General features: G+C 55.0%; 51 protein-coding genes and 1 pseudogene (1 of these 52 cut by a window edge). 29 read left to right on the forward strand and 23 right to left on the reverse strand.

What is annotated here, in order from left to right; translation table 11 throughout:
• Positions 1–398: pseudogene (locus WW58_RS03815) on the forward strand (hypothetical protein); the annotation flags it as partial.
• Positions 399–453: 55 nt separating this feature from the next.
• On the forward strand, positions 454–2,868 hold the full coding sequence (locus WW58_RS03820) for a tetratricopeptide repeat protein (protein WP_022196935.1): 2,415 nt from the start codon (positions 454–456) through the stop codon (positions 2,866–2,868).
• Between the two features lie 379 nt (positions 2,869–3,247).
• Here WW58_RS03820 and WW58_RS03830 read toward each other — a convergent pair whose 3' ends face one another.
• The 6 genes from WW58_RS03830 to WW58_RS03860 all read right to left on the reverse strand — a co-directional run bounded on the left by WW58_RS03830 (position 3,248) and on the right by WW58_RS03860 (position 9,324).
• Positions 3,248–4,078 (reverse strand): aldo/keto reductase, encoded by an 831-nt coding sequence (locus tag WW58_RS03830; protein WP_215489832.1) that lies wholly within the window; start codon positions 4,076–4,078, stop codon positions 3,248–3,250.
• Between the two features lie 402 nt (positions 4,079–4,480).
• A complete protein-coding gene (locus WW58_RS03840) occupies positions 4,481–6,058 on the reverse strand; it encodes a glycine--tRNA ligase (protein WP_102733413.1) in 1,578 nt (525 codons plus the stop codon).
• Positions 6,059–6,141: 83 nt separating this feature from the next.
• Positions 6,142–6,804 carry a YdcF family protein gene (locus WW58_RS03845; protein WP_046435554.1) on the reverse strand — a complete coding sequence of 221 codons (663 nt, stop codon included), beginning with the start codon at positions 6,802–6,804 and terminating at the stop codon, positions 6,142–6,144.
• 44 nt (positions 6,805–6,848) lie between these two features.
• Positions 6,849–7,628 carry a CPBP family glutamic-type intramembrane protease gene (locus WW58_RS03850; RefSeq protein ID WP_046435556.1) on the reverse strand — a complete coding sequence of 260 codons (780 nt, stop codon included), beginning with the start codon at positions 7,626–7,628 and terminating at the stop codon, positions 6,849–6,851.
• A 13-nt stretch (positions 7,629–7,641) separates the two neighbouring features.
• Entirely contained in the window at positions 7,642–8,811 is a 1,170-nt protein-coding gene (locus WW58_RS03855) for an aminotransferase class I/II-fold pyridoxal phosphate-dependent enzyme (protein WP_215833449.1), read from the reverse strand.
• A gap of 27 nt (positions 8,812–8,838) precedes the next feature.
• A complete protein-coding gene (locus WW58_RS03860) occupies positions 8,839–9,324 on the reverse strand; it encodes an Lrp/AsnC family transcriptional regulator (RefSeq protein WP_046435560.1) in 486 nt (161 codons plus the stop codon).
• A gap of 302 nt (positions 9,325–9,626) precedes the next feature.
• Here WW58_RS03860 and WW58_RS03865 point away from each other — a divergent pair, with 302 nt between their 5' ends.
• Positions 9,627–13,142 (forward strand): DEAD/DEAH box helicase, encoded by a 3,516-nt coding sequence (locus WW58_RS03865; RefSeq protein WP_022198006.1) that lies wholly within the window; start codon positions 9,627–9,629, stop codon positions 13,140–13,142.
• Positions 13,143–13,546: 404 nt separating this feature from the next.
• Here the strand turns inward: WW58_RS03865 and WW58_RS03870 are convergent, their stop codons facing one another.
• The 4 genes from WW58_RS03870 to WW58_RS03885 all read right to left on the reverse strand — a co-directional run bounded on the left by WW58_RS03870 (position 13,547) and on the right by WW58_RS03885 (position 19,736).
• Complete coding sequence (locus WW58_RS03870) at positions 13,547–14,845, reverse strand: McrC family protein (RefSeq protein ID WP_046435562.1); 1,299 nt, start codon at positions 14,843–14,845, stop codon at positions 13,547–13,549.
• A 1-nt stretch (position 14,846) separates the two neighbouring features.
• The gene (locus tag WW58_RS03875) at positions 14,847–17,855 is read right to left on the reverse strand and encodes an AAA family ATPase (RefSeq protein WP_202976311.1); all 3,009 of its coding nucleotides are present in this window, start codon (positions 17,853–17,855) and stop codon (positions 14,847–14,849) included.
• Positions 17,856–18,443: 588 nt separating this feature from the next.
• Positions 18,444–18,821, reverse strand: a complete 378-nt coding sequence (locus tag WW58_RS03880; RefSeq protein WP_161994053.1) for an ApaG domain-containing protein — start codon at positions 18,819–18,821, stop codon at positions 18,444–18,446.
• A 24-nt stretch (positions 18,822–18,845) separates the two neighbouring features.
• Positions 18,846–19,736 carry a hypothetical protein gene (locus WW58_RS03885; RefSeq protein WP_128157630.1) on the reverse strand — a complete coding sequence of 297 codons (891 nt, stop codon included), beginning with the start codon at positions 19,734–19,736 and terminating at the stop codon, positions 18,846–18,848.
• 134 nt (positions 19,737–19,870) lie between these two features.
• Here WW58_RS03885 and WW58_RS03890 point away from each other — a divergent pair, with 134 nt between their 5' ends.
• From WW58_RS03890 to WW58_RS03910, 5 genes are all read left to right on the forward strand, one after another.
• The gene (locus tag WW58_RS03890; RefSeq protein WP_046435568.1) at positions 19,871–21,388 is read left to right on the forward strand and encodes a cellulose synthase family protein; all 1,518 of its coding nucleotides are present in this window, start codon (positions 19,871–19,873) and stop codon (positions 21,386–21,388) included.
• A 10-nt stretch (positions 21,389–21,398) separates the two neighbouring features.
• Positions 21,399–22,256 (forward strand): L,D-transpeptidase, encoded by an 858-nt coding sequence (locus tag WW58_RS12915; protein WP_102758601.1) that lies wholly within the window; start codon positions 21,399–21,401, stop codon positions 22,254–22,256.
• 114 nt (positions 22,257–22,370) lie between these two features.
• Positions 22,371–22,928: a YqgE/AlgH family protein gene (locus WW58_RS03900; protein WP_157738278.1), complete on the forward strand. Its 558-nt coding sequence runs from the start codon at positions 22,371–22,373 to the stop codon at positions 22,926–22,928.
• A 10-nt stretch (positions 22,929–22,938) separates the two neighbouring features.
• On the forward strand, positions 22,939–23,634 hold the full coding sequence (locus tag WW58_RS03905) for a YggS family pyridoxal phosphate-dependent enzyme (RefSeq protein WP_046435571.1): 696 nt from the start codon (positions 22,939–22,941) through the stop codon (positions 23,632–23,634).
• Positions 23,635–23,720: 86 nt separating this feature from the next.
• Entirely contained in the window at positions 23,721–25,388 is a 1,668-nt protein-coding gene (locus WW58_RS03910; RefSeq protein WP_102734576.1) for a GTPase family protein, read from the forward strand.
• A gap of 24 nt (positions 25,389–25,412) precedes the next feature.
• Here the strand turns inward: WW58_RS03910 and WW58_RS03915 are convergent, their stop codons facing one another.
• From WW58_RS03915 to WW58_RS03925, 3 genes are read right to left on the reverse strand one after another with little or no spacing between them, the layout of a single operon-like run.
• Positions 25,413–26,003 (reverse strand): 5-formyltetrahydrofolate cyclo-ligase, encoded by a 591-nt coding sequence (locus WW58_RS03915; protein ID WP_102739492.1) that lies wholly within the window; start codon positions 26,001–26,003, stop codon positions 25,413–25,415.
• A complete protein-coding gene (locus WW58_RS03920; RefSeq protein ID WP_046435813.1) occupies positions 25,970–26,848 on the reverse strand; it encodes an ABC transporter ATP-binding protein in 879 nt (292 codons plus the stop codon). Before WW58_RS03920 ends, WW58_RS03915 begins: the two co-directional genes overlap by 34 nt.
• Positions 26,849–26,856: 8 nt before the next feature.
• Positions 26,857–28,254 carry a dipeptidase gene (locus tag WW58_RS03925; protein WP_084042710.1) on the reverse strand — a complete coding sequence of 466 codons (1,398 nt, stop codon included), beginning with the start codon at positions 28,252–28,254 and terminating at the stop codon, positions 26,857–26,859.
• Between the two features lie 98 nt (positions 28,255–28,352).
• On the opposite strand from WW58_RS03925, the gene hprK reads away from it, so the two are divergent.
• The 7 genes from hprK (at position 28,353) to WW58_RS03960 (ending at position 35,178) form a co-directional block, all read left to right on the forward strand.
• Complete coding sequence (gene hprK / locus WW58_RS03930) at positions 28,353–29,315, forward strand: HPr(Ser) kinase/phosphatase (RefSeq protein WP_012420790.1); 963 nt, start codon at positions 28,353–28,355, stop codon at positions 29,313–29,315.
• An 84-nt stretch (positions 29,316–29,399) separates the two neighbouring features.
• Complete coding sequence (locus WW58_RS03935; RefSeq protein WP_022197994.1) at positions 29,400–29,666, forward strand: HPr family phosphocarrier protein; 267 nt, start codon at positions 29,400–29,402, stop codon at positions 29,664–29,666.
• A 46-nt stretch (positions 29,667–29,712) separates the two neighbouring features.
• Positions 29,713–31,491, forward strand: coding sequence for a phosphoenolpyruvate--protein phosphotransferase (gene ptsP, locus WW58_RS03940; protein WP_046435575.1), 1,779 nt, complete (start codon positions 29,713–29,715; stop codon positions 31,489–31,491).
• 129 nt (positions 31,492–31,620) lie between these two features.
• On the forward strand, positions 31,621–33,309 hold the full coding sequence (locus WW58_RS03945) for a sulfatase (RefSeq protein WP_215833448.1): 1,689 nt from the start codon (positions 31,621–31,623) through the stop codon (positions 33,307–33,309).
• Positions 33,310–33,412: 103 nt separating this feature from the next.
• A complete protein-coding gene (gene argF, locus WW58_RS03950; protein WP_046435577.1) occupies positions 33,413–34,330 on the forward strand; it encodes an ornithine carbamoyltransferase in 918 nt (305 codons plus the stop codon).
• 33 nt (positions 34,331–34,363) lie between these two features.
• Positions 34,364–34,783: a SufE family protein gene (locus WW58_RS03955; RefSeq protein ID WP_046435579.1), complete on the forward strand. Its 420-nt coding sequence runs from the start codon at positions 34,364–34,366 to the stop codon at positions 34,781–34,783.
• 14 nt (positions 34,784–34,797) lie between these two features.
• A complete protein-coding gene (locus tag WW58_RS03960; protein ID WP_128153533.1) occupies positions 34,798–35,178 on the forward strand; it encodes a PEGA domain-containing protein in 381 nt (126 codons plus the stop codon).
• Positions 35,179–35,304: 126 nt separating this feature from the next.
• Here the strand turns inward: WW58_RS03960 and WW58_RS03965 are convergent, their stop codons facing one another.
• Together WW58_RS03965 and WW58_RS03970 are read right to left on the reverse strand one after the other, a co-directional pair.
• Positions 35,305–37,341, reverse strand: a complete 2,037-nt coding sequence (locus WW58_RS03965) for an alpha amylase C-terminal domain-containing protein (RefSeq protein WP_046435583.1) — start codon at positions 37,339–37,341, stop codon at positions 35,305–35,307.
• A gap of 86 nt (positions 37,342–37,427) precedes the next feature.
• Positions 37,428–38,447 (reverse strand): LicD family protein, encoded by a 1,020-nt coding sequence (locus WW58_RS03970; protein WP_046435584.1) that lies wholly within the window; start codon positions 38,445–38,447, stop codon positions 37,428–37,430.
• Between the two features lie 8 nt (positions 38,448–38,455).
• Here WW58_RS03970 and WW58_RS03975 point away from each other — a divergent pair, with 8 nt between their 5' ends.
• The 4 genes from WW58_RS03975 (at position 38,456) to WW58_RS03985 (ending at position 41,252) form a co-directional block, all read left to right on the forward strand.
• Positions 38,456–38,752: a hypothetical protein gene (locus tag WW58_RS03975; RefSeq protein WP_046435586.1), complete on the forward strand. Its 297-nt coding sequence runs from the start codon at positions 38,456–38,458 to the stop codon at positions 38,750–38,752.
• A gap of 73 nt (positions 38,753–38,825) precedes the next feature.
• Positions 38,826–39,965: an aminotransferase class I/II-fold pyridoxal phosphate-dependent enzyme gene (locus tag WW58_RS03980; protein ID WP_215833447.1), complete on the forward strand. Its 1,140-nt coding sequence runs from the start codon at positions 38,826–38,828 to the stop codon at positions 39,963–39,965.
• Positions 39,962–40,243, forward strand: a complete 282-nt coding sequence (locus tag WW58_RS12920; RefSeq protein WP_215833446.1) for a hypothetical protein — start codon at positions 39,962–39,964, stop codon at positions 40,241–40,243. Before WW58_RS03980 ends, WW58_RS12920 begins: the two co-directional genes overlap by 4 nt.
• Positions 40,244–40,292: 49 nt before the next feature.
• On the forward strand, positions 40,293–41,252 hold the full coding sequence (locus tag WW58_RS03985) for a hypothetical protein (RefSeq protein ID WP_046435588.1): 960 nt from the start codon (positions 40,293–40,295) through the stop codon (positions 41,250–41,252).
• On the opposite strand, the gene WW58_RS03990 is transcribed toward WW58_RS03985, so the two are convergent.
• Together WW58_RS03990 and WW58_RS03995 are read right to left on the reverse strand one after the other, a co-directional pair.
• A complete protein-coding gene (locus WW58_RS03990; RefSeq protein ID WP_046435590.1) occupies positions 41,253–42,608 on the reverse strand; it encodes a Gfo/Idh/MocA family oxidoreductase in 1,356 nt (451 codons plus the stop codon). It lies immediately after the preceding gene.
• Positions 42,605–43,537: a LicD family protein gene (locus tag WW58_RS03995; RefSeq protein ID WP_215833445.1), complete on the reverse strand. Its 933-nt coding sequence runs from the start codon at positions 43,535–43,537 to the stop codon at positions 42,605–42,607. Before WW58_RS03995 ends, WW58_RS03990 begins: the two co-directional genes overlap by 4 nt.
• Positions 43,538–43,837: 300 nt before the next feature.
• Between WW58_RS03995 and WW58_RS12930 the strand changes: the two genes are divergently transcribed.
• The 3 genes from WW58_RS12930 to WW58_RS04010 are packed head-to-tail and all read left to right on the forward strand — an operon-like array spanning position 43,838 to position 45,925.
• Positions 43,838–44,623: a glycosyltransferase family 32 protein gene (locus WW58_RS12930; RefSeq protein ID WP_215833444.1), complete on the forward strand. Its 786-nt coding sequence runs from the start codon at positions 43,838–43,840 to the stop codon at positions 44,621–44,623.
• Positions 44,624–44,669: 46 nt separating this feature from the next.
• Complete coding sequence (tagD, locus tag WW58_RS04005) at positions 44,670–45,059, forward strand: glycerol-3-phosphate cytidylyltransferase (RefSeq protein ID WP_046435594.1); 390 nt, start codon at positions 44,670–44,672, stop codon at positions 45,057–45,059.
• Entirely contained in the window at positions 45,056–45,925 is an 870-nt protein-coding gene (locus WW58_RS04010) for a LicD family protein (RefSeq protein WP_046435596.1), read from the forward strand. The genes tagD and WW58_RS04010 overlap by 4 nt, the downstream gene beginning before the upstream one ends.
• On the opposite strand, the gene WW58_RS04015 is transcribed toward WW58_RS04010, so the two are convergent.
• Entirely contained in the window at positions 45,895–46,485 is a 591-nt protein-coding gene (locus tag WW58_RS04015; protein ID WP_046435598.1) for a tetratricopeptide repeat protein, read from the reverse strand. The genes WW58_RS04010 and WW58_RS04015 overlap by 31 nt on opposite strands.
• A gap of 104 nt (positions 46,486–46,589) precedes the next feature.
• On the reverse strand, positions 46,590–47,438 hold the full coding sequence (locus WW58_RS04020) for a hypothetical protein (protein ID WP_046435600.1): 849 nt from the start codon (positions 47,436–47,438) through the stop codon (positions 46,590–46,592).
• 155 nt (positions 47,439–47,593) lie between these two features.
• On the opposite strand from WW58_RS04020, the gene WW58_RS04025 reads away from it, so the two are divergent.
• The 4 genes from WW58_RS04025 (at position 47,594) to WW58_RS04040 (ending at position 50,711) form a co-directional block, all read left to right on the forward strand.
• Positions 47,594–48,337, forward strand: coding sequence for a class I SAM-dependent methyltransferase (locus WW58_RS04025; protein WP_046435602.1), 744 nt, complete (start codon positions 47,594–47,596; stop codon positions 48,335–48,337).
• Between the two features lie 98 nt (positions 48,338–48,435).
• Positions 48,436–49,821 (forward strand): UTP--glucose-1-phosphate uridylyltransferase, encoded by a 1,386-nt coding sequence (locus WW58_RS04030; RefSeq protein ID WP_046435604.1) that lies wholly within the window; start codon positions 48,436–48,438, stop codon positions 49,819–49,821.
• Positions 49,808–50,362 carry a hypothetical protein gene (locus tag WW58_RS04035; protein ID WP_046435606.1) on the forward strand — a complete coding sequence of 185 codons (555 nt, stop codon included), beginning with the start codon at positions 49,808–49,810 and terminating at the stop codon, positions 50,360–50,362. The genes WW58_RS04030 and WW58_RS04035 overlap by 14 nt, the downstream gene beginning before the upstream one ends.
• On the forward strand, positions 50,349–50,711 hold the full coding sequence (locus WW58_RS04040; RefSeq protein ID WP_046435608.1) for a peptide chain release factor family protein: 363 nt from the start codon (positions 50,349–50,351) through the stop codon (positions 50,709–50,711). Before WW58_RS04035 ends, WW58_RS04040 begins: the two co-directional genes overlap by 14 nt.
• A gap of 24 nt (positions 50,712–50,735) precedes the next feature.
• Here the strand turns inward: WW58_RS04040 and coaD are convergent, their stop codons facing one another.
• A complete protein-coding gene (gene coaD / locus WW58_RS04045; protein WP_022197972.1) occupies positions 50,736–51,245 on the reverse strand; it encodes a pantetheine-phosphate adenylyltransferase in 510 nt (169 codons plus the stop codon).
• A 288-nt stretch (positions 51,246–51,533) separates the two neighbouring features.
• On the opposite strand from coaD, the gene WW58_RS04055 reads away from it, so the two are divergent.
• Together WW58_RS04055 and WW58_RS04060 are read left to right on the forward strand one after the other, a co-directional pair.
• Positions 51,534–52,709: a 1-deoxy-D-xylulose-5-phosphate reductoisomerase gene (locus WW58_RS04055; RefSeq protein ID WP_046435614.1), complete on the forward strand. Its 1,176-nt coding sequence runs from the start codon at positions 51,534–51,536 to the stop codon at positions 52,707–52,709.
• 4 nt (positions 52,710–52,713) lie between these two features.
• Positions 52,714–53,946 carry a DUF418 domain-containing protein gene (locus WW58_RS04060; protein WP_046435617.1) on the forward strand — a complete coding sequence of 411 codons (1,233 nt, stop codon included), beginning with the start codon at positions 52,714–52,716 and terminating at the stop codon, positions 53,944–53,946.
• Between the two features lie 125 nt (positions 53,947–54,071).
• Here the strand turns inward: WW58_RS04060 and WW58_RS04065 are convergent, their stop codons facing one another.
• The 3 genes from WW58_RS04065 to thrS form a co-directional block, all read right to left on the reverse strand.
• Positions 54,072–54,290: a GNAT family N-acetyltransferase gene (locus tag WW58_RS04065; protein WP_253821764.1), complete on the reverse strand. Its 219-nt coding sequence runs from the start codon at positions 54,288–54,290 to the stop codon at positions 54,072–54,074.
• Between the two features lie 113 nt (positions 54,291–54,403).
• Positions 54,404–55,042 (reverse strand): translation initiation factor IF-3, encoded by a 639-nt coding sequence (gene infC, locus WW58_RS04070; RefSeq protein WP_012420765.1) that lies wholly within the window; start codon positions 55,040–55,042, stop codon positions 54,404–54,406.
• A 39-nt stretch (positions 55,043–55,081) separates the two neighbouring features.
• Positions 55,082–56,974: a threonine--tRNA ligase gene (gene thrS, locus WW58_RS04075; protein ID WP_102732460.1), complete on the reverse strand. Its 1,893-nt coding sequence runs from the start codon at positions 56,972–56,974 to the stop codon at positions 55,082–55,084.
• A gap of 259 nt (positions 56,975–57,233) precedes the next feature.
• On the opposite strand from thrS, the gene WW58_RS04085 reads away from it, so the two are divergent.
• On the forward strand, positions 57,234–57,671 hold the start of the coding sequence (locus WW58_RS04085) for a hypothetical protein (protein WP_046435622.1). The gene runs 1,185 nt beyond the window's last position; the window shows 438 of its 1,623 coding nt (coding positions 1–438); it begins with the start codon at positions 57,234–57,236; its stop codon lies off the right edge, out of view.

The raw sequence follows: 57,671 nt of genomic DNA on the forward strand, positions 1-57,671 counted from the left end.
ACAAGGACCAAGACAAGGACCAAGACAAGGACCAAGACAAGGACCAAGACAAGGACCAAGACAAGGACCAAGACAAGGACCAAGACAAGGACCAAGACAAGGACCAAGACAAGGATAACGCCGAAACCAAGGAAAGCAAGAGGGACGAAAATGAAATGAAAAATGCCCGGCTTCCCTCCTCTCCGGAAAAAGACAGGCTGCCAGAAACGTCCGGAATGGAAAAACCGCAGCCCCAGCCGGAAGATAACAAGCCCGTTCCGGCAGCCGCACAAAAGGAAAGCAGGGAGGAAAAGGAACGCAGGGAAGCAAGAGCCATCCTGATGGAACGCAGGGACATTGAACCCGGCTGCCCCGTTCCCCAGCGTTCTCCGGAAATTCCTCCGGATAAGGATTACTAACCCATTCCGCCCGCTTCCGCGAAGCCACCCCTTTAAACATATCCCGCAAAACAAGATGAAAAAACTGCTCGCCATTCTTTCGCTTTTCTTCTGCATGACTGTCACGCTTATGGCTCAGCAGGTGGTTACCACCTGGCTGTCCGACGCCGTTGTGCCGGGAGAACAAACCCGTCTCTTCATCATCCTGACAGACGGCAGCATCGCCCGCCAGGACCCGCTTCCCCGGGTAAAGGGCGCCAGCCTGCGCTGGGTCAGCCAGGGCAACTACATCCGCTGGCCGGGGTCTCCAAACCAATCCGCCTTCCTGATGGCCATTGAAGTAACGCCGGACGAAGTGGGCACCGTGGAAATCCCTTCCCTGACCCTGCAGGCCAACAATGGCCGCACCTATACCACGCTTCCCCAGACGCTGACTGTCTACCCGTACAGCGCCATCAAATGGAATACGCTGAACCTGAACGGTACAGCAGTCCCGTACGGCATGCTGTGGCATGTGGACAACCAGAAACCCTATGTCCATCAGCCGGACCGCTGCGAACTGAAAATTTACGCCCCGGAATACATTCTGGAATACACGGCGCCCGCCATTACCACCTCCAACCTGGCTACCTGGCGCTTTGAACCCACGCTGGTGGAACTGCTCCGCGGACAGCCTCGCGGTTCTGTACTTTACAAAGGCGTCAACTGGAATGTCATGACCTTCCAGAGCACCCTGTTCCCGCTGCGCGCCGGGGAAGTAACGGCATCCGGCACTGTCACGGCACGCGCCGCCCTGCCGGAGGCGGACCCTCTCATCGCCAACTTCATCCGTTCGGAAGTACTGGTGGAAATGGCCATTCCGGAAGTGAAAATCACAGCCCAGGAACTCCCTCCGGGAGCTCCCTCTTCCTTCACCAATGCCGTAGGGAATTTCCGCATCTCCTCCACCACGGATGCGCGGGATCTCAGCGCCAATGAACCCATTACTGTTAAAATCAAGGTAACAGGAACAGGAAATATCCACAGTATCGCCTGCCCGGCCCTCACAGACGCCTCCAACTGGAAACTCTATCCTCCCAACAAGCTGGACCCGGGCCAGAATACGCGCTCCATCCAGGGAACCGTGGAATTTCAGCAAATGATGCGCCCGGTTGCCCAAACGGATGCCATCCCTCCCTTTGAACTCACTTTTTTTGACCCCAGCACGCAACAGTACAAAACCGTAACCACAGCCCCCATTCCCCTGGAATGGAAGGCCTCAGCCATTACTGGAACGGCGGCCGGAGGCGCCGCTCCCGCCACGCCTCCCCCGGCAGGCACCATTCCGGTAGCTGAAATGACGGATATTTACGGACTCATGCCCGCCATCGTCATGAACGCCCTTACCGCTCCGGCTCACTGGGGGTGGTATTTCCTGGCCTACATCCCCGCCGTCATCCTGCTGGGAATGGCTCTTATCCGCTACATCCGGAAAATACGGAAGGAAAGCTTCACGGCCAGGGAACGCATGAGAGCCTTCCGCAGGCTCGCTTCCACTCCGCGCCAGGCAAGCTCCACGGAATTCCTGCGTGCCGCCGGCAACTTTATTGAATCCTATATTCCACCTTCCAAGCAGAATGAAAAAATGAAAGATATCCTTCAACTCCGGGACGACAGGGCATTCAAGCCTTCGGAATCTTCGGAAGAACTGCCGCACGCGGAACGCCAGCATATGCTCCAGGCTATTAAAAAAGCCATTGCCAAGCTTCCCGTTCTCATGATGGCCGCCATACTGGCCCTGTCTCTGGCCGGAACAGCCGGAAACGCGTCGGAAACGGACAACCTGGGCGTAAAAGCCTATGAACAGGGAGAGTACGCCAAAGCCATTGACTATTTCAGCAAGGAAAGCGGCAATATGAACCTTTCCAAGGCAGAACGCGCCTACGCCTGTTTCGGCATCGGTAATTCCTATTACCGCATGAACAAACCCGGTCTGGCCGCTCTCAATTACCGCCGTGCTCTGGAACTCTCCCCATACTTCACGGAAGCTGAATACAATCTGCAATTCATCGAACGCAAGGAGGGTGCCATCCTGCCCGCCAACACCACGGAAAACCAGTGGCTCACTTACATCCGCCATGAAACGCTCGGCCCCATCTCCATCCTGTCCGGAGCCGTCATGCTCACCTTCCTGGCCCTGCTGACCGTTACCCGCAGACACGGGGCGCTGCTGACCATCCTGGCCACCCTGAGCGGGCTGGTCACCGTGGCGGCTGTCATGAACTACATCATGTACCCAGAAACCCCGGAATCCATTCCGGCGGACCGGTTGCTGGTCGTTACCCAAAAAACGCCCGGCAGACACGCTGCGGACATGAACAGCCCGGCGCTCATCACTCTTCCGGAATCCACCCCGCTCATCCTGCGCGCGGAACGCGGCTCCTGGTACTACGCCAGCACCTTCCAGAATACGCCTGTCTGGATACCCAGGACGGACGCGCAGCCGCTGTAACGCTTTTGATTTTCCCGCCCCTTTTCTGGAGCCGCCTCTCCGGGAATGCCGTATTCCCCAGAAAGGGCGGCTTTCTCACAGCCGCATTCAGCCTTCTTTCCTGCTGAAGAAGCTGGAACGGGAAAAAAGCACATTCTCTTTTCAAACAAAAAGATCCGGCCCCCTTCCGGATATCGTCAGCGGATTCCCCGGCCTTACGAACGGCAAAGCCAATGCCTCCCTCATATCGTACCCACAAGCATCATCAAGGCATGCGTGTATGGAAATTATCCGCAGACGCCCTTTCATCCCGGTACAGATGAAGGGCTTGAAACAATTGTAATGCGGCAGGAAAATCCGCGCGTCCCGTTTCACTCCGACTGCCGGACGGCGTCACGGTTTACCAGGAATCCAGATGCACCTTGCTGACCGGGGGCGGAAAAGCCCCATCCAGCAAATCCACATCTTCCGCAGTCAGCCTGATGGACAAGCTCCGGTAATTTTCCTGCACATGCGTGACGGAACCAGCTTTGGGGATCGCAATCATTCCAGGGCAGCGCAAAATCCAGGCCAGAGCAATCTGCACCGGGGTGGCCTCATGCTTCTGCGCAATCTCCATCAGCACCGGATTGCGGGAAAGCCGCCCTTCATCCGCAGGCGAATAGGCCATCACGGGAAGGTGGCGTTCCCGGCACCACGGCAACAAATCGTACTCCACGCCGCGATGGGCCAGATTATAAAGAATCTGGTTGGCGGCGCAGGAGGCTCCCCCCGGGACGGCATAAAACCGCTCCATTTCCGGAACGTCCATATTGCTCACGCCCCAGGCCTTTATCTTACCCTCCTGCTGCAGCTCAACCATGGAGGCAACCGTATCTTCAATGGGATGGGGACCGCCCCAGTGAAGCAGAAACAAATCCACATAGTCCGTCTTCAGCCTGTTCAGGCTCCGTTCGCAGGCCGCTTTGGTTCCTGTCCTGCTGGCGTTGCCGGGCAGCACCTTGGTAACCAGGAAAACACGGTTGCGCAATCCGCGGATTGCCGCTCCCACCATTTCCTCGTTGCCATACATCTCCGCCGTATCCACTACGCTCATGCCCAGCTCAATGCCGGCGCGCAAAGCATCTATCTCATCGGCTTCCCTCAACGCTGATTTTCCCATTTTCCAGGTTCCCTGCCCCAGGGCGCAAACCTTCCGATGGTCCGGAAAAATTACTGAATGTTCCATCATCAATATTCTTTCTACCTGCTCGCATCATTCCATGCCGTATAAACCTTTGACAGCAGATAAGAAAAAAAGCTCAAAAATCAGGACGTTTTTTCCGAACAGCCTCGCCCGTCATCTTCCTTTTCTGCTGGCAGGCCGTCAATAACTCTCATTAAAATTTCATTCAATATGCTTTTCGTGAACGTGTAAAACAACCATTTCCCGCCGGGCATACCCGCATCAAAAAACGCACCAGCCTCCCTGTCATACTGATTCCGGAACAATGTGTCTTCTTCCGGAAAAATCACTTCCGGAATTCGCCCTCCAGCCTCCCTTTCTCCGCTGCTATCTGGGAAATAAAAAGCCGTCCCGCTGTAAACGGGACGGCTCTGAAGATATTTTCCGGCCTCAAACCGCTGAAAAACATTAACGCACGCGGGCAATCAGCCAATGCAGCAGGTCGTTAATTGCAACACGTTCCTGTTTCATGGAGTCGCGGTGGCGAATGGTCACCGTCCCCTTGAGAGAAGCATCGTTTTCCCCGAGAGTTTCAAAGTCCACGGTTATGCAGAAAGGAGTACCCACTTCATCCTGGCGGCGGTAACGGCGGCCGACGGCTCCCGTTTCATCATAAAAGACGGACATCCACGGCTGAAGCGTCTTTTCAATTTCCCGGGCAATACGCACCTGTTCCCCGTTTTTCTTAAGCAGAGGGAAGATGGCCGCCTTGATCGGGGCCATGCGGGGCACGAAGCGGAGTACCGTGCGGACGTCTTTTTTACCTTTGTCGTCCACCAGCTCCTCTTCATCGTAAGCTTCGCAGATAATGGCCAGAATGGTGCGGTCACAACCGGCAGAAGGCTCCACCACATGGGGAATGAATTTCTCCCGCGTCTCTTCGTCAAAGTATTCCAGAGGACGGCCGGAACCTTTCTGATGGCAGCTCAGGTCATAATCCGTCCGGTAGGCGATGCCCTCCAGTTCCTGGATGCCGAAGGGGAATTCATACTCCAGGTCATAGGTTTTCTTGGAGTAGAAAGCGCGTTCGCCGTCCGGCACGTCCAAAATGTGAATGTGTTCGCGCGGAACCCCCACTTCGTCATAGAAGCAAAGACGGTGTTCCAGCCATTCATCCACCAGACGCAGCCCGTCTTCCGGCCGGCAGAAATATTCGATTTCCATTTGTTCGAATTCGCGGGAACGGAAAGTGAAGTTCCGCGGGTTGATTTCGTTGCGGAAAGATTTGCCGATCTGGGCGATTCCGAAAGGCAGTTTGACGCGGGAACTGTCCAGAATGTTTTTATACTGGCAGAAAATGGACTGGGCCGTTTCCGGGCGCAGCCAGCCCGTAGCGTTGGGATCGTTTTCATCAGAGGTAGCTCCAATGGTCGTCTTGAACATGAGGTTGAACTCACGGGCTTCCGTCAGCAGGGAACCGTTGGCAGGGTTGTACATGGTGGAATCCGTTACGGTTTCCATGCACTCGCCTTTCAACTCCATATCCTTGTAAGAGGCATCCTTGCCGGCCAGCTGGGCATAATATTGAGCCGCAGTCTTACGGGCCTTGTCCGCCTGTTTTTCAGATTCCACCAGAACGGAGTACTTCTTTTCAATATTCCAGGAACCGTCTTTTTTGGCAGCCCCGGTATAGAAAAACCCCATGCCGCTCTGGGCCGGAACCTGGTCCGCACGCAGGCGCTCCTTGGTCAACAGGCAATCGCACATCGGGTCGGAAAATCCGCCCACATGGCCGGAAGCCACCAGTACGGAGTTATGCGTCAGGATGGAACCGTCCATGCCGACCACATCCTCGCGTTCCTGCACATTTTTACGCCACCAGTATTCCTTCAGATTGCGCTTGAGTTCCACCCCCATGGGACCATAGTCCCAGCAACCGTTCAGACCGCCGTAAATTTCAGCTGACTGGAAGATGAATCCCCTCCTTTTACAGAGGCTCACGATTTTTTCCATTCGGGCGGGGTCTGTGTTGGTTCTGTCTGCCATGATGAGTTATATAATTGGGTTGGCTATGCGGGTTGTATTGATGCCCGCAATCAGCGTTCAGTGAAAGCAAAAAGCGTGTCTTCTCAAGAATTCCAGAGGAGGGGAACCCCCTTGAGCAGCTGGGAGCCATAACCCGCTTCCACCAGCGTGCGGAATGCCGCCATCGCCTCCGGAGTCACAGGCTGTTCCGTGGAAAATCCCTGTTTAGGATATTCCAGTATCCTTTGAAAGTCCCCCACCATGGCGGAGACAACCAGCTCCTGCGGCAGTTCCCCGGTCAGGTATTCCCTGAACGTGAAGGGAGGGGAGCTGACCGCCACCCGCGCTTCCGGCCACTGGGCCTGGAGCGTAGCCAGCGTGCGCCGTTCCATATAGGGCTTTTGCAGGGCGATGAGGCTGGATGGTTCCGGAATGCCGGCTTTTTCCAGGACAGCGCGGGAAAAGCGGACATTTTCTCCCGTGTTGGTGGATTTGTTTTCAATAAGGATGCAATCCCCCGGCACGCCCTTCTTCATGGCCGCCTCTGCGAAAAGTTCCGCTTCCGGTACGGCCCATTCCCCCGTAAAACGCCCCATCCCGCCGGAAAAGAGCAACAGGGGAGCCAGCTTCCGGGCATAAAGTTCCGCCGCATATTCCGCCACCCTTATGTCATTGCTGCCAAGAATGAAAATGAGTTCCGCCGGATGCAGCACCTGCTTCACGTGATGGTAGTCCCACAAAATTTCTATGGCTTCCTCTGGAGTCATCGGCTTTTATGTACTCAAGAAATTTCTCTCTGTAAACGCCGGATTCACCATAATCCGTATTTGCCCCATGCCAGAGCGGCCCAGCCCAGCAGCGCATTCGCCGCCGCATGCATCACGATCACGGCGCACAGATTTTTCCGCCAGACGACAAGCAGATACGCCAGGGAACCGTAAACGAACGCGCCGCAGTAGTCCACGGGCTGGTGCACCGCCATGAAACAGAGGGTAGTCACCCAGTATGCCTTCCAGCTATGAGCGCCGAATGGCACCTTCCAGGGATGGTCCGGATTCACCATCAAACGCATCAGATAGCCGCGCCAGAAAAGTTCCTCCACCAGAGCCACCACAACCACGGCACGGAAGAAACGCAGCACCAGGGCCGCCAGCCAGCTCCAGGAATCCGTAAGGAAGACGATGCCCGGATCAAACCCCTCCGGACGCGCGTCAATTCCCAGCAGATACCGGTACCAGGGCCAGGAGGGATGGCCAAACCAGGCGTCCGCGCCTCCGGGCAGGCGGTCCGCTATCATGGTCGGGGCCAGCCAGCACAGGATACCCAGCACGCCGAACAGAATTCCCCAGGCGGCGGGCTTCCACCGCCAATCCCAATCAATGGCTTTTCTCCACCGGAAAACCAGGGCAAAACAAACGATCGCCTGAACGGGGTACAGCCATTGTTCCGGCGCCCTTCTCCACCAGGGCGCGGCCGGGTGGTCCCATTCCAGAAACGGGGCGCCAAACTGCCATACCAGGGTAAAGCCCATGAATACTGCAAACGGCGCCACATACGCCTTTGTTTTCAGCGCCTCCGTCACGGAGTTCATGAATACTGCCGGGTCAGGAAAGAGTTTTCACAAAATGCTCCATGCGGTTGCAGGCCTCCTTGATCTGGTCAAAGGCGGTCGCATAACAACAGCGCAGGAAGCCTTCTCCGCTCGCGCCGAAGGCGGTCCCCGGCACGGCGGCCACCTGCTTCTCCATCAGCAGCCGGGTGGCAAACTCCTTGCTGGTCAAGCCAAATTTGGAAATGTCCGGGAAGACATAGAACGCACCGCCGGGCAGGTGGCAGTCCATGCCGATTTCATTAAGGCGCTTCACCAGGTAATCCCGGCGCTGGCGGTAGCTTTCCCGCATTTTCAACATGGCGGATGTCCCGTTTTCCAACGCTTCAATGGCCGCCTCCTGGGAAGTAATGGGGGCGCAGAGCATGGAATACTGATGAATTTTCATCATGGCGGAAATGAGCGGCTCCGGACCGCAGGCATAACCCAGGCGGAACCCCGTCATGGCGAATGCCTTGGAGAAGCCGTGCAGCAGAAGCGTGCGTTCCTTCATCCCCGGCAGAGAAGCTATGGAAACATGCGGCTTGCCGTCATAACGCAGTTCGCTGTAAATTTCATCCGTCAGCACCATGAGATCGTGCTTGATGCAGATGCGGGCAATTTCCTGAAGGGTTTCCACCGGGGCCACCGCTCCGGTAGGATTAGTCGGGAAGTTGAGCATCAGCACTTTGGTCCGCGGGGTAATGGCCGCTTCCAGCACCTCCGGGTTAAGGGCGAAAAGATCCCTCTTGCTCGTAGGAACGGCGGTAGCTACGCCGTAGGCCATATTGACGCTGGGGGCATAGGAAACATAACAGGGTTCGTGGTAAAGAACCTCATCCCCCGGATTCAGAATGGCACGGAGAGCGAGATCTATGGCCTCGCTTACGCCTACGGTCACCAGCACTTCACGCAGGGGATCGTAGTTGACGTAGAAAAATCCGTCCACGTATTTGACGATGGAACGGCGCAGGGATTCCAACCCGTAATTGGATGTATAGGAGGTATGACCCTTTTCCAGGGAGTAAATGGCCGCTTCCCGTATGTTCCACGGCGTCACGAAGTCCGGCTCCCCTACGCCCAGGGAAATAATATCCGTCCGCCCCGTAACCAGGTCAAAGAATTCCCGGATGCCGGAACGGGGTATGGAGCTTACCTGCTCCGCTATTTTATTCTGCCAGTTCATAATGATTCCTTTCGTAACGGCAGAGGATTACGGAGCGACGGCCAGGCGTTCGGTCTGTACGGGATCTTCGAACACACAACCGTTTTTCTTGTAGGTTTTCAGATGAAAGTGTGTGGAAGTGGACAACACCCCTTCCTGCGTAGAAAGTTTTTCCGCCACAAACCGGGCAATCTCCCGCATGCTTTTTCCTTCCACCAGCACCAGCAGGTCAAAACCTCCGCTTGCCAGATAACAGGAGGACACTTCGTCAAACCGTGAGATGCGCATGGCCAGGCGATCAAAACCGCCGTCGCGTTCAGGCGTCATTTTCACTTCAATGAAAGCAGCCACCTTGCTGTCATGCTCATATTCCTCATTCACTACAGCCTGGTATCCGAGGATGACGCCTTCCTGCTCCCACTGCTCCCGCTGGGCCCGCACGGCTTCTTCAGTCATGTCAAGACGTTCGGCCAATTCGCCATCGCTCAAGCGGGCTTGAGTCGCCAGTAACTGTAGAAGTGATGCAGAGGACATAAAATTTCAGGCATAAAAGACGCTTTTACGACGAACCTGTCAAGAATCATGTTACGCAAGACTGACATCTTTTCTTTCCAAGATGATAAAATATGTTCGTTTTCTTCCAAAATCGACCTTCTTCACATAAACATAACAATTTGTCATCCAATAATAAACACATCACCACAAACAACCTCCGGAATTATTTTCAGAGAATAGTTGCTCTAATCCGCTTTTTGTGCCATAGTAAAGTGCATAGACCTGTGGCGTCCCCTGACCGGGTACGCTTGTTTCCAATTTTTATATGACAGTTTGATATTATGAGCATGGCACTTAACCCGGACAGGGCTACTCTGAACTTTCTCAATGCCTTTCCGGAAGAAATCCGGCTGCGGGGAGAGAAACTCCAGAAAGATGGCGCAGTCACGCAAATTTTCGGCAATCATTTATATATTCAGGGCCGCGTGGAAGACGCATACGGCGTGCACCGCGTAAATCTGCGCCTTCAGGGCAACAGGTGGTTCGGAGCATGCTCCACGGAAGACGAGGACCTCGCCGGAGCGGCCATGTATGCCGCCATGCTGGAGCGCATGTACCGCGGCCAGGACCTTCCGGAGTCCCCGAACGAACTGAATGATGTTCCCCTTCTGGATATTCTGGAAGAGAAACTGGGCCGCGAACTGGACGACAAGGAAGCGGACTACGTCAGCAAACTGGAGAAGCGCTACCGCCGTTTCGCCATTGAACAGGAGATTCACGACCATGATATGGTGCGCCTGAATCCCCGATGGGAAATCGTCAGCTATGACCCGCTGGAATTGTGGCCCGTGCCTCCCACGAACATCCTCGAATTCTGGAATTACATTGCTTACGCCTTCAACAAGAAACGCCTGCCCTATCCGGAATTCATGGAATCCATTACGGATCTGGAAAAGGTACAGCGCAAGATTCATGAATGGGAGCGCTCCCGTGAAGTCGGCACCTGGTATGACCGCATCCAATCCGTGAATGAACGCCCCCCGCAGCCGCCCCGCGGAGAACTGTTCATGAGGCTTGTTTCCACTATTAACGAGGGGCATTTCGAATACCGTCATTCCCTGAAGCAGGACTGGATTCCCGTCCGGGAAAAACAGGATCTGGAACATCTGGAAAATCTGCATGAACGGGCCGCCGTACGCATGGACGCCCAGACGGAAATCCTGCTCGTCTCCCTGTCCGACTACGCCCGTGCGGAAGACGCCCTGACGCTGGACCTGGACCAGGAAGCCGCATGCGCCCTGATGAACAAACTTTTCCACCAGCCCGCCCTGAAAGGCTACCTGGTGAACCTTGATGAAAACTATTTCAAAGTGGTGGACGAACCGCTCAAATGGATTTGCCAGGACGATCCCATTGAACCGGACTGCTACGCTCTTCAGCTCGCTACTTCCACCGGCATCAACGTCTCCCACTCCGTCCGGCAGCTTCCGGGCCAGCAGGAACTGTACCAGTCTGACGAAACCGTTTTCCCCGGACCTCCCCGCTGGCTGGAAAGCACGGAAGTGGAACCCCGCTACTCCATTCCCAAGCAGGTCATCGACAGCCTTGAAGGGGTGGAATTCCTCCGCAAAATAGGCGCTTCCCTGCCCCCCAGCATGGAAGACCGCGTGGTGGACATTGACCTGCGCGGCACCTTTGACATGAAAATCGTCCGCGGCCTCACCTCTGCGGAAACGGAACACGTGCTCTGCGAAGTAAGCGCCCGGGACGCTTCCGGCTACCGCACGGAAAAACTCGGCAAGGACGGCTGGGACGTATCCCATCAGGAGCCCATGAAGAACAAAGTTCTGCTGCGCTTCATCCGGGAGCACCTTTATCCCATTCCCGGCCTGCTGGAAGAAATGGGCTTTTCCTACGACCCCCAGGTGGGCGCGTTCAAGGCCCGCGTCACCCGCCAGTTCCCCGAAAAATTCGCGGAATGGGCCAAGCAGCTTCCGGAAGAGCTGACCGTCAATATGGATGACAAGCTCAAGACGCTGCTGGCGGATCCGGTGGCCGCCGCCGTGCGGTTTGAAGTAGTCAACCAGGAAATTGACTGGTTTGACCTGCGCATCGTCATTGATGTGGAAGGCGTCCAGCTCTCCAAGGAACAAATCCGCGCCCTGGTCGCCGCCAGAGGCGGTTACGTCCGCATGGACGACGGAGGATGGATGCGCCTGGAAATTAAGCTGGACAACGACCAGCGCGACGCCGTTACCCGCCTGGGCCTGGATCCCTTCGATCTTTCCGGAGAAACCCACCGCATGCACGCCATGCAGCTGGCGGACCCGAAAGCCGCGGAAGTGTTCGACCCGAAGGCATGGAAACGCATCAAGGACCGTACCGCGGAAATCCAGATCGACGTCAAGCCGGATGTTCCCTCCCAGCTCCAGGCCACCCTGCGCCCGTATCAGGTGGAAGGGTTCCATTTCCTGGCTTACCTTGCCACGAACGGGTTCGGCGGCATTCTGGCGGACGACATGGGCCTGGGTAAAACAATCCAGTCCATCACTTATGTCCTCTGGCTGCGTGAAGAATTCGCCCGCAAAAACAAATCCAAGAAAAAAGCCGTCATCCCTCCGGTTCTTATTGTTTGCCCCAAATCCGTGCTGGACGTCTGGGCGGGAGAAACGGAAAAATTTGCGCCAGGCGTGCGCGTCCTCGTCATCCGCAGCAAGGACCAGGCCAATCTGGAAGACATCAAGAAGAACTACGACATGGTCGTGGTCAACTACGCCCAGCTCCGCGTCTGCGGGGAAACCCTAAACCAAATCAAATGGCTCACGGTCATTCTGGATGAAGGCCAGCAAATCAAAAACCCGGATTCCAAGGCAGCCAAGGCGGCGCGGGAAATCGTTTCCTACAACCGTCTCGTTCTTTCCGGCACACCCATTGAAAACCGCCTGCTGGACATGTGGTCTCTCATGGCTTTCTCCATGCCCGGCGTCCTCGGTTCCCGCTCCTACTTCAAGAAGCGCTTTGACAAGCGCAAGGACCCGCAAAGCCAGAACCGCCTGGCCGCGCGCCTGAAACCCTTCCTGCTGCGCCGCACCAAATCCCAGGTGGCAAAAGACCTGCCTCCCAGGACGGAAGAAGAAGTGTACGCCAAAATGGAAGGCATCCAGAGCCAGTTGTACAAGGCGGAACTCCGCCGCATTCAGCAGGCCCTGCTCGGCCTGGATTCGGACGAATCCGTCAAAAAGAACAGTTTCGCCATTTTGCAGGGCCTGATGCGCCTGCGTCAGATCTGCTGCCACCCCGGCCTGGTGGACCCCAAATACGCCAAGGAAGACAGCGCCAAAATGACGGCCCTCTTCTATCTGCTGGACCAGCTCCGGGAAGAAGGGCACAAAGTGCTCGTCTTCTCCCAGTTCGTTTCCATGCTGGAAATCATCAAGAACAGGCTGGAAGCGGAAAACAGGCCGCTTAACTACCTCACCGGCCAGACCAAGGACCGCCGTGGAGAAATTGAAAAATTCCAGACGACCAAGGACCCTTCCGTCTTCCTGCTTTCCCTGAAAGCCGGCGGCGCCGGCCTCAACCTTACTTCCGCCTCCTATGTCGTTCTGTATGACCCGTGGTGGAACCCGGCCGTAGAAAGCCAGGCCATCGACCGTACGCACCGCATCGGCCAGAAAAACAAGGTGATTGCCTACCGCCTCCTGACGAAGGATTCCGTGGAAGAAAAAATCCGCATTCTCCAGCATCAGAAGAACCAGCTCGTCGCCAACGTGCTGGGAGATGAAGGCTTTACCTCCAGCCTGGGCATTGACGACCTGAACTTCATCCTCAACCACGGGGATGATGAAGAAGGTTAACCCGGAAGCATCTTGATGGATTTAACTCGGATTGATTCATTACATACAGCTCCATTCGGCAAGAAAGTTGTCTACACTTCATCGTCTAGATAAGGTTTTAGTCACATGAGAATGCTTTTGGGTACTTATAATATCTCGGCATGAAAACGGCAAGATCACCCGTTTCTGTAAAAATAGAGAAATAACAAGGTTCTGGGAAAACATTCCTCAACAAGGTCATCGTGAGCAAAATGAGTGAAGGATAAAATTTACTCTATTCCTTTATCTACACAACGTTCTCTTCATGCTATTCATCTTTCAAACTTAATCAGAAGTGAATGATTAATAAACCCGTTCGCTGATGACAAATTCACAATGATAGCTGCAAAACAGCGCAAAGAGAACACATCTTTGTTGCCAAATGATTAAACAGTTATTACCTCAAATTGTTGTATAATCTTTGTAATACTGTTTTTTACATTAAACAAATCAATAAATTGAACTCGAACAATTACATCATCATCTGATCTAAATTCGATATCATCTTCCAGAGGTCTCTTCTCTATTTCAGGATAAAGCAGCATAACGCATTCTGCTCCATATTTCTTCTGGTAGGCAAACATCTGGTACATATCAGCCTGAGCAATACCGTAATTCACTTTTCCAGCATCAAGAATCTTCCACTTGGTATCCAACACAAAAGAAACTCCGTCAGATTTACGTCTAACCACAATATCCGGTTTCATCAGAAATTTCTTACTAGGCTCATTGAATAGATGATAAGTTCTGTCCTGAACTGAAACTGTAAAGTCACTTCTGGAAAGTTTCTTTTTCAGTATAGCTGCGACATAATTTTCAAAAAGTGTTTCCATTGGGAATAGCAGCGCAAGTGCTATTTCCGATCCTGCAAAAGAAGTAAAACTCTTGCCCATCAGGAATACCCGACACCACATCAATGCAGTATTGTAATCCTTCATGTTTCGATCACTTATATACTTAGCAAAATCGCCTTTGTAGTCAGCAGAAGCCTCCACATTTGAAAATACACCCAGCAAACTTTTTATATCACTTCTATTTTTTGAAGATGTAGTCCTTTTGCAGAGATAAATCAATGTTGCTTTCAACAATTTATTTTCCGGACGGTTGGCTGTAAATGCGTCATATTCAACATAGTTGCGCTCTTTATGGAAACGGTTCAACTTGACCTGCTTTGAAAACAGTATCTTTCCCTTAAAAAATGTAGTGTTCTCTGCGATTGCTTCATAACTGCATTTGAGACCACGCTTGACAATGAAGAACACCTCGTTCACAAACATTCTAATAAATATTTCAAAAATATCCATTTTTTCAATATTCACAAAAGAATTTTTTAAAGATTTAAATGGTATTTCCCGTAGCGTTTTCAGCATATCGATCAACACCCGTTTGGTTCTGGTACCAAAATTGTCGTCCACACTTGCCGAGTAAATTTTGGGCAAGATTTCAATGGTTATCCCATCATTCAGTGTAATAATGCCGACATAATTTTTTGCCGTGATCACCTTTCCAATACCCTTTTTTGCAGAAAGTCCCATCAACTCCAGTGCATCGGTATCCTTGCTGCTATTAGTCAGAATAAAATCCTCAAGTTGATGGAAAATGGACTCAGGCAAAGTCTTATATCCAGCAATTTCTTTATCAGAAATAAACGAATCATATTCTTTGATTTGATAAAAAGAGTTCACTCTATACCTCGTTTTCCTTTACATTTAAAATGGAACGATAGGATTCAATGTCATCAAATGCAGCATAGTTGATCTCATAGCTGCACCCATCATCCAAATCGACATCTTCTTGACCAAACAAGTCATTCGAATTAACAGTATTAACAGCAATAAACTTGTTGCCAAGTATCAGCCGGATTTTTTCATAGTCCTCATAGAAATATTCTTGCAGGAGAGGAATAATGTTATTTGTAAAAATTTCAGCCAGTTTTTTAATCGTCGGATTTTTTTTCAGCGGCATAAAATATGCATGACCAATAGTATGCTCCCTGTCATACAAAACAGCAATCCGTTTATTCATGTGAGTAAGCAAATTACTGACAGACAGACCTTTTACACTTACATCTGCCAAGACATCAGGATTCGGTAACATTTCCTTGAAGAAGAATCGGCGGCGCAAAGCTGTATCAATGATTGAAATGGAACGATCCGCCGTATTCATGGTACCTATAATATATACATTTTTCGGTACACCAAAAGACTTTTGAGAATAGGGCAGCACAGCCTTCATACCTTCCGAATTTCCCCAGCGTTTTATCGGTTCAACCAAGGTAATTAGTTCACCGAAAATCTTTGAAATGTTACCACGATTGATTTCATCAATGATGAAAACATAATTGTTGTCATGACTATCGGTTACAGGTGAAAGTGGAACAGAATAATATTTCTCAATAATCTGATATACATCATTAACCGTCACATTTGACAGACGATAAACTGAAGCCAATGTCATGGGAGTTCCGCCATTAATGGAAAGTATATTCTCCTGAATATCTTTCACAATCCAGTTCACTTTTCGCAACCGTTTCAGGTTATCGTATTCATCATGCCATTCATATTCACCCATGACAACGCCGATGGCATCAATCGTAGTAGAGCTGTAACACGAAAACACAATATCACCGATCTGCATACGGTTCATAAAGGCATTCAGAACTACTCTACCACCATCATCAAAATCGGTTTCATCTGTAATGTCCTTCCCATAATCGTCCCATCCAATACGAATGTGGCCATTTTTCAAGCACTCCGAACGGACAGGGTTATTCCCGGTTCCCCATAAGGATACTTTCCAGATATTCGGGGATTCTCTAAAACAGAAGTTTTTCGTTTTTAATGTACTCGGATGCTGTGCTTTCTCGCAGAATTTTTTAAATATCCCAGGCTGCACACTATACTGAATATCGCCTGTTTCCCCATCAATACCATCTTCTGAAGTAAGAATAGGTTTAATACCCTCGATAAATTCCTCATATCCATAAGATTGATGGAAAGTCGTGAATTCAATTCTTCCCTCTGCCTTATATCTACTGTAGCGCTCCAACACATCAGAGTAATTTTCCTTCTCTATCTCAATCCATTTCTTATTTTCAATGATTGCAACGGAGTAAATAACCGTGTGATAAGTTTTGCCTGTTCCAGGAGGACCGTAAAAGATAGTGTTCAAACCAACATCGGTTACGTTTTTTTCCTCCAGAGAAACCTCTGTAATATCCATGTTCATAAGTGCCTCTTTCAATTCATCACGCAATTTCCAAGAATAACGTTTGTTTCCGTTTTCGGTGACATAACGACCAACAAAAGGAATCACCCATACTTGATTTCGTTCAGTTCTATCATCTTCTCGATCAACACAATCGGGACAGTTGTACTTCTTTTTCACCTTTTCGCCGAAACTGGTTACCAGCCTGTTATAGTATCCATAAGTATTTCCGTATACTTCAGCTAAATGAGCGCAGGTACTTTCTCCGCCCAGTTCCAGCATTTTTCGAAACATATCCATATTTTTGGGAGAGGTGACAGTATCATCATCTAAGACTGAGGCCCACATATCCGCGGTAATTCCGGGATTGTATTCGTCCAAAGCAGGCCAGTAACTCAATGCAGCAGTTTCCTGACTATTGTTCTTAAAATCAGATTCGGACATATACATCCCTCCAAAAAAAACAATATCCATTGTGAGCAAGTGGTACGCTTCATCCTGATAGCAGCTATCATCCAAACGATTTTTGCTCATTTGGATAAGTTCCGAATCCTTTTGAACTTCATCTAAAATCAGTTGACACATCTGAGTATAAATTTCTACTTTCCAGACGGAAGATTGCTGTTTTGTTTTTTCCACTGCATATCCAACACGTTTTCGGAAAATAGAGAATATTTTCATCTTAAAAATAAAATACTTTTCAGGGTATTCAAACGACAAATATACTGAAATAGCATGAAGATCTTGATAATGTTTTTTACCCAACGGCTTAGCATAGCCTTCAAACCCTTCACGAAAAGCTGCATAACGCTCTGCAAGTGGAATATTTTCATTGTAAAGCATTCGAAAGAGTTTCCGAACAGCTTCGGGGTTCGCTTCCGCAAATTCCACCATCATATCATAAGGCCAATACATATTCGCTGAAAGCAGATTGCCTGCTTTCTCAAAGGCAGATGCCAGCATCATTGAAAAATCAACTGCATCTATGTCCCATTGTTGTTTATACCAGCCAATAGCTTTCCATTTGTAGCGTTCACGACTATCTATCGTTAAAAAATCAGACTTATATTTATCGATAATAAAATGAATTATATCACAGTCTAAGCTGGAAGAACAATTTTGAACAGAGGGAACAATCCGGGTAATTTCTGTCCTGAATGCAATATACCGTTTCAAATGGGATGCCCAGTCACTTCTCTTCTTCCGCTCTTTTGGCTCCAAATCTGTCCTCTTTTTATCATGTTTTATTCGATCAAGAAGTGTAGAACATTCATCTTTGCTAAATTCAGCATCGACATTAACCTTGTAGATTTCTTCAATTTTGCTTAACCCACTGACGTAACTAGCGCCACTTTTTTCACCCACATATACCATGAAATTTTTACGTTCGAACATCTTTATTTCTCTATTTGGATTAGCATTGTATTTTACAGGTTTTTCAATATATCTTCTGCTCTTAATTATTTTTGTCAACAGATTTATTTGCATCTTCCGATATCTGACCAATCCATCTCATGCTCCTCACTTTACAGATTCGTTCTTCCTCGCACAAGATTTGACTACTCTCTGTATCGCCAAAATACAATTCATCATAAGTGTTGTTTTGGTGTGTTTAACATAGAATTTTCATGAAAATAAAATAAATAACAAATTCAAACAATTTCGAAATTTTACTCATTTTTGACATTTTAGCCTATCTAAACTGCGATATCTCTCATACTCACCCGCCATACTCCTGCTAATAATTCCATAGGGTGGAATCATAAAGCAAAATCACTGAAGTAATGTTTTCAATCTCCAAAAATGTCCTGATGTCAAGATACATTGCAGTAATTAATAGTTTGCGATAAGAATCGTAATAAAAGAAAGGGACGTATTTTACTATATAAATCAATTCTTCTTTTTACTTTTTTATGATATATGGCTTATTAAATCTGCCAAAACAACTGATATCCAGCTTCAAATATCATATAATGCTATTCTCTTGTTATTCGATCCTGTATGATAAATGAAATAATTGTAATTTTTCAAATTACTTGCTTATGAGACCCCGTAGGATTTGAGAAGCTCTTTATTTCACCATTTAAGGCTGACGGGATCCGTATGATAGAGGATTCCCGCCTCGTCCCGGACAAGAAGGGTCAGCTGGATGCGCGCCGGCAGCCGCAGCATCTGAAGGCCGTTGAACGCAAAAATCTGCCCTTGGCACAACAGGGGGCGTGAACCGAACAGTTCATCCCCTTCAATTATCTGCGTTCCGTCTCCATGTGAACGGACGGTCCACTTTTTGCCGATGATACGCACGGCGCCGTCCCCCGTATTGAAAATGCTTACGTTGTAAGGCACGGGAACGCGGCCATCATCCCGGACCATCCGTTTCAGTTTTTCATCCCGCAGGTACAGGCCGCGCGGAGTAAGACGCACTTCCAGACTGGTTAAAAGGGGAAGAACCATATGCGGCATGCCTCCGGAGAGGAATTATGATTCCACAGGGGCCAGAGCCGCCTTGATCAACTCCAGCGTCGTTTTGCGGATGGCTTCCACGCCCTCCTTGGCGGGCCTGGCGTCCGGAGCCAGCGTCATCTGCTCCTGCAAGATCGTCAGAAGGTTCATGATTTTGGCAATGTCGCGGCGTTCTTTCATTTCCGGCTCTACCCCGTCCAGAATATAGTGAAAATATTCCGGGACATCCGGCTGGAAGATGACCTTCGCCTTGTCCTCCGCAAATTTGTTATCCAGAGCCGCGGTAGCGGCATCCAGGGCGCGTATCCACCCCCCCAGGCCGATCAGGTTCGCCATATCGGAATCCCGCAGGGAGGCAAGCTCCTGTTCCACATCGGATTGAATAAGGGCCAGGTTGTTTTTGAAACTGCTCAAATCCCCGTCTTCCGCATTTTTCAGCAGGCTGGCGGCGTGGCGGTTCACCCTTTCTCCGGCTCCAATGGCCTTTGCATAGCTGGAAAGATCCAGGGCAATGGGTTTCACCTCGTTCATCTTGCCGCACTGCACGATTACGAAGCCGTCCGCCATCATGCCGCCCAACTGGAGAGCCAGGGAACAGCGGTCCATGGGAGGCCGCTCCGGGCGTGCGCGCAGGGCCACCTTTTCCGGTATTTCAGGAAGCCCCTCCAAATCTTCAAAAATCTTGCGGATGGACGGCGCGGTAAATTCGTTGATGCCCAGCTCCTCATTCATGTGGGAGTCGTCCAGCAGGCGTTCCGGAATGGCCGGCTGGTCCTGCTTGCCGGACGGCGGCGTTTGCACATCCAGTACTGCCGCCTCCTTCTCCGGGGCATCTTCTTGTGGAGCGGAAAACGCCATTCCCCCCGTGACGGATACAGCTGCGGCCAGCAGATACAATCTCTTCATAACAACACTCAAAAAGGTTAAGCAAAACGGAATATGTCTTGACTCTCGCCCTATGGTGTCCTATACGGGCGTCACGTCAAGGAAATCCCCCTTCCCTGACGCAAAAAGATACCAACCCCCTTTGTAACCCCTGCATGTCTTTAAATTACAATTTTATCTGGCTTTTGTGCTATCTTCTGGTCCTCGTCGGCCTGGCAGGATATGGCTTCCACCGCCTGAGCATCGTTTACCTGTACTGGAAGAACCGTAATAACAAGCCCCAGCCCAAAGCACGCTTCCAGGAACTGCCCGTCGTGACGGTCCAGCTCCCCATGTTCAATGAGAAGTTCGTCGTGGACCGCCTTCTGGAATCCGTAGCCGCTCTGGATTATCCGCAGGATAAGCTGGAAATCCAGATTCTGGACGATTCTACAGACGACACCACGGAACAATGCTACCGCAAGGTGGAGGAATTAAAGTCCCGCGGCTTTGACGCCGTCTGCATCCACCGCACGGACCGCACTGGCTTCAAGGCAGGCGCGCTGGAAGCGGCTACCAAAGTAGCGAAGGGGGAATTCCTGCTGATTCTGGATGCTGACTTCGTTCCGGAACCGGATCTCCTGCAAAAAACCATCCATTTCTTCACGGATGAAAACGTGGGCCTCGTTCAAACCCGCTGGGGCCACATCAACCGTGAATACAATCTCCTCACCCGCATCCAGGGGATGTACCTGGATGGCCATTTTGCCATGGAACAGACGGCTCGCAACCGTTCCGGCCGCTTCTTCACTTTCAACGGCACTGCCGGCATATGGCGCAAATGCGTGATTGGCGACGCGGGCGGCTGGTCCCATGACACCCTGACGGAAGACATGGACCTTTCCTACCGTGTCCAGCTCAAGGGCTGGCGCTTCATCTACCTGAACGACGTCGTTACCCCGGCGGAACTTCCCGTGGACATGGACGGGTTCAAGTCCCAGCAGCACCGGTGGACCAAGGGTTCCATTCAGGTCTGCCAGAAAATCCTGCTGGACATCTGGCGCTCCAATGCCCCCCTTAAAGCCAAGGTAGAAGCCACCACCCACCTCACCTGTAATTATTCCTATCTGCTCCTGGCATTGCTCTGCTTCCTGGTGTACCCCATCTGCACGCAGCGCATTCCGGAAAATGAAACGGTCTTCATGTGGTTTGTGAATGTGGCCCTGTTTTTCATGACCAGCGTGGCCGTCTGCATCTTTTACATGAGTGCCCAAATCGTGGTGCGTCCCAAATCCTGGTGGAAGGAACTGCCGTACCTCCCCCTCCTTCTCACACTGAGCGTGGGCATGGCGGTCAACAACGCCAAGGCTGTTCTGGAAGCCATCTTCGGCCATCAGTCCGCCTTCGTCCGCACGCCCAAATACGGCGTGGACCGGAAGGAAGACCGCCGGCACGTCTCCCAGCTCAAACGCAACGGGTACCGGGCTATTAAATCCGTCGTCATTCCTGTTCTGGAAATCGCCTGCGGAACTTTCTTCCTGAACCTGATCATCATCATGATCCGCCAGGGCCATTACCTTTCCCCCATCCTGATGATTCCTTTCCTGGGTTTCTATTACACAGGATTCTGTTCCCTGGGCCGCATGATTTCCAACCTGTTGCCCGCCAAGCAAACTGCCAAAGCCAAGAACTGACGCCTTTCCCATGCCTGCGCCTCTCTCGCAAGCAGCACGCCTGATTCAACTCGCCGGCGCAGCTTTCGCTGTGTTCGGAGTCCTGGCATCCTGTTCCCGTCCGGATTATGAGCCCACCGCCATCGTGAAAGACGGCGCGGTCGTCAGCGTCAGGGACCAGAAAATGGCCGTCATGCGCAATGGCCGGGTGGTGAAAACCTACCCTGTCAGCACTTCCAAATTCGGCCTGGGAGACAGAAAGGGAAGCTGCCGCACTCCGCTGGGCGCCCATCGCATCGCTTCCAAAATCGGCAGCGGACAGCCCAAGGGCATGGTGTTTAAAAGCCGCAAGCCCACCGGGGAATGCGTCGCGCCCAATTCTCCGGGCCGGGACCCCATCGTCACGCGCATCATGTGGCTGGAAGGTCTGGAACCCCGTAACCGGAACGCTCACTCGCGCCTGATTTATATCCACGGTACGGCGGAGGAACGCACCATCGGCACCCCCGCCTCCTACGGCTGCGTCCGGATGAAGAGCAATGACGTATATGAGGCCTTCAACCTGCTCCGTACCGGAGACCCGGTCGTAATCGAACGCTGTTCCATTGACGCCTCCCTGAAAGCCCTGGCCCAGGCGGAAAAAATGCAGGATTCTTCCCTGCTGGTCATGGCTTCCGCTCCAGACCGCATGGAGAACGCCAATACGGCCTCCGTCATTTCCCACCGCCGCAGGGCTTCCCGCCCCCCCGCCGTTGCCCTTTCCCGCAAGCAAACGGCCTCAACCGGGAAGAAATCCGTTCCCGCCAGGAGGGCGGTCGCCCGCAGGACGTCCGGAAATTCCAGAACCGCCGTCCGTTCCTCCGGAGGGACCCGCTATACACTCGGGTAAAAGCTCCTCTTCCCTCCTGTTTTTCCGGTGTTCCGTTTTCGCCGCCTCCTGACATGGCCGTTTGAACGCATGGTTGCCTGCATCCGTCACATTTGGTAACGTAGATTTATGGCCATGATGGAACACGAAGATATCAGCAATGAAAACCTGGCGGGGCACCTTCTGGTCGCCGCCCCCTACCTGGATGGCGCCGGATTCCATCATTCCGTCATCTTCCTGAGCCGGGCGGAGAAGGAATTTGTCATCGGCCATATTTTGAATCATCCGTCCGGCATGAATGTGGGGGACGTAGCCCGCCATACGGAAATACCGGAATCCCTTTACGCCGTGCCCATCTTCAAGGGAGGGCCCGTAGAACGCAACCAGCTCATCTTCGCCGCTTTCATCCGCACGGAGGATAAATTGCGCGTCCAGTTTCATCTGCAAGAGGAACAGGCCCTGGAATACCTGGAAGATCCCCGCGCCATCCTGCGCGCCTACGTAGGCCATAGCGGGTGGACGCCGCCCCAGCTGCGCCGGGAACTGAATGACCGTGCCTGGTATGTTTCCCCCATGGTGCCGGACATCTGCCTGGAAACGGATTCTTCCAAGGTCTGGGCCATGGCCATGCGGCGGCTCTCTCCCCTGCACCATATCATGAGCCACGCGTCCGCACAGCCATCCCTGAACTGAACCATCCATCATGAGCATCCAACAAAATCTGGAACATATTCTCTCCCGCATACGCGCAGCGGAACTCCGCGCCGGACGTCCGGCGGGTTCCGTCCGCCTCGTCGCCGTCAGCAAAACTTTTCCCGCAGAGGATGTGAAAGCGTGCCATGATGCGGGCCAGCGCATTTTCGGTGAAAACAAGGTCCAGGAGGGACTGGCAAAAATCCCTTCCCTTCCTCCGGATACGGAATGGCATCTCATTGGCCCCCTCCAGCGCAACAAGGTGCGCAAGGCCCTGGAATATTTCACGCTGATCCATGCCGTGGACTCCCTGCGCCTGGCCCGGTTCATGGATACCGTGGCTCAGGAAACGGGAAAACGGCCCCGCATTTTGCTGGAAGTGAACGTAGGCAATGAAGACAGCAAGTTCGGATTCTTCCCGGAAACCCTGGAAAAGGAATGGCCGGAGCTGTCCTCCCTGAACCATCTTGAAATCGCCGGCCTTATGTGCATTCCCCCCCCGGTGGAAAATCCGGAGGAGGCGCGGCCCTATTTCCGCCGTCTCCGGGAGCTGAAGGGAGTCCTGTCCGGCAGCGGGGGAGCCACGCTGACGGAACTGTCCATGGGCATGAGCCACGACTTTGAAACGGCAATAGAGGAAGGAGCCACGCTCGTCCGCGTAGGGACGGCCATTTTCGGCGGCCGCTCGTACGCTCCCGCTTCGTGATTTTAGTTGGACAGAAGGAAAAGCGGCGTGTAGGTTTGTTCCGGAAAACCGGAACAGCCCGGACGGAGACCTGATTTCATCACCCCATGCTGACAGGAGGAAAAAACGTGATTCCGCATGCGGTGCGGGACGTAGCGGATGCCGCCGCGGCGTTTTCCGCCCGGATTGGTCCCGACCGTCATTTCGATTCCCAGGAAAAGGTGGAGGAAGCCCTGGCCGAATGCTGCTCTCCGCAGAATGTCACCGTCATCGGCATGACAGGGTCCGGCAAATCCTCTACGCTGGACGCCCTGGCCGGGGAACGGTTCTGTTCCCGCGTGTCCAGTGAAGCCACACTGGTCCGCTGGCAGTACAGGCCTCATCCCGCCCCACACACCCATGAATGGGTTCTGGACCTTTTTTACCCGTCGGACGCCCTGCTCAACCTGGAGTTCTGGGATACCATCGGCCTGGAACAGGAGGATGCCCCCAGAAAGCTGAAGCACATCGTTCCCAAATCGGATGCCATCCTTGTGGTTATTTCCGCCAGTGACGGCAACCATTCCGTCCTGTGGGACTATCTCCAGACGCTGGAGGAACGTCTCCATTCCCGCATGGTTCTCGTCATCACCCATGCGGAGCTGCTCTCTTTTGAGAGGCTTCAATCCTTGAAAGAGGAGCTTCGCTCCACCTCCCGGGAACGCCTGGGCGTGCAGCTGCCCCTGTACCCTGTCACGACCGCCGGAGAGCATGCAGGAGAAGGAGTGGAAGCCCTGACGGCGTGCGTTCAGGAAGTGCTGAAACGCAGCCCGCTGACGGACAAGCGCGTGGAACGCCTTCTGCTGGCTACGGACAGCCTTCTGGAAGAACAGGGGAAGGTGCTTGATGAACTGAGCCGCCTTTCCAAGATGGATTCCGGCTTCCTGACGTCCATTGACCGGGAAATCGACCGCATCCAGCTCCAGATGGAGGATGAAATGCCGGCACGCCTCAAGGCATACGCGCAATACGTGCAGGACTGCGTGCCGCGTCTGGGGAAAAAGTCGGCACGCCAGATGGGGCGTTTCCTATCCATCCGGCGCACGATGATCCTGCACAAGCTTCCTCCCGTCATTGACGAATGGTTTTATGAGCTGGTCAAATCCGGCATTGAGGAACGGCACGCGTATTACAACAAGGAATTCCTGAACATCTGCCAGACGCACTGGAACCATGTGCGCCCACGCGTGAAGGAACAGTGGGACTGCGACATAGGGGACTTTCCGGCCGCAAAGCTCCAGACGGATCTGGAAGTGTACAAAGAGAGGCTGGGGCGTTCCATTTACATGCCCCTGAAGGACTTCGGCATCAAGCCGTGCCTCAGCAAGCTGTTTCTGGACCAGGAGGATGTGATGAGGACGGAAATCAAGCTGATGCTCCTTCTGGTGATTCTGGGAGCCCTGCTGGGCTGTTTCGGAGAGCACGCAGCAGGGTTCGCCTGCGTAGGCGCGGCCCTGGCCGTCTGGGTGGGCGGCAACCTGGGGCTGGCCTGGATGCAGTTCCGCCTGTCCCGCCAGATCGTGGCCGCAGCGGCGGAAATGCACATTGCCGTGGAATGCGGGTTGCGCACCCCCCTGTATGAAGCCATGATCAGCGGACTTTCCGACTACCGAAAACTGTATGCGGACATCCGCGGCCAGGTAGCCGGAGGGGTGGAATACCTCCAGCCCCTGCTCAACGCCCGCTACGACCTGTTTTATAAACTGACCGTGCAGAAACACCGGTTCCGTATCTAGCCTCTTTCCCTTTCTCCGGAGAGGTCACTCCCCTTCTGGCGCAATCACCATGTCCACATGCCTGTCATGGGCTTCCATGGGCAGGTCGTCCAGAAGCTGGCAGGGGAAGCAGACTCCCGCCAGCGGCACCCCAGCAGCCGGGCCGGCCAGCAGCGTATCATAAAATCCGCCGCCATACCCCAGCCGCTTGCCGTCCCTGGTAAATGCGGCCCCAGGCAGCACTATCAAATCCATTTCCCCCGCATGCAGTTCCGGGCATCCCGGACCGGGTTCGCGTATGCCCCAGCTGCCCGCCACCAATTCCCCGTGATGGCATACACGGTGAAAACTCAGCCTTCTCCCCTCATGCACCAGCGGGAAGTACCATTCCCGGTCCGGAAGCAAATCCAGCAGGGAAAGCAAATCCACCTCTCCCGGCCTGGCGGCAAAAACAGCCACGCGCCGGAAATTCTTCTCCCGCACCAGAGACGACACACGGCGGCAGATGGAACGGGACATGGCCTCCCGGGCGGCGGCATCCAATCCGCCCACCCTTTCACGTATCATGCGGCGCACTTCCCGTTTGGCAGCCGCCGGACCGCTTACGATTCCGGATTGGGATGCTTTTCCTTCCATTCCAACAAACTTTTTAGAAATACGCTTTCCAGGGAGTTGCGCGGATGCCCATCCTCCAGCCAAACGGCACGGCCGTCTTCCTTCACCATCTCCTTCAGCCGTTCCATCAATTCCGGGGAAGCATGTTCCAGAAGTATTTCCTGCTTGTCGGAATCCCGCGTCAGCTCATTCACAGACCCTTCCGCAATGAGCAGCCCTTTAAAAATGACGCCCACCCGGTCGCAAACCTCCTGCACCTGTTCCAGCAGGTGGGAACACAGGAATACGGTCATCCCCCGCCCTTTCAGGTTTTCGATAATGTTCCGGATATCCCTCGACCCCAGAGGATCCACACCGGCGGTCGGTTCGTCCAGAACCAGCAGGCGGGGGGACTGAACCAGGGCCTGCGCCATGCCGATGCGCTGGAGCATCCCCTTGGAATAGCCGCCCAGCCGCCTGTCCGCCGCATCAGCCAATCCCACCAGCTCCAGCAGCTCCCTGACTTTCGCTTTCAGGGATTTTCCGCTCAGGCCGCACAGTCTGCCGTAAAAGGAAACAGTTTCCGCCCCCGTCAGGAATTTGTAAAAGTAGGGGTTTTCCGGAAGAAAGCCCACTTCCTCCTTGCTGTCCGGAGCCAGGCTGGACCTGCCGAAAATGGAACAGGAACCTTCCGTAGGCCTCACCAGCCCCAGCAGGGCCTTCATCAGGGTGGACTTGCCGGAGCCGTTCGGGCCAATGAGGCCATATACCTCCCCTTGCCGGATATTCATGTCTATCCCCCGCACGGCATGCACCACGGGTTTGCCAAGACCTGTTTTAAAGGTCTTGTGCAGGTTGACTATTTCAGCGGCTACAGGCTGGTCCATAAAAAAGGTCAATGCTTGATCTGCCCCAGGCGGCGCAGAAGAATCTGGCTCATGTCAATGCCCTTGGAGAACAAATCCACGGGAAAGTTTTCATTGGGGGAATGGATGCGGGCATCCGGAAGGCACATGCCCAGCATCAGGGCATCCGCTCCCAGCACGCGCTTCATTTCCTCAATGATCGGGATGCTGCCTCCTTCCCTTACCAGCACGGGTTTGTGGCCAAAAGCCTCTTCCAGCGCCTGCTGGGCGGCAAGACCGAACTCGGAATTCGGATCGCACACGTAAGCATTCCCGCCATGGCCCCGCCTGAATTCCACCGTGACGCCCTTGGGGGAATGTTTCTTTACATGTTCTTCCAGCAGGGTTTCAATCCTTTCAGGCTGCTGTCCCGGCACCAGGCGGCATGAAATTTTGGCAAAGGCATGGCTGGGGATAATCGTCTTGCTTCCCTCACCCTGGTAACCTCCTCCGATACCGTTGATTTCCAGCGTCGGGCGGGCAAAAATACATTCCGCTCCGGTGAAACCGGCCTCCGTCACCACGGTTTCCACGCCCGTCAGCTGAGCCAGTTCCTCATTGCTCATGCCGGGCACCGTGGCCCACATACTGCGTTCCCATGTGGCGATAGGTTCCACGCCGTCGTAAAACCCTCTCACGGCCACACGCCCCTCTTCATCATGGAAGGAGGCGATTATTTCCGCAAGAGCGGCGATGGGATTGGCCACCGCTCCTCCGAACACGCCAGAATGAAGATCCGCGGAAGGGCCTTTGACGATAATTTCCGCCCCGGCCAGGCCGCGCAGCCCGTAGGAAAACGTAGGGGTGTCCGGAGCGGCCATGCCGGTATCGGAAACTACAATAACGTCGCAGGCCAGCTCTTCCCTGTGCTCCTTGATAAACTGGGAAAGACTGCCGCTGCCCACTTCTTCCTCCCCTTCCAGAAGGAAAATCACATTTACGGGAAGGTGGCCTCCGTTCTGGCGGAGCAATTCCTCCACGCCCAGAATATGGGCGAACAGCTGCCCCTTGTTGTCCGTAGCGCCGCGGGCGTAAATCTTCCCGTCCCTCACTTCCGGTTCAAACGGGTCGGATTCCCATAATTCCACAGGATCTACGGGCTGCACGTCGTAATGGCCGTAAATCAACACGGTGGGTTTCCCTTCCTCCCGCGGGCTGCGGGCCAGCACAATGGGATGGAGAGGCGTTTTACAGGCCTTTGCTTCCAATCCCATGCCGGACAATTTATCTACCAGCCAGTCCGCGCAATCACTCACGTCCCGGGCGTGTTCCTTCTGTGCGGAAATGCTTGGAAATCTCAACAAGGTGGCTAATTGATCCAGTCTGTTCATGCCTTCATCAGACCATGCCTGGGGCTTCAAATCAACCGGTAAAGTGTGGCATTCCATGCCGGAACGGGCCTTTTTTCAAAAAATGGAGCCCGCACATGGCGCCGGGAACAATATTTGATTGCTCTCGCGTGTGTTTTGTTCCTTTATATAGGATTATGTTCAGCAAATCCAAAGTGAAGAAAGTGGATTTCGTCACTCTGTCCAAATTTTACGGCAAGTACAAGGAAGCCCTTCAACTGGAACTTATCAACAGCCCCGCCGGCCTCAGCCGCCACATCTGCGAACCCGCCCTCAACCGCCCCGGGCTGGCGATCGCCGGCTTCTACTCCTACTTTGCCAACAAACGTATCCAGGTTTTCGGCTCCGCGGAGCTGGCCTATCTTCAAAAACTGCCGGAAGGCATGCGCAAATCTCGCATTCAGCGCATGTTCCGGTGCGAGGTGCCGGGCATCGTCTTCTCCCGTGACAAAATTCCCCCCCGGGAAATCGTGGAGCTGGCGGATGAAGCCGGCGTCTGCGTCTTCCGCACGAGCCTGGTGACCATGAAATTCGTCAACTCCGCCACCATCATTCTGGAAAACGAATTCGCGGAAAGCGTCACCCTGCACGGCTGCATGGTGGACGTGCGCGGAGTGGGCGTCCTCATCCGCGGCAAGAGCGGCGTGGGGAAGAGTGAAACGGCCCTGGGCCTGATTGAACGCGGCGCGGCCCTCGTAGCGGACGACATGGTGTATGTACGCAACGTGGGCGGAGAACTGGTGGCCAGCGCCCCGGAAATGAGCCGCGGCTTTATGGAAGTGCGCGGCCTGGGCATCGTCAACATCACCACCCTTTTCGGCCTGAAATCCATCCGCCACAACAAGCGTCTGGATCTCATCGTCACCCTCATTCCCGCCAAGGACCAGGAAGAGCTGGACAGACTTGGTCTGGAGAGGGAGGGGCTGGACGTCCTGGGGGAAAAAGTGCTCCATGTTCAGCTTTCCGTGGCTCCCGGCAGGGATATTGCCAGGCTGGTGGAAGTAGCCGCCATGGACTATCATCTTAAGGACATGGGCATCGACATGGCCGGGGAGTTCAACCGCCGCCTCATGTCAAACTTCCAATCCTCCGAAAACTAGGACTGACAAAAAACTCTTGGAAAAAAACTTTAATTAGTGTACTTACCGTTGTAGCAACCGTTATCACCCCTTACTTCAAATTCCATGGTCACCAAGGAACTCACCATCATCAATAAACTCGGCATTCACGCACGCCCGGCTGCTCAATTCGTCAAACTGGCCAGCAAATTTGATGCAGACATTGTCGTGGAGAAGGATGGCGAGGAAGTTGACGGCAAGAGCATTCTGGGTTTGATGATGCTGGCGGTAGGCCACGGCTCCAAGATCACCATCACGGCGGAAGGGAAGGACGAACAGGAAGCGCTGAATGCGCTGGAAGACCTGATTTCCCGCAAGTTTGAAGAAGATTGAACACTCCGGCTCACGGCCATATGAGACCGGGCCATTAAGCCCGCAGATGATTCAGGAACCCATTTCAACGGAAGAAACCTGGCTTCAGGGCATTCCCGTTTCCCCCGGCATTGCCCTGGGCAAAATTAAAATTCAAATCAGCGGTTCCAAGGAACCCGTAGCGTACGATATTTCCCCGGAAGAAGTGGATTCTGAGCTGGTGCGCTTCCACCGGGCGCTGCAAACCACTGCGGACCAGATCAGGACGCTGCGGGAACGCATGATCCAGATATCCGGAGAGAAAGATGCCTCCATCTTCGACGCCCACATCCTTCTCCTTCAGGACAAAATTATCCTCCAGCAGGTTCAGACGGAACTGCTCAAGCGCCTCCAGAACGTGGAGCACATCTTTTATGTGGTCATGCAGAACTACATGGAAGTTCTGCGCCGTGTGGACGACCCCTACCTGCGCGCTAAAACGGCGGATATGGAGGATGTCATGCAGCGGGTCATCAACAACCTCCGCAGCACAGAACCTCCTGAAGACGAGGAAGAAACGGAAAAAGACCAGGTTCTGGTGGCTTACGACCTGACTCCTTCCGACACGGCAGCCATGGATGCCAGCCTGATTCACGGCTTTGCCACGGAAATAGGCTCTTCCGTTTCCCACACAGCCATTCTCGCCCGCTCCATGGGCATCCCCGCCGTCGTGGGGCTTGACCAGGCCCTTCTGAGAGTGGAAAGCCACTCACCCGCCATTCTGGACGGCTACAAGGGCGTGCTCATCCTGAAACCCACGAAAGAAACGGAGGAATACTACCACCGCCTCCAAGTGGAAAAGGAAAAGGCCTACAAGGCGCTGGAAGCGCTGCGCGACCTGCCCACCATCACCAGGGACGGACGCAACATCCGCCTGTCCGTCAACGTGGAGTTCCCCCATGAATATTCCGGCATCAAGGAGGTAGGAGCGGAAGGGGTAGGCCTGTTCCGCACGGAATTCTTTCTGCTGAGCAACCCATCCGGCATGCCGGATGAAGAAGAACAAACGCGCTACTACAGAAAGCTGGCGGAAGGTTGCTCCCCCCACGGCGTCATCTTCCGCACCCTGGACTCCGGCGGCGACAAGCTGCCGTGCGAACAGCTCCGCACTCCGGAACCGAACCCCTTCCTTGGCTGGCGAGGCATCCGTGTCTCCCTCAGCCGCCCGGAGCTGTTCAAGCAGCAGCTTCGGGCCATTCTACGTGCCTGCGCGGACACGCCCGGCTGCGGCATCATGTTCCCCATGGTCTCCGGCTATACGGAAGTGGTCACAGCCAAGCACATCCTCCAGGAATGCCGGGAAGAACTGGAAAGGAAGAACATCCCCTATGCGCGGGACTTGAAAGTGGGCATCATGATTGAAGTGCCCAGCGCCGCCATCATGACGGACGTGCTGGCGCGCGAGGTGGATTTCTTCTCCATAGGCACGAATGACCTCACCCAGTACACTATTGCCGTGGACCGGGTCAACAACCGCGTCGCCAACATGTTCCGCCCCACGCATCCTGCCGTGATACGCATCATGGATATGACGATCACCGCCGGAGAACGGGAAAACATTCCCACGGCCATCTGTGGGGAAATGGCGGGGGACATTACCCTGCTTCCCCTGCTGATCGGCCTGGGGGCCACCTCCATGTCCGTGGGCGTCCACCTTGTCCCCATCATCCGGTATGCCATCCGCAATCTGGACTACGGCCAGTGCCGGGACATGGCCCAAAAGGCGCTCCAGGCCCCCAACAGCAGGGCTATCGTGGACTTGAGCACGGCCCTGGCCCGGAAATCCTATCCGGCCCTGTTTGAATAAGGCTCTTCCATCCCGGTACACGCCGCACCGGAAAAACAGGACGTTCCCGAACAAACTGCCGCGGGAATACGAATCCTTGACAGAAACGTCCGTCTCATGCGTTATTATAAGTACTGGTCATTTTTAGTAATGAACATTTCCCGCATCGCAGCCTTTCTCATCCCGTTCCTGCTGGGAAGCGCCTGCTCCGCTTCCGCAGCTTCCGTAAAATCATCCCGCGCGGCAGAACCGAAACGCCCCAACATCATCCTCTTTCTGGTGGACGACATGGGCTGGCAGGATACATCCCTGCCCTTTTGGCGGGAAGAGGACGGCACTCCCAAACCTACTTTCCTGAACAAGCGCTACCGCACGCCCAACATGGAGGCTCTGGGCAAACAGGGCATGGTATTCACGAATGCCTACGCGCAGCCTATCTGTTCCCCCAGCCGGTGCAGCCTCATGTCCGGCATGAACTCCGCCCGCCACCGCGTCACGAACTGGACGCTCCTGCGTGACCAAACCACGGACGCAGGCCATCAAGCGCTCAAGGCTCCCTCAGACTGGAGCGTCAACGGCATCCAGCCGACAGGAACCAGGGCATCCGGAACCACCCATCTTCCCCTGACGGAAGAAAAAATCCAGTACAGGATGGAAAAACCCTTCACCCAGGTGCTTGGGCTGCCCGCCCTGCTCAAAAAACAGGGTTATACCACCATCCACTGCGGAAAAGCCCATTTCGGCTCCAAAAATACGCCCGGAGCCAATCCCAGGCTCTTCGGCTTTGACTACAATATCGCCGGCACGGAAATAGGCGGCCCGGCGGACTACCGGGGTTCCCGGAAATACGGCACGGGAAATTTCCATGTGCGCGGACTGGATGAAAATAATTATTATGAAAACGACACATTCCTGACGGAAGCCCTGACGCAGGAGGCGCTGAAACGCCTGGACGCCATCCGGAAAAACCCCAGGGAGGCGGACAAGCCTTTCTATCTGTACATGTCCCATTACGCCATCCATGCCCCTTTCGACATGCGCGGCTATGACAAAAGGTTTGCGGAAGAGTATTCCAACCCCAATGACGGCCACAAATGGTCCGACAACGAAAAACGCTACTCCGCCCTGATCCAGGGGATGGACAAGAGCCTGGGCGACATCCGGGAATATCTGAAAAAAAACAATCTGGATAAAAATACCGTCATCATCTTCATGGCGGACAACGGGGGCCTCGCCATCAGCGGGCGCATGGGCAACAAGGAATCCAATTACCCGCTGAGCTTCGGCAAGGGTTCCAACCGGGAAGGCGGCATCCGGGAACCGATGATCGTCTGCTGGCCCGGAGTCACGAAGGCGGAAAGCGTCTGCGCCACTCCCGTCATCATTGAAGACTTTTTCCCCACCATCCTGGAAATAGCGGGAGCGGAAAAAATCCAGGCGCCCCAGGTTGTGGACGGAAAAAGTTTTGTTGCCCTGCTGAAAGGCGGCAGCATGGACCCCAACCGCCCCCTGCTCTTCCACACGCCCAACGTATGGGGGGAAGGAAACGGAAACAACTCCCTTTATTCCCCCAGCACGGCCATGCGCCAGGGGGACTGGAAGCTTATCTACTGGCACCCTGACCAGAAGTTCGAACTCTTCAACCTCAAGGAGGACATCAGCGAGGAGCATAACCTGGCGGAACGGCATCCGGAACGCGTTAAGGCCATGGCCAGGACCATGACCGCCCTGCTCAAGGAGCGCAAGGCCCAAATGCCCACCTACAGGAAGCATAATCCCGCCGGAGCCCGTGAAGGCGCTCCCGTACCGTGGCCGGACCAGGCGGCGGCCAGGCTGTAAAGACATCTCCACCCCTGCCTGGAAAGCCGCATTATTCCCTTTTCTTTTAAGAAAACAGGGAGTATGGTACGGCTTTCCCGTTTTTAATTCCCTTTCAAAAACCATGAACAACCTCCTTTCCATCGAACAGCTTACCGGAGACGAAATCCGGGGCCTGCTCGCCCTGGGCCACCGGCTTAAGGCGGAACGCGGCCATCACGAACGCCTCCCCCTGAAGGGGCAGACCTGGGCGCTCATCTTTTCCAAATCCTCCACCCGCACCCGCGTTTCCTTTGAAGTGGGCATCAGCGAACTGGGGGGCCGCCCCATGTTCCTTTCCGTCCATGACATCCAGCTTGGGCGCGGAGAGCCCATCAAGGATACGGCCCGCGTGCTGGGACGTATGATTCACGGCGCCGCCATCCGTACGTACGGACAGCAGGAGGTGGAGGAATTCGCCAGTTTTTCCGGCATTCCCACCATCAATGCCCTGACGGACGAGGAGCACCCCTGCCAGATCCTGGCGGACCTGCTTACCATTGAGGAAATCTACGGCCCCGGCTCCTGGAAGGATATGAAAATCGCCTTCGTGGGGGATGGGGACAACAACATGTCCCGCTCCTGGATGTGGGCGGCCAAGAGGCTGGGCTTTACGCTCGCCATCGGCGCCCCCACCAATTACCTTCCCCTGGAAGACTTCCGCAGGCATCTGGACTGCGAAAACGTCATCTTTACCACGGACCCAGTGGAAGCCGTTAAGGGCGCTTCCGTCATCAACACGGACGTCTGGCTTTCCATGGGCCAGGAATCGGAAGGGCTGTCCAAGGAAAAACACTTCTATCCCTACCAGGTGAACAGGGAGCTGCTGGAACACGCCGCCGCCGGCCATTCCGTTTTCCACTGCCTGCCCGCCTACCGCGGCAAGGAAATCACGGAAGACGTGCTGGAACATTTTGCTCCCGTTATCTTCCGGGAGGCGGAAAACAGGGTGCATGCCCAGAAAGCCGTGCTCGCCACGCTTGCGGACGCCCGCCGGGGATAACCCGCCCGGCTCACCCTACCAAATCTCCGAGCCATGAACTACGAAGAACGCCTGCAAGACCTGCTGGATGAACTGGATTTGTTCCAGGACTGGACGGAACGCTACGAATACATCATCAGCCTGGGTAAAAAATTGCCCAGGCTGGATGAAGCCTACAAAACGGAGGACTCCCTCATCAAGGGATGCCAATCCCGCGTATGGCTGCACACGGAACCGGACAATGACGTACTGAAATTGTACGCAGACAGCGATTCCCTCATCACCAAGGGCCTCATTGCCGTCTTCATCCGGCTGCTTTCCGGCCTGCCTCCGGAAGAAATCCTGAAGGCGGACATGTCCAAGCTGGACAAAACCGGCCTGAAAGACCACCTGGCGCCCACCAGGGCGAACGCCCTCAACTCCATGGCGGCCCAGATCAAGCAGGCCGCCATAAAAATGGCGGAACACCATTGATTTTTTCCAGAGCAATGACTCACGGCCTTTTCCCGCATCTTCTCCTGCTCTCCGCATTCTGCGGCGCAAGCCTCTCATGCAGCAGCCCTTCCCGGGACATCACCATCCGCAGCATTCCTTCCGGAGCCAGCCTGCGCGTGAACGGAGACTACGCCGGCCAGGCCCCCGTCACGCTCTCCCTGAACAGGCACAAGCCCGTGCACGTTGCGGCGGATAAACCGGGCTTCCTTTCCACGGAAAAAACGTTTTATCCGGAAATGACCACGCAAGGAGCCATTTTGTGGGGCCGCAATAACGAGAAGTCCAAGGACTTCAAAACGGACATCCTGACCATCCGCCTGAAAAAGGCGGATTCAGGAGCGCCCCCCTTGCGGGAACTTCCCGCGCAGTGGTAACAGCCTGCCGGACACGTTCCGGCAGGGAAAGCGCCTATTCATCCCGCGCCCGGTACGCAGGCCCGTACCGCACGCCTCTTTCATGGACGGATCCAATAAACCCGCCAGTTTTTTTGAGGCCGCACGCTAATCCTCCCGCCCCAGGCGGCGGGCCATGACGGCGGAACCTACCCTTTTCAGGACCAGGGCCGTACGCGGCAGCAGGTACAGGGAAAGGTTCCCGTCCCCATCCGTAAAATGCGGCATGGAAACATCCTGCCTCCCGAAACCGCCGAAACGGGCGTTGTCCGTATCCAGCACGACCCGCCATTCCCCCTTCTGGGGAACAGGCAGCATGTAATCCATGATAGCCCTGTCTCCGGACCAGTTGAACACAAATACCAGACCGCCGCGGTGGAATGCCATGACATGGTTGGTCTCGTCAATATTAAGCGGGAAAGGCGGCGGATTATTCAGCAGCCGGGCTTCCTGCGCCAGGCGGACCATCGCCTGATCAAAAGCATTCAGGAACTTGAACCTGAGGGAAGGATTGTCCACCAGGGACCACTGGCGGCGGCAGTATTCGTAAGACCAGCCGTTGCCTTCGCGCGGAAAATCAATCCATTCCGGATGCCCGAATTCGTTGCCCATGAAATTCAGCCAGCCTTCCCCTCCGGTAGCCAGCGTCACCAGGCGGATCATCTTGTGCAGAGCCATGCCGCGGTCAATAATGAGGCTCTGCTGGTCCACGGCCATTTTCCAGTACATTTCCGCATCCATCAGGCGGAACGCCAGAGTTTTGTCCCCCACCAGGGCCTGGTCATGGCTCTCGCAATAGGCCACATGCGGCTCTCCGTAGCGCCTGTTGGTCAGCGTGTACCACATGTTTCCCATGCTCCATTCCTCATCCTTTTTCTCCTTGAGCAGCTTAATCCAGTAATCGGGAATGCCCATGGCCAGACGGTGGGAAAATCCAATCCCCCCTTCGTCCACCGGGCGGCACAACCCCGGCATGCCGGACATGTCCTCCGCAATCGCTATGGCGCCCGGCTTTACCCGCTGAATCAGCGTAGTGGCCAGCTGCAGATAAGCCACGGCATCCAGATCCACGGAAGAGCCGAAGTAGGCACCCAAATCCCCGAACGGCTCATGCCCGCGGTGGAAATACAGCATGGACGTCACGCCGTCAAAACGGAAGCCGTCAAAACGGAACTCTTCCAGCCACCAGCGGACATTGGACAGGAGGAACTCAATCACCTCGTCCCGGCCATAATCAAAACAACAGGAATCCCAGTCCGGATGGCGGCCGCGCTCCCCGGGCAGGAAATACATGCCTCCGGAACCGTCAAAATTGTTCAGCCCTTCCGCCTCGTTCTTCACGGCGTGGGAATGCACCACGTCCAGCAGCACGGCGATGCCCAGGCCGTGCGCCTGGTCTATCAGGTACTTCAGATCCTCCGGCTCGCCGAAACGGGAGGAAGGGGCGAAAAAGGAAGAAACGTGGTAGCCGAAGGAACCGTAATAGGGGTGCTCCTGGACCGCCATCAGCTGGACGGTATTGTAACCCAGCCTGGAGATCCGGGGAAGAACCTCGTCCGCAAACTCGCGGTACGTATGCACGCGCCCTTCTTCCCCGCCCATGCCTACATGCGCTTCATACACGAACGGAACTTCCACCCGGGAAGGATCAAAACCGTTATTCCGCCATTCATAGGGGCGCTCCGGCATCCAGATCTCCCCGGCAAAATCATAGGTGGTCGGATCCTGGACGGTCCTGGTAATCCACGCGGGAATGCGATCTCTGCCCGTGCCGTCCGCACCGACCACGTGCACCTTCACCTTCTGCCCGTGAGCCAGCGCATCAGGCGGCAGCGTAATCTCCCACACGCCGCGCTCATTCCGCTCCAGCGGGTGGCTCTCCCGGTTCCAGCCGTTAAAATCTCCAATCAGGAACACCCTGCGGGCGGCGGGAGCCCATTCCCGGTACGTCCACGCCCCCGTCTCCGCGTCCCTGTTGAAACCGTAATAGCGGTAGCCACGCGCGTATTCCTCCAGAGAACCGGCGCGCTGGTTGATCCTCTTCATTTTCAGGTCAAACAGACGCTGGCGGTCGCTTATCTGGCGGGAATACGGCTGGAGCCATCCGTCCGCCATCACCAAGCCGGGTATCGGGGGTCTTCTCATTATCCGATGATACCCCGCCTCAATCAGAAGGGTCAAGGAAGAAAGAAGGGCTGCTCCCGGAGGGGAAGGAAAACAGGCGCGCCCCTTTACCCTCGTTCGGGAAGGCGCCCCGTATCACGCATGTACATCATCCTGGCCAGAACCTCCTTGGAAATATGGTTCAAATCAAAATGCACAGGGGGAGAATCCGGCAGAGCTCCCCAGTCCCCGTACTGGCCGTACAACACCATTTCAGGCAACCGCGGGGCAGGGAACTCCCTTCCCTCAAACCGGACGCGGGAAAGCGGAAACAGCCATTCATGGCGGAAGGAATGGCGGCACGGGCCGGCAAAAGGAATCTCAAAACCCAGGAAAATGTTTCCTCCATCCGCCGGCCGCCGTCCTCCCATCACCACACGGTCCCGGATCGCCATCTTTTCCTCATAAGAACACCGCGTCCGGTAGCGGCAGGAGGAATCCACCTCATAATCAAGCATTCCGGATGCCTTGTAACCGCGCAGCAGCCACTCCCCTTCCTCAGGGGCATCCGGAGACCACGCGGCAGGGGCCGTGTCATACGGGAAAATGTCCACATTGCACAACGTGCCCGGCAACCCGATCTGGATGAACGGATCCATACTGACGGAGAAACCGCGCGAACCGAAAAGCCCGGCGGCGTTCTCCCTCAACCTCTCATAATCTTCACGCAGCATGGAAATATCCAGGTCGTCATCCCAAGGGATAAAGCCCCGGTGCCGCACCGCGCCCAGCAGGGTCCCGAAATCCAGCCAGTACTGATAACCGCCCTCTTCAAGAATGCCGGCCACCTCATTCAAAAAACAGGTCATGGCCTGCTGCACAATCCTCAGCACTCCGGATGCCTGGGGCATTTCCTCGGCCCGGACGGTAGCTTTAACCAGTTTGCCCAACTGGGAAAATTCACTTTCCCGGCCCACCTTGAACCGCCCGCACGGAATGCCGAAAAGACGGACGAAACGCTTCTTCCTGTCCGTGCAGGAAGAAAGCACGTTCAGGCCGCAGCACCGGACTTCCGTCACCCACCAATGCTTTCCCCTTACTAATTTCCCGGTTCTTCCGGCGGTAATGAATGATGGCAGCTTCATCATAGGTAAATTTGGTCAAAAAACACGCGGGCTATGCTTCATTTTTCCAGAAAAGCACATCCGGCAGATTCAGAATCTTTATCTCCCACTTATTACAAGTCAATGAAAAACAAGCCGTTCTTTTCGGAGAAAAACACCCGTTCCATCATCGTAAAACTGCTTTTTCCAAAATGGCGGACAAACCTTATCCGACCCTTTCCACTATATTGGCGACAAGCGGATTGAGCATCCGCCGTCAAAGTAAAAATTTCTGTAAGAATATGTTAATGGAATATTACACGGGTAAAAAGAAAAGACCTGATTTTTGAAGACTCCGTTATTGACGCCCTGCTCCGCCACCCCTATCCCAGCCTTGCCCTCGTCGCCAAATTTGAAAGCTGGATGGACGGCACGGTCGTCACGCTGGATGAAGACGACAACATCAGGCAATTCATTCCCGGAAGCAAATTCTCCTACAAGAAAAAGACGGAATATTTTAAAACCGTCAATATTTACAAATTCAGCAGGGAATTCTCCCGGACCCATTACGTCCCCTTTCTTACAGCCTACAGCAAAGCCCTGGGCAATAATGAATATTACGAACAGGTGCTGCGGGTCATCGCCCTGCTGGACAAGCCGGAAATCAAGGCGCTGCGCCTCGGCGGCGAAGCATGGTATGAAATAGACGACATCCAGGACCTGGACATCGCAGCTTCCATATTCACCCCGGACAGGGAAGAACACCTGCGCCTGATGGAATCCCGGTACGGAGGCTACTGGAGCTATCCCCGCATCAGGGATTTCTGCTACCTGGTCAACCCCTATTTCCCCAACAAACGCCTCATGTCCGAACTCAAGGCAAATTTTGAACGCCTGGTGAGGGAATACCCGTCCGGAATGAGGGTCAATAGCCTGCTGGCGGCAAAATACTTCGGCATCAGCCAGGAATACATCTGCATCGGCAACGGCGCGGCGGAACTCATTAAGGCGCTCATGTCCCGCCTGGAGGGGAAAATGGGGGTCATCTACCCTACCTTTGAGGAATATCCCAACCGGCTGAATCCAGATATGGTGGTGCCCTTCCATACTGCTTCCCGGAATTTCACTTACACGGCGGACGACCTGATGGAATTTTTTTCCGGGAAAGACATTGGTACCCTGCTCCTCGTCAATCCGGGAAACCCTTCCGGCTTCTTCCTGCCGAAAGGCGATGTGCTGCGCCTCTGCCAGTGGACAAAAACCCGCGGCGTACGCCTGATCGTGGATGAATCCTTTGTAGACTTCTCCTGCGGAATGCCGGACAATACGCTGCTGAAAGACGACATCCTGGAAGAATATCCCCACCTGACCGTGGTAAAAAGCATTTCCAAATCCTACGGCGTTCCGGGTCTCCGCCTGGGTGTTCTGGCCTCCGCGGACAGGGAACTGGCGGCATGGCTCAAAAAAGACGTTTCCATCTGGAACATCAATTCCATTGCGGAATTCTACATGCAAATCTTCGGGAAATATGAGCAATCCTACGTGCGTGCAACCGTTTCATGAAAGAACGGGACCGCTTCATGCAGGAACTCTCCCGCGTGCCTTTCCTGAACGTGTTCCCTTCCCAGGCAAACTACTTCATGTGCGAGGTCAAGCCCCCCATGAAAGCTCGCACCCTGACCGGCCTTCTGCTGAAAAACCACTCCATCCTTGTTAAGGATTGCAGCCGGAAAAAAGGATTTGAAGGCAGGGAATTCATCCGTGTCGCCGTCAGGGACGCAACCGACAATGATGCCCTGGTCCGGGCCATGCACGAGATGTGTTCCATGCATTCAAACTAGTCATTAGCTCTCTTTTTCCAAACGCCGTTTTTACTCTAATCCCCCTACCATGCTGACAATTCCTCACGAAATTATTTCCTCCCTCAATATTTCTCCCCGGCAGTCAATCCAATGGGTAAAAGAGTCCTTCCATATCAAGGAGGAAGAACCTGTATTCCTTCCCCATAAAACAAGCATCGCCTTTGAAGAAGGAAAATTCATGAATACGATGCCCTGCATCGTCCCCGGCCTGAACGCCATGGGGGTAAAAATTGTAACGCGTTACCCGGAACGGGCCAAAACCATTAATGGGGAAATACTACTTTACGATTATCATACTGGAGAGCTTCTGGCTCTTATGGACGCTTTTTGGGTCACGAACGCCCGTACCGGAGCAGTAGCCGCCCTCGCCCTTCAAACATTCGCCAGACAGGATTTCCAGACAATTTCCCTGATGGGGCTGGGAAATACGGCCCGCGCCACTATGGCATGCATTCTGGCGTTATATCCTGAAAAAAACTTCACGGTGCGTCTTCTTTCCTACAAAACGCATGTTCCCCAATTCATTGAAGAATTCCAATGCCACAGCAACGTCCGTTTTGAAGAAGTGAAAAACATCAATAGCCTCATTGATGGAACAGATGCCGTCATTTCCTGCATTACTAATGCGGAGGGCATCCTTGCCGAAGACAGCTGTTTCAAACCAGGCATTACTGTTATCCCCGTACATACAAAGGGATTCCAAAATTGTGATTTGTTTTTTGACAAGGTATTTGCCGATGATCGTGACCATGTTAAGAATTTCCGGCATTTTGAGCGCTTCCGTCAATTTGGGGAAATAGCTCCGGTTCTGGCCGGAAAAACAGCGGGAAGAACGTCTCCGGAAGAACGCATCCTCAGCTACAATATCGGGCTGGGCCTCCACGATATCGTCTTCGCCAAGCACATCTACGACCGCCTGATTCATGTTGAGGAGCAGAAGGAAAAATCTCCCTCCTTTCATTTCCGGCAAACGGCATGCCTGTCCTGATCAGCTGATTTCATCAACACATTCCCCACGCCTGAAGCGGGAGGCAACATCAGCCATGAACATGGAATCCTCACGGGTCAAAAGACGGTTGCCATGATGACAGCCGTGAATCAGGCGCAAAAACACGCCGAGCTCATAACGCAGCCCGTCCCCTTCAAAATTGGCAAAATACTTCCTGTTGAGCCGGGAATCCTCAAACCGCACTTCAAACATCTCCGTCTTCCACCACGGCGCCGGCACATAAATATACCCCTCCGTTCCGGTAATGCACAAGTCCCCCTCCTGCTTGGCGCCTATGGCTGCCGTGGCGGTGGCTACTGCATTGGAATAAAGAAATTCCGCGCGCGTGAACACGTCCACGCCCGTATGAGAATTTCTGCAAGTCACAAAACGGACCCTGCGGGGATCGGTCCCCAGAAGCTTCCCGACGGCAAAAGCGGGATAGGAACCCAGCTCCGTCCACGCGCCTCCGGCCTGCATGGGATCATATTCCCTGGCGGTTTCATCCTCTATCAGCTTGGTAAACGTGGCGTCCACCGCCTTAATGGAACCAATGACGCCGCTGCCCGCCAAACTGGTCAACTGCTGGAAGGCCGGGCAAAACGCAGTTTTAAGCGCTTCCAGTAAAACGACTCCTTTCTCCGCTGCAATCCGGAACAGCTCTTCCGCCTCATCCCGGGCAAGGGCAAGGGGCTTCTCGCACAACACGTGTTTCCCCCGCAACAGGGCCCTCCTAGCCATTTCATAATGGAGATGATGGGGAACGGCAATGTAAACGGCATGAACCCGGTCCAAGAACTGCTCATATTCCGTATCATATTCCAGCAAAGCATGAGACTCGGCAAAACGGCGGACTCTCTCCTTATTCCTTCCGAAAACGGCTGTTATTTCAATATTGCTGACATATTTGGACTCCCGGAGAAAACGGCCCGCTATGCGCCCGTGCCCTGCAATTCCCATATAAACAATGGGATTCCTGGCGGAACGGAGGTCTGTTGAAGAAACGCCCTTGGTGCGTTCCAGGTAAACCACCTCGCAATACTCGCGAAGATAGTCAAATTTCCCCGACCAGTCGGAGCCAATCACAAAAACATCCGCCCCGTACTTCCGTATGTCATGGATCTTCTGCCCTTCCAGCTCTTCTTTAATAATGAGATCCGCCAGACCGGTCTTCCGCACATTTTCCATGCGCTCCTCCAGGCTCTCCATGACATTCAGCTTGCCCCGGCTCTGGTCGTAGCTGTCCGTAGTTACGCCGACGATGAGCCGGTCCCCCAGTTTCCGGGCTCTCCTCAGAAGATTCATGTGCCCCGTATGGAGCAAATCAAAAGTTCCGTAGGTAATAACCGTTTTCATGGCCTGGGCGCATCAATCCTCTTTCCGTAAACGTCAATGAAACGGTTGACCGCCGCCTCAAAAGGAACCTTCTCCACCATGGCCTTCACGGAAGGATGCTTGAACTGGATGCGTTCCGGATAGGACAGGTAATCGCCGTAAAAAAATTGCAGGTACTGACGGGCATGGTTGGGCACGGAAAACATCACCCCCTCAAATTCCGCGGAGCCAAGGGGAAAGAACGTTTCATAGGAAAGGTGCGTGTTTTTTGTAAACGTAATGGCAGGAGAAAGAAAAATCCCGGGGGCTTCTTCTTCCCCGGCGGCATCCCTTCCTTCCAGAACATCCCGGCGGATTTTCTCCTGCACCTGTTCATCGGTCAGGTTCATCCTGGCACCTACCAGCACCACGTCTTTCTTAAATCCGCTCATAAGCCTGTCCAGCTTCTCATGCCGTTCCGGTGATGAAAGACTCTCTGAATAAAAATGATAGGGATACACATCAAGGTTGAGGGGGGTGCCCTCATACCCTATTTGCAGAAAGGCGTGCCTATTCCAGGTGAATCCTTCCTCACGGGGAAAAAGAACGGGAAGCAGCTCCAGCAGGCGGTCAAACTCCGGCCTCATCATGCTCACATCCAGATCATCATCCCACGGAATAAAGCCCCTGTGCCTTACCGCCCCCAGCAGCGTCCCGTAATCCAGCCAGTACCGCAGCCCGTTTTCCCGGCATTTGCGCGCAAAAAGAGCCAGCAAAACCGTATTGCCGTCCTGAAGAAGCCTCAACTTTCCCGTAGCCGGAGGAACTGAGGAAATAGGGTGGTTATAAATAAGCAGATTGCGGATATCCTCCAGCTTCGCATCAAGGGACCGGTCCCTCCTTCTCCTGCATTTCTTCGCGACCCGTCCGGCGATTTTCCGCAAACGGTAGGGAAGATTGCAAAGCACCATGTATTTCATACGCCCCAGTCCTGCCATATTCAGTCTGTAAAAAACTCCGCTTTTGAAATAAAAATGAACTCTACTACCCTCTGTTTCTTTGCCTTGCCGCTGGATAGCGGATTGCCTATCAGAAGTCAACAGAAAAATCTGAATGAAAACATGATAGGAGAATTTTGATTGTGGAAAAAACGGAAAAATAAAAAGGGGTAGGAGATAATAACCATTTGACAATCTTGGAATTCAACTATTCGGAGCATGACAGCGGATAGGCAATCCGCAGAGTGAAAGGAAAATAAGTTTCTCAATCACGTGATCAGAAAGCTCCATTATTGCTGGTTTGGCGGCCCTGTTCCCAACGCCGTTTTGGACAATGTGCAAAGATGGAAAGACCTCAACCCGGAGTTTGAACTGATTGAATGGAACGAAAACAATATTGATGTATCCGCTTTTGAGTTTGGCAGAAGATGTCTGGAACAAAAAAAATGGGGGTTTTTAGGAGACGTCGTACGCCTTCAGGCTTTAACGGAGCACGGAGGCTTTTATTTGGACTGCGATATAGAACTAGTTAAGCCTTTATCCCTTCTTCCTGTAAATCATCGTTTTTCATTGGGATACATTTATAATTGCGCTCTCGGCACCGCTTTTCTCTATGCCCCGCCTCATCACCCGGTCTGCATGAATCTGCTTGATTTATATGATCAAATTAAACCGGATTGCTGGCCTGTCTCCAACACCGTCTATACAGATTATTTCATTAACGAAATTCCCGGTTTTTTATTAAACGGAAAAACCTGGAGCAATGACCTGGTGACCATTTATCCCAAGGAATTTTTTGAACAGCCGGCCTTGATACGCTCCCGCGGCTTTTCCATTCACCACTGCTGCGGTTCCTGGAAACCGGACAACGGCTCTTATTTTGCCCTGAACATGAGGAGCAGCCACCAAATTAAGTGGCTTAAGCGGAAAATCAACACAGCCATTGCATTACGCAAAAATGAATTTTATGCCTGCTATCAAGCGGCCCTCAAAGGCATATCCCTGAAAAAGGAATACGAGTGGCGCCGGGAAAAGGCGCCCAGTCCACTATCGGCGTAAGCACTCTTGCTCAAACCAACCCTGCTATGGATCAAAACAAATCATTATGAAAAAAGTGATTACCTACGGCACATTCGACATGTTGCATTACGGCCATATCAACTTGCTTCGGCGGGCCAGAGCCTTGGGGGATTATCTGATTGTCGCCCTCTCTTCGGATTCATTCAATGCCATCAAAAACAAGCAATCTTTTTTCCATTACGAACACCGCAGGCAAATGCTGGAAGCCATTCGGTACGTGGACCTGATCATCCCGGAAAATGATTGGGAACAGAAGCGGGAAGACATCATCAAGCACAACGTCAACATCTTTGTCATGGGAAATGACTGGGAAGGAAAATTCGATTTTCTAAAAGACATATGTGAAGTCGTCTACCTGGAACGGACTCCGGAAATTTCCACGACCCGGATAAAAAATCATCTGAAAATCCGATGAAAGAAATCTCCGCACCCCAGGCGAAACGGATTCTGGTTGAGATCTTACAGGAATTTCATCAATTCTGCCACAGAGAAAATTTACGTTATTCCCTATACGCGGGAAGCCTGATCGGGGCATTGCGCCATCAGGGTTTCATTCCGTGGGATGATGACATTGACGTACTTATGCCCCGGGAAGATTATGAACGGCTGTTTCAGCTTTACCACACTTCTCCGCATCCGGCTCATCTGGAATTAAATGATTCCCGCACCAGGCCGGATTACTTCTACCCGTTCATGAAACTGGAAGACACCCGCACCATCATGGTTGGAAAGGGAAAAGAGAGAGTCCGCATAGGACTGCACATTGACATTTTCCCTCTTGACGGCATGCCGAAATCCCTCATTGCCGCCAACGCCTATCTATACCTTCACAGACTGTTCCGCCATGCCACCACGCTGGCCAGCCTTCATCTGCGGGTAAAAGGCAGGAGCCTTCCGAAACAGTTGTTTCTGTTCATGTTTAAAACGCTCACCTTGGGCGCGGCGTCCTCCCGCTGGAACAAAATAAGTCATTGGATCGCCAGACGCTATTCATGGGAAAAATCCCGTTGGGCCGGCAATGTCATCTGGGGATATGGCACAAAAGAAAAAGTTCCCGGCGCGTATTATCAAGGAAATCAAGCCGTGCCTTTTGAAGGATTCCAATTTGACGCCATGGGAAACGCCGATGGCTACCTGCGTTGCGTGTACGGAAATTACATGACTCCGCCGCCTCCGGAAAAAAGAATCCCCACGCACATAACGCCGGGCGAAATTTATATCAAAAACCCTTGCTCCGTTCCCGATTCCGGTCAGAGTTTGTCCAGGGCGGAGCGTCCATAGGCCGTATCGGGATATTTATCCGCAGCTTCCTCCCAATATTTCCGGGCCCTGTCCGGAGCATTGAGCTGGGACTCGTAAATGGCTCCTATCTTGTACAGGAACAGAGCCCGGTCCTCCTTGCGCCATCTTCCGTATTCCAGACCTTTCTGAAGGACGTTGACGGAATCCGCGTACCGGCGCATATCGTTCAGCAGGCTGGATTCCATGAGCCAGGAACGCACCAGCCCCGGATTCTCCTTCCGGTAGCGTTCCAGCAATTCCAGAGCGCCCTGGGGATCCCCGGAATTCAGCATGCGCCTGGAAGCCTCCACCAGCACTTCCTCATCCGTAGTAATATTGGAGGAATACAGCGTCTTGGTCACCAGCTCCCCCATGACGGGCAGCAGATGCCTGATGACGAGCCACACTTCAAAGGCAATCACCGGAACCAGCGCCAGCAGGGATTGCAGCGGGGAAAGGGGAATGGCCTGCGCCAGGAACATAAACAGGCCCAGCGGAAGCAGCGCCAGCAGCAGCCGTATAAATATGCGCCGGGCCAGCAGAAAAATCATTTTCAACATGGCAGGGGATTCAGGGAAGCCGGGGAGTGGGGGCATACGCCCCCGGAAGGGGAGGGAACGGCCTCCGCGGCCCTTCCCGGTGAAAGGGGCCGCGGAGCATCCGCTTAAAAACGGTAAACGGCTTCCACGCCCACACGGATGCGGAAATCCTCAATCGCGTTCATGCCGGCGTAGCGGCGGATTTCGGAACGGGTGTTCCCCGCCCAGTCAAGCTGGATGAAGGGAATAACCCGGAACCCGCGGCTGGAGTCCACGCCCGTTACGCGCACGGGAGCCGCCAGCTTGATGTTAACCTGGTCAAACCCGGCTACGCCGGGCCCCCAGTAACTGGAGGAATAACCTGTTCCGGCGCTCAGCTCCAGATCCACCTTTTCATGAATCAGGCCGCTCCAGCGCTTGCCCGCGTTCAGGTCAACGCGCCAGCCGATCATGCCGTAAAAGCCGTACTGCACATCCAGGGAGCCAAAATAGCCGTGGCCCGGATCGTCATACGCCAGCCCCGCCGTGACGGACTGGGCGAGGGAATGGGGAGCCTTCCCCATATGCTTGCTCAAATACCCCGGAAGGCCGCCGTAATTCAACTCATACCCGCCCCGGAAGGAAAGATTGGGGAACAGCTCCTTGACAGCCTTCCAGCTGGCGTCAAAAGCGTCCTTGTCGCTCAGCAGCCCGTCGCAGAAAGCCATGTATTCCGCGCCGATTTCCTGCTTCCAGTCCCTGGCCAGGTTGAGGTTCAGCTCGCCGCCGATGTTAAACACGCCGCTGCGGTTCAACACGGAGGAAGCCACCACGTCCTTATAGGCATACCGGGAATCATAGCCGATGTGGGCCGCTCCGCTGATGGTATTGTTATAGGAACTCGCGGGCCGGGGGTCATAACCGTATCCGTCATAGGCGCCGGCGGAAACCGCGGCCAGGGCGGAAGCCGCCAGGAACAGGGCTGTTGCTTTCATAGTAAGTTTATCTTAATCATTTCCCGGCCGCCAACGCAAGGAAGAATCCCGGCACGGCGCGGAGAAATGGACAAAGCGCCTCCGGGAGAAATGCCATGAAAACAAGACAGAGTCTTTCTTGAAAAAAATCCCTTTTTCCCTACGATGGAGAGGTCATGGACTGGAATGCTGAATGGTATGAAAACAAACACGGTTTTGTCGCGGAATACGGCAGAGAGCTGCTCTCCTGCGTACCGGAAAATCCAGAACAGTCCATTCTGGACCTGGGCTGCGGAACCGGTACGCTGACGCACGCCCTGCTGGAAAAATCGGCATCCGTCACCGGCCTGGACTCCTCTCCGGAAATGATAGCAACAGCCCGCCGGCTCTATCCCGGCATGGACTTCCGCGTGCTGGACGCCCGCCTCATGCCCTGGCGCAACAGGTTTGACATCGTTTTCTCCAATGCGGCCTTCCACTGGATACCTGATCAGGAAACTCTCTTAAATGCCGTTTACCGCGTCCTGAAACCACAGGGGAAACTGGTCTGCGAATTCGGAGCCCGCTTCAATATTCTCCGCATCAGGGAAGCATTCCGGACAGCCCTGGAACGCAGGGGCCTCCCGTACACAACGCGTTTTTACTTTCCCTCCGCGGAAGAATACGGCAGCGTGCTGGAACAAGCCGGGTTCCGCCCGGAAACAATGAAGGAATTTGACCGCCCCACGCCGCTGAAAGACGGTCCTGACGGCCTGCGCAACTGGGCCAACCAATTCTTCCGGGAAGACTTGAACAACCTCCACGAAGAACAGCGCATCCAGATTTTCAAGGAAATGGAAAATTCCCTGAAAGATGAGTTATGGGACGGTTCCCAATGGGTGGCGGACTACCGGCGCATCCGGGTGACGGCAGTCAGATAATCCGGAGCAGCCCCCACAGGAAAAAGAAAATGCGCGGGCATTCCGGATACGCTGATAATGCTTGAGCCGCCTCCGGGCATTTTGTACAAAAGCCATTAATGAGTACGTTCACTCCTTTTGCGGAAAAGATGGAGTCTGCCGGCGTTTCAGCCGCGGCCGTCAACGCTTTCTCCCGTTGTTACGAAGCCCTTGTTTCCAACCACTCCGGCATGATTCCGGAAACGGACATCCTGCCCGCCGACCAGGTGGAAGACTGGCAGAACATCACAGCCTCCACCCCCGCGGCGGACAAGGACCTGATTGCCCGGTGCGTCTGCATCAAGCTCAACGGCGGCCTCGGCACGAGCATGGGCCTCCAGAAAGCGAAAAGCCTGCTGAAAATAAAAGGAGAGGATACGTTCCTGGATTTGATCGTCAGGCAGGTGAAGCATCTGCGCTCCATCTCCGGCACGCCGGTGCGCCTTCTGCTGATGAATTCTTTCTCCACCAGCGCGGACACGCTGGCCTACCTGGAAAAATACGCGGCGGACGGCTTTGCGGACCCTGCCCAGGTGGAACTGATGCAGAACCGCGTTCCTAAAATTCTGGCGGACGGCCTCTCCCCGGCCAGCTGCCCGGAGCAGCCGGAGCTGGAATGGTGCCCGCCCGGCCATGGGGACCTGTATCCGGCCCTGCTGGGGTCCGGCTGGCTGGACCGCCTGCTGGCGGATGGCGTTAAATACGCCTTTGTCTCCAATTCCGACAATCTGGGCGCCCAGCTTGACATGAACTTCCTCCGCTGGTTTGCGGAAAGCGGCGCCCCCTTCGTCATGGAAGTCACCCGCCGCACGGAGGCGGACAGGAAAGGCGGCCACCTGGCGGTCAGGAAGTCGGACGGCCAGCTGATTCTGCGGGAAGTGGCTCAGTGCCCGGATGAGGACATTCCCGAATTCCAGAATATCTCCAGGCACCGCTACTTCAACACCAATACGCTCTGGATACGCCTGGACGCCCTCAAGGAAATTCTGGACGCCAACGGCGGCGTGCTCCCGCTGCCCATGATCCGCAATAAAAAAACGCTCAACCCCCGCGATCCGGAATCCGCCCCGGTGTACCAGCTGGAAACGGCCATGGGCGCGGGCATCGAATGCTTCCCGGGAGCCAGGGCCGTCAATGTCCCGCGTTCCCGTTTCTTCCCCGTCAAGACCACTTCCGACCTGTTCCTGCTCCGTTCGGACGCCATCGTTGTGGATGAACACGGCAACGTGGCTCTGGCTCCGGAACGGCAGGGCAACACCCCGGTAGTGGACCTGGATGCCAAACTGTACAAGCTGGTGGATTCCCTGGACGGGCTGGGCCTGCCCTCCCTGGCAGGCATGGACAAGCTGACCTTGCGCGGCCGCTTCCACTTCCATGACGGAGCCGTTCTCCGGGGCACCCTGCTGATGGAAAACGATTCCGACGAAACGAAGGAAATCCTCCCGGGCGTCTATGCCGGAGCCTGAACGCCATACTCCCGCTTCCGCGCCCCGTCCGGTCCAGGCCGGGCTGGGCGTGGAAGACATCCGCCACATTCCCGTCCAAAAGAGGGAACTGCGCTTCACCCGGAACCGGGCAGGCGCCATCCTGACGGCGGCGGGGTTCCTTCTGGCAGCCACCGCCGCTTTCCTCCAGCTCACGGGATATGATACAATCACCCCGTACCTGCCCGCCCCCCTGTGGGCCATGCAGGCCGCGGCGCTTGTTCCCGCCGTCCTCTGCCTGGCCGCTGGGCGCCGCTGCCTGAAACACGCGGCCGTCATCGTCACCCCGGTGGGCGTGGAAATCCTGCCCTTTCTGCGGGCGCGGCGCGCCATGCAATGGTTCTTCTGGCAGCAGATTCGCTCTGCGGACCGGGAAGGCGGCCGGCTGAACCTCCGCCTGGCTGACGGTTCAACCGTTGCCGTCAGCCTCCGCCCCATGACGTCTGCCAGCCGGGACATGCTGGCCCATGCGGTCCGGCAGCGCGTCAACACCCTGCAATCTTCCGGCTATGGTCAGGCCTGAAAAACTGGCGGCTCTCAAGGAACGGATGGAAGCCCTGGGCATCCGTGAGCAGGACCTGGAGGAAAGCTTTGTCCGCGGAAGCGGACGCGGCGGCCAAAAAGTGAACAAAACCAACAACTGCGTTTACCTCAGGCACACGCCCACGGGCATCGCCGTCAAATGCCATGCGGACAGATCCAGGGAACTCAACCGCTTTCTGGCGCGCAGGGAACTGTGCGATGCTGTAGAACAAATGCAAACGGGCCGATGCGCCGCCAGGGCCCGCGTCATCCAGCGCATGAGAAAGCAGAAAGACAGAAGGAGGCTCAGGCGTTCCGCACCTGCCCCCTCTCCACCGGACAGCGAATAACGGAACGGAAATCCGGAATCTCCGCTAGGAACGCGGAAAAACCTCACGGTACTTCTCCTTCAACATGGCGAATACATTGTGGGGGACATAGCGGCTCACCTGGCTCTCCCAGCCTTCCGGCCCAATCAACCCTTTCACCATGCTGGAGGACAACTCCGCCGTATCCCGGGGAGGCATCAGGAACACCGTACAGACCTTGGGGGCCATATCCGCATTGATATGGCGCATCACGCGTTCATACTCGTAATCCTGCGTGGAACGGATGCCGCGCAGCATGAACGTAGCCCCGTGTTCATTGGCGAAATCCACCAGAAAGCGGTTGTGGAACTCGGCAATGCGCACATCCGGCATATCGGAAAGAGCCACCCGCAGCATATCCATGCGTTCCTCATGGGAAAACGTATAACGCTTGTCCGGATTGTCGCCCATGGCCACAATCAGCTCATCAAACATCCTCGCGCCCTGCCTGATCATCCATAAATGACCATTGGTCAGAGGGTCGAAACTACCGGCATACACGGCGATGCGCTTCATTCGTGCCATCCTATACGCCCTCCGGAGGAAAATACAACCCTTTTCCATGCGGCGGAACATTCCTTCACGTTCCAGGCCCGCTCTTTTCCCGCCCTCCCTGCTTGACAAGCCAGCAGGAACGCAGCAACCCACGGCACAAACCGCCTGCGGCACGAACGCGTGGCGGCCTTTCCCCGGCCCGCCGGAATAAAACCGGGCTGACGGGAAAACGGCCCATGCGGCACGGGGAAAATTTTCATCCCCCCGGCTTGTCAAGGGACCGTATTTTTTGCATGATGCTTCTCCGTTATGCAGAAACGACGCGTCGTCATCCTGGGCTCCACCGGTTCCATCGGAACCAGCGCTCTGAAAGTCGCCCGGGATATTCCGGACAGAATGGAAATCGTGGGGCTGGCCGCAGGAACCAGCGTGGAGGCGCTGGCCCGCCAGGCGCGCGAATTCAACGTGCGCAGCGTATGCATCTTTAACCCGTCCGGAGCGGACGAGCTGGCGCGCGCGCTCCCCGGCGCGCAGGTGGAAACGGGAGAAGAAGGGCTGTGCCGCCTGGCGCAGCTCTCGGAGGCGGACATGGTGTTAATCTCCATCGTGGGAACCGCCGGTCTCAAACCCGCGCTGGCCGCTATTGAAGCAGGCAAGGACCTGGCCATCGCCAGCAAGGAAATTCTGGTCATGGCCGGGCAAATCGTCATGGAAAAAGCCCGCCGGGCCGGTGTGCAGGTGCTTCCGGTGGACAGCGAACACAACGCCATTTTCCAGTGCCTGAACGGCAACCACGGCGGCCCGGAAGCCGTCTCCCGCCTGATTCTGACGGCCTCCGGCGGACCCTTCCGCACCTGGAACAGGGAAGACCTGGAACACGTTACGCTGGAACAGGCCCTCAAGCATCCCACCTGGAGCATGGGCCGCAAAATCACCATAGACTCCGCCACCCTGTTCAATAAAGGGCTGGAGATGATTGAGGCTCGCTGGCTCTTTGACGTTCCCATGGAAAAAGTGGACGTCATCGTCCACCCGCAGAGCATCGTGCACTCCATGGTGGAATACCGGGACGGCACGGTGCTGGCCCAGATGAGCAGCTCGGACATGTGCTTCCCCATCCAGTACGCCGTCACATGGCCGGACCGCGTTCCCAACTCCCTGAAGCAGCTCAATTTCGCGGAAATCGGCCGGCTGGTATTCGAGGCCCCCCGCACGGATGTCTTCCCCGCCCTGGACCTGGCGCGCAGGGCCGGAGCCGGCAACAGCACCCTGGCAGCCGTTTACAACGCCGCCAATGAAGCGGCGGTGAATGCCTTCATCCACGGCCAAATCTCTTTCCCCGGCATCTGGAAACTGGTGGAGGCCGTCATGGACGACCACACCCCGGCGGATCCCCGCGGGGAACTGGCCCCCATTCTGGAAGCAGACCAATGGGCCAGGAGGCGCGCGGCGGAACTGCTCCCATCCTTTTCCCGCCCCTGCTGACGCCATGACCGCCCGGACTCCCGCCGGAACGCCTCCCCCGGCCGCGCGCATCACCATTCTGGATATCCTCCGGGCTCTGGCCCTGCTGGGCATCGTCATCGTCCACACGCACGACCACTTCAACCTCTATCTCCCCATGCCCCCGGCGGAAGGATGGCAGGCTGCGGCCAACAGCGCGGCGGACTGGGCCTATGAACATCTCTTTGTCAGCAAATCCTTCCTGCTCTTCTCCTTCCTGTTCGGACTCAGCTTCTTCATCCAGCTGGACAGGCGGGAGCAGCAGGGAATCGACTTCCGGAAGCGCTTCATGTGGCGCCTGACGCTCCTGTTCCTGCTGGGTCTGGCGCATACCCTGTTCTATGACGGAGACATCCTCACCCTCTTCGGCACCCTGGGCTTTGCCCTGGTCATGCTCTACAAATGCGGGACTCCCCTGCTCATCACCCTCTGCGCCCTGTGCCTGATTCAGCCGGTCATGCTTATGGACCTGCTGAACCATGCCGGGCTGGCGGACTGGTGGCCCCACTCCTCCGGCTGGTTCCATACGGGCTCCCCGGCTGCGGGCCCCACGCGGGAATTCCTGTACGCCCACGGCAGCTGGGGTCAGGCGGCCCTGTGGAACCTGACGCAGGGCCAGGCGGGCAAATGGCAGTTCTTCCTGCTCAGCGGCCGCCTCTGGCAGACGCTGGGCCTCTTCATCCTGGGCATGCTGGCGGGCAGATGGCGCGCCTTTGAAGACGCGCCCAACAAACGCAGCCTGTTCCTGCGGACGCTGGGCGTGGCCGGGCTCCTGTTCCTGGCTTTGCTGGCAATGCGCCTGTACCTCATCCCGCAGCTGGGCGCCCCTCTGGAAGCGGATGCAGCCCGTCTCCTGCACCCATGGGAAAACCTCTTCTATACCGCGGCTTTCGTCTCCGCCGCCGTCCTGCTGTTCACCCATCCCGGCCTTCCCCTGCCCACCCGGCTGCTCAGCAGCGCCGGCAAATGCACGCTGACCTGCTACGTCACCCAGACGCTGGTCTTCACCTTCCTCTTCTTCGGGTGGGGGCTGGGCCTGGCCCAGGACATGGGACCGTGGCCATGCCTGTGCGCGGCCGTGGCCGTCTTCCTCCTCCAGGCATGGGCCTGCCGCCTCTGGCTAAGCCATTTCCTGTACGGCCCCCTGGAATGGCTCTGGCGCACCGCCACCATGTGCCGCATGCAGCCTTTCTGCAAACGGATGTCCAAAGAAAATTGAGATATTATTCACCTTCTTCCCGTTCCATCCCGATTTCTCCGAACGTAGGAGGAATAGAACGCATAGCCTCCTGCGTCCGGCCCGGAATAAAACCATTCCTGCCCTTCAGGAAGTGAGAACGATGCTTAAATACCCGGCAGCCACGAACCGACACCGTATCCCTGGTACCTAGGATACACCAGCAGGTAATGGACATAAGCCGTCATGGTTCCGTCATCCATGACGGCTACCAGCCCCGCCAGTCTGTTCTCATCCCAAGCGGAGAACACAGCCTCGTAATGGATCAATACCTTCTCCAGGCGTTCCAGACGGTTTCCAGATTCCCATTGAACGGAAAGAAACAATTCCTCCAGTGCCTCCGGGAGAATTCCCCGGGTCTCTATAGAAAAGCATTCTCCCGTAAAAAAGGCTTTCCGCCTTATAAGGGCGGAAAGCCTGAAAAAGAAAAAATGCCGTTTTACTCGTCGTCTTCCGCGTCAAAGGCGGAGTCTTCGGAATCGAAGTCCTTATCCAGGTGGGCGGTGAATTTCTTCACGCGCTGCTGGGCGGGGAGCGGGGAAAGCACCATGTGCATGGTGTTGCCGGCCAGGCGCGGGGCCTGGTCCACCTGCGCCATGGTCTTCATGTCCGCGATGACTTTGTTGAAGACATCGTAGCCAAGCTCCTGGTGGGCGTTCTCACGACCGCGGAAACGGAGCTGGAAACGGACCTTGTGGCCATGATCCAGAAAGCTTTCCGTACGGGCCATTTTCACATTATAGTCATTGGTATCCGTACCGATGCGGAGCTTGATTTCCTTAAGCTTGACGGTTCGGCTCTTGTTGTTTTTCTGGAGTTTGGCCTGCTGGTATTTGTACTTGCCGTAATCAACCACGCGGCATACGGGCGGATCGGCATTGCCGGCCACTTCCACCAGGTCCAGACCAAGAGCCTTGGCTTTTTCCAGCGCGTCGCGCGTGTTCATGACGCCCAGCTGGTCGCCGTTGGCAGTCACTACCCGCACGCGGGGCGCACGAATCCGTTCATTGATCCGAGTCTGATCGCCGCGGTCACGGCGGCGATTTCCGTCATTATTCTTCGTTGGCTTGGTTGGCACGTCCGGATACTACTAAACTAAAAGGAATAACTTGGCAACTCAAATCACGGGAGAAATATGACGCTCCGCGATTTCCCGGGCCACGAGGTCCGCAAATTGCTCAAAGGGCATCGCCCCCAGATCCCCCTTGTCCCGGTGGCGGACGGAGACGGTGCCGTCTTCCGCCTCCCGCTGGCCGAGCACCAGCATGTAGGGAACGCGGTCCAGGCGGGCGTTGCGGATTTTGGCGCCGATTTTATCCGGCGTTTCGTCCACCGTGACGCGCACTCCCCTCGCGGACAGGGCGGCGCGATGCGCGGCGGCCACGTCCGTCACCTTGTCGGAGATGGGCAGCACGCGCACCTGTTCCGGAGAAAGCCAGGTGGGGAATTTCCCTTCAAAGTGTTCAATCAGAAGCCCCGTGAAGCGTTCCATGGAGCCGAAGGGAGCGCGGTGCACCATCACGGGCCGGTGCGGCTTGTTGTCCGCTCCGGTGTAATGGAGGTCAAAGCGTTCCGGCAGGTTGTAGTCCACCTGCACGGTGCCCAGCTGCCATTCGCGGCCGATGGCGTCGCGCACGATGAAGTCGATCTTGGGGCCGTAGAAGGCGGCTTCCCCAGCTTCCTCGCTGTAGTCCGCCCCCAGCCATTCCGCGGCTTCCCGCAGGGCCTGTTCCGCTTTGTCCCAGTTTTCCGGGGAACCCACGTATTTGTCGCTTTCCGGGTCGCGCATGGAAAGGCGCACGCGGTAGTCAGTCATGCCCAGCGTGCCGAAAATAGTTTTCACGATGCCCAGGCACTGGCGGATTTCCCCGGCCAGCTGGTCCGGCGTGCAGAAGATATGGGCGTCATCCTGCGTGAAACCGCGCACGCGCGTCATACCGCCCAGCTCTCCGCTCTGTTCCCAACGGTACACCGTGCCGAATTCCGCCAGCCGCACGGGAAGGTCCCGGTAGGAGTGGGCGTCATTCGCGTAAATCTTGATGTGGTGGGGGCAGTTCATCGGCTTGAGCATATAGCCCTCAATGGTGCCGGTGGCCAGGCCGTTGAACAGTTCCGCGCAGGAAGCCCCCTCCTGGCTGAGTTTTTCCATGGCGTCCCGTTCCGGGATAGGCGCGTACTGGCTTTCCTGGTAATACGGGAAGTGCCCGGATGTGCGGTACAGGTCCAGCTTGCCGATGTTGGGCGTGTACACCTGGGAGTAGCCCAGCTTGTCCAGCTCTTCCGTGATGAAGTCCTGCAGGGAACGGCGGATAAGAGCCCCCTTGGGCTTCCAGAGGATGAGCCCCTGCCCCACGGATTCGTCAATGCAGAACAGGCCCAGTTCGCGGCCCAGTTTGCGGTGGTCGCGGCGCCGCGCCTCTTCCAGCCGTTCCAGGTGTTCGTCAAGCTGGGTGCGGTTCGGGAAACAGGTGCCGTAAATGCGCTGGAGCATGGGGCGGTTTTTGTCCCCCTTGTAGAAGGCGCTCGCCACGCTCATGATTTTGAATGCCTTGCAGTTGCCCGTGCGGCCCACGTGAGGACCGGCGCACAGGTCCGTAAAATCCCCGTTTCGGTAGAGGGAAATCTCCTCGTCTTCCGGGATGTCGTTCAACAGGTCAATCTTGAAGCGGGAAGGCTCACTGCGGGGGCCCAGGGCGCCCAGCTCCCCGGATTCCGCCATTTTCATGGCATCCGCGCGGGAAATGACTTCCTTCTGGAAAACCTGGTTTTCCTTCACCACTTTTTTCATCTCCTCCTCAATGCGTTCAAAGTCCTCTGTGCTGATGCGGTGGTCCAGCTCCACGTCGTAATAAAAACCGTTATCCACGGCAGGCCCGCCGGCCAGCTGGGCATCCGGCCAGAGGCGGCAAATGGCCGTAGCCAGAACGTGCGCGCAGGAGTGGCGCAGCCGTTCCAAATCAGACATCTGTTGGCGTTCTTCAAGAGTCTTTCTTTCCTTGTGTTCGGACATACGCGCATCAGTAAACCTCTCTTAAACGCTGTTGGCAAATGCAAAAAGACCTTCTTCCCGAAAATTCAAGGCATGAACGCCGCGGAAAAGCCTTTTCCTCCGGCTTCCGGATTCTTCTTCCGGGACGCATCCTTCCCCCCTTTTCGTTCGCTTTTCCCCGGAGTTCAGGGTTGTCCGCCCTGCGGCAACAGCCGCGTCAACATTCCCAACGAATGATTTACACCCGCAGCCGTTTATGCCATAGTGGCGGCCAGCGGTCATGAACATCCTCCCCCTCTCCCTTTTCTGCCTCTGCCTCTGCTGCGGGTTTTCCCGGGGCGGCCAGCCGCCAGAGGGCGCTCCTGTCCGTTTCCGGATCAATATGGATCAGGCTGCGGAAAACAAGGCTCCGTCCACGGGCCCCGTTCCGAACCAGAGCACACCGTTGAACGCGGCCAAACTGCTGCTCCGCGCCCTTCAGGAAAAAACGGACTGGAAACACGAGCCGTACAAGTCATTGCCCGCCACTTCCCCCTTTGTAAGCCAACTCAGGCTGAAAAGCATCCTTTCCCGCATGGAGGCGGTTCAAGGGTATGTCACCGGAGCGGCCCCGGAACGTCCACCCTTTGTGGATGAAGACTCCATCATTGCCGAAGGCGACCTGGCAATGGCCTACATCCTGCTGCCGGACAAGGCCAACCCGTACGTTTATGCGGCC

This window comes from Akkermansia sp. UNK.MGS-1, assembly GCF_000980515.1.
Classification (GTDB): Bacteria; Verrucomicrobiota; Verrucomicrobiia; order Verrucomicrobiales; family Akkermansiaceae; genus Akkermansia; species Akkermansia muciniphila.

Coding starts and splice junctions, on each gene's coding strand:
- WW58_RS03820 (WP_022196935.1), top strand. CDS start 454: ATGAAAAAACTGCTCGCCATTCTTTCGCTTTTCTTCTGCATGACTGTC.
- WW58_RS03830 (WP_215489832.1), bottom strand. CDS start 4,078: ATGATGGAACATTCAGTAATTTTTCCGGACCATCGGAAGGTTTGCGCC.
- WW58_RS03840 (WP_102733413.1), bottom strand. CDS start 6,058: ATGGCAGACAGAACCAACACAGACCCCGCCCGAATGGAAAAAATCGTG.
- WW58_RS03845 (WP_046435554.1), bottom strand. CDS start 6,804: ATGACTCCAGAGGAAGCCATAGAAATTTTGTGGGACTACCATCACGTG.
- WW58_RS03850 (WP_046435556.1), bottom strand. CDS start 7,628: ATGAACTCCGTGACGGAGGCGCTGAAAACAAAGGCGTATGTGGCGCCG.
- WW58_RS03855 (WP_215833449.1), bottom strand. CDS start 8,811: ATGAACTGGCAGAATAAAATAGCGGAGCAGGTAAGCTCCATACCCCGT.
- WW58_RS03860 (WP_046435560.1), bottom strand. CDS start 9,324: ATGTCCTCTGCATCACTTCTACAGTTACTGGCGACTCAAGCCCGCTTG.
- WW58_RS03865 (WP_022198006.1), top strand. CDS start 9,627: ATGAGCATGGCACTTAACCCGGACAGGGCTACTCTGAACTTTCTCAAT.
- WW58_RS03875 (WP_202976311.1), bottom strand. CDS start 17,855: ATGCAAATAAATCTGTTGACAAAAATAATTAAGAGCAGAAGATATATT.
- WW58_RS03880 (WP_161994053.1), bottom strand. CDS start 18,821: ATGGTTCTTCCCCTTTTAACCAGTCTGGAAGTGCGTCTTACTCCGCGC.
- WW58_RS03885 (WP_128157630.1), bottom strand. CDS start 19,736: ATGAAGAGATTGTATCTGCTGGCCGCAGCTGTATCCGTCACGGGGGGA.
- WW58_RS03890 (WP_046435568.1), top strand. CDS start 19,871: ATGTCTTTAAATTACAATTTTATCTGGCTTTTGTGCTATCTTCTGGTC.
- WW58_RS12915 (WP_102758601.1), top strand. CDS start 21,399: ATGCCTGCGCCTCTCTCGCAAGCAGCACGCCTGATTCAACTCGCCGGC.
- WW58_RS03900 (WP_157738278.1), top strand. CDS start 22,371: ATGATGGAACACGAAGATATCAGCAATGAAAACCTGGCGGGGCACCTT.
- WW58_RS03905 (WP_046435571.1), top strand. CDS start 22,939: ATGAGCATCCAACAAAATCTGGAACATATTCTCTCCCGCATACGCGCA.
- WW58_RS03910 (WP_102734576.1), top strand. CDS start 23,721: ATGCTGACAGGAGGAAAAAACGTGATTCCGCATGCGGTGCGGGACGTA.
- WW58_RS03915 (WP_102739492.1), bottom strand. CDS start 26,003: ATGGAAGGAAAAGCATCCCAATCCGGAATCGTAAGCGGTCCGGCGGCT.
- WW58_RS03920 (WP_046435813.1), bottom strand. CDS start 26,848: ATGGACCAGCCTGTAGCCGCTGAAATAGTCAACCTGCACAAGACCTTT.
- WW58_RS03925 (WP_084042710.1), bottom strand. CDS start 28,254: ATGGAATGCCACACTTTACCGGTTGATTTGAAGCCCCAGGCATGGTCT.
- hprK (WP_012420790.1), top strand. CDS start 28,353: ATGTTCAGCAAATCCAAAGTGAAGAAAGTGGATTTCGTCACTCTGTCC.
- WW58_RS03935 (WP_022197994.1), top strand. CDS start 29,400: ATGGTCACCAAGGAACTCACCATCATCAATAAACTCGGCATTCACGCA.
- ptsP (WP_046435575.1), top strand. CDS start 29,713: ATGATTCAGGAACCCATTTCAACGGAAGAAACCTGGCTTCAGGGCATT.
- WW58_RS03945 (WP_215833448.1), top strand. CDS start 31,621: ATGAACATTTCCCGCATCGCAGCCTTTCTCATCCCGTTCCTGCTGGGA.
- argF (WP_046435577.1), top strand. CDS start 33,413: ATGAACAACCTCCTTTCCATCGAACAGCTTACCGGAGACGAAATCCGG.
- WW58_RS03955 (WP_046435579.1), top strand. CDS start 34,364: ATGAACTACGAAGAACGCCTGCAAGACCTGCTGGATGAACTGGATTTG.
- WW58_RS03960 (WP_128153533.1), top strand. CDS start 34,798: ATGACTCACGGCCTTTTCCCGCATCTTCTCCTGCTCTCCGCATTCTGC.
- WW58_RS03965 (WP_046435583.1), bottom strand. CDS start 37,341: ATGAGAAGACCCCCGATACCCGGCTTGGTGATGGCGGACGGATGGCTC.
- WW58_RS03970 (WP_046435584.1), bottom strand. CDS start 38,447: ATGATGAAGCTGCCATCATTCATTACCGCCGGAAGAACCGGGAAATTA.
- WW58_RS03980 (WP_215833447.1), top strand. CDS start 38,826: ATGGACGGCACGGTCGTCACGCTGGATGAAGACGACAACATCAGGCAA.
- WW58_RS12920 (WP_215833446.1), top strand. CDS start 39,962: ATGAAAGAACGGGACCGCTTCATGCAGGAACTCTCCCGCGTGCCTTTC.
- WW58_RS03985 (WP_046435588.1), top strand. CDS start 40,293: ATGCTGACAATTCCTCACGAAATTATTTCCTCCCTCAATATTTCTCCC.
- WW58_RS03990 (WP_046435590.1), bottom strand. CDS start 42,608: ATGAAAACGGTTATTACCTACGGAACTTTTGATTTGCTCCATACGGGG.
- WW58_RS03995 (WP_215833445.1), bottom strand. CDS start 43,537: ATGGTGCTTTGCAATCTTCCCTACCGTTTGCGGAAAATCGCCGGACGG.
- tagD (WP_046435594.1), top strand. CDS start 44,670: ATGAAAAAAGTGATTACCTACGGCACATTCGACATGTTGCATTACGGC.
- WW58_RS04010 (WP_046435596.1), top strand. CDS start 45,056: ATGAAAGAAATCTCCGCACCCCAGGCGAAACGGATTCTGGTTGAGATC.
- WW58_RS04015 (WP_046435598.1), bottom strand. CDS start 46,485: ATGTTGAAAATGATTTTTCTGCTGGCCCGGCGCATATTTATACGGCTG.
- WW58_RS04020 (WP_046435600.1), bottom strand. CDS start 47,438: ATGAAAGCAACAGCCCTGTTCCTGGCGGCTTCCGCCCTGGCCGCGGTT.
- WW58_RS04025 (WP_046435602.1), top strand. CDS start 47,594: ATGGACTGGAATGCTGAATGGTATGAAAACAAACACGGTTTTGTCGCG.
- WW58_RS04030 (WP_046435604.1), top strand. CDS start 48,436: ATGAGTACGTTCACTCCTTTTGCGGAAAAGATGGAGTCTGCCGGCGTT.
- WW58_RS04035 (WP_046435606.1), top strand. CDS start 49,808: ATGCCGGAGCCTGAACGCCATACTCCCGCTTCCGCGCCCCGTCCGGTC.
- WW58_RS04040 (WP_046435608.1), top strand. CDS start 50,349: ATGGTCAGGCCTGAAAAACTGGCGGCTCTCAAGGAACGGATGGAAGCC.
- coaD (WP_022197972.1), bottom strand. CDS start 51,245: ATGAAGCGCATCGCCGTGTATGCCGGTAGTTTCGACCCTCTGACCAAT.
- WW58_RS04055 (WP_046435614.1), top strand. CDS start 51,534: ATGCAGAAACGACGCGTCGTCATCCTGGGCTCCACCGGTTCCATCGGA.
- WW58_RS04060 (WP_046435617.1), top strand. CDS start 52,714: ATGACCGCCCGGACTCCCGCCGGAACGCCTCCCCCGGCCGCGCGCATC.
- thrS (WP_102732460.1), bottom strand. CDS start 56,974: ATGTCCGAACACAAGGAAAGAAAGACTCTTGAAGAACGCCAACAGATG.